This window comes from Sphingobium sp. TB-6 (genome assembly GCF_012927365.1).
Lineage (GTDB): Bacteria > Pseudomonadota > Alphaproteobacteria > Sphingomonadales > Sphingomonadaceae > Sphingobium.
Map to the genome: position 1 here is coordinate 1 of NZ_JABBGL010000014.1, position 57,671 is coordinate 57,671.

Below are 57,671 nucleotides of genomic sequence, written 5' to 3' on the forward strand. Positions count from 1 at the left end.
TAGGCATGCCGCCAGCGTTCGTTCTGAGCCAGGATCAAACTCTCAAGTTTGATGTCCGATCCATATCCAGGCGGAATAAGCCCAAACATGAACCGCTCATTTTCAGGAGCCATTCCTGCACAAATTTACTTACATGGTTACGTAAGGACATTGTGAGGTCTGGCTAAATTTAACCGAGCACCCGGCGCCTGAAAGCCGCCAAGACCCGGAGCCGCCGCCCACATGTCCCTTCATCATACTAACAATGTCAAAGAACACACCAAAATCAGAAGCGGACAACCAATCTTCCTCGAACTTTCATTCGAGGATTTGGCCATCCTTGATACTGGCGACCGATCGCAGCGAAAACCGGAGGGCATCACCGCGTCGGTGGAGTGGCATCTAGGCGCGTCGAATGAGTCGGTCAACAGGAAAAATAGGATTTTCGGAAATTTCCTTCAAACCAAAGGGAAAAGACCGGCCCAACGCTCTTCGCGCCGCTCAGGCCAGCGGCTCACCGGCCCAGGTTTCCGTGTCGATCTGTGCCTGGGCATCCTTGGGATACCGTGCGCCGGAAACCGCCTCGAACGTGAAGATCGCGTCCACCCCCGCGAACAGATCGTCAGGCAGGTCGAGTGAGAGCGTCGCCAGATCTTCATCCAGATGCGCGACGCTCGTCGTCCCCGGAATCGGCACGACAAAATCCCGCCGCGACAGCAGCCAAGCCAGGCAGAGTTGCGCCGCCGTGCAGCCCGCTTCATCCGCCAGCGCCTTAAGCCTGGCCGCCAGCGCCAGATTCGCCTCCAGATGTGGGGATTGGAACCGGGGCATCGCGCCGCGAATATCGCCCTCGGGCACGCCTTCAGGCCCGACATTGCCGGCCAGCAGGCCGCGAGCGAGGGGCGAGAAGGCCACGAAAGCCGTGCCCAGTTCCGCACAGGCATCCAGCACCGCCAGTTCGGCATTCCGGCTCCAGGGCGAATATTCCGTTTGCATCGCCGCGATCGGGTGAACGGCATGGGCACGACGCAGGGTTGCAGCCGACATTTCCGACAGGCCGATGGCGCCGATCTTCCCCGCCTCCACCGCGCGGACCAGAGCGCCCACCGACTCCTCGATCGGCACCTTCGCATCCAGCCGATGGAGATAGTAGAGATCGATATGATCGGTCTTCAACCGCCGGAGCGAATCTTCCAGCACCCGGCCAATCGCGGCGGGCGAGCCGTCGAGGCCACGCTTGCCGTCGATCTCCCCCAGCACGCATTTGCTCGCCAGAGTGAATTCGGTCCGGCGGTGCATCAGGGTACGGCCAACCAGTTCCTCATTGGCGCCGAAGCCGTAGAGCGCCGCCGTATCGAAAAAGGTCACCCCCCTATCCAGCGCATGAAGCAGCAGCCGCTCCGCCTGTTCCGGCTCGGGCCGGGGCAGATAGGCATGGCTCAAATTCATGCAGCCAAGGCCAATGGCAGAAACTGTATGAGGTCCAATCTTCCGGGCAGGCAGAGCGTCGGTCATATCAGAGCGGCAATCCTATGCTATTTTCCGCGATCACGGCCTGCGCCGCAACCAGGGAAAGGATATAGTCAAGATCGGCAACCTGCATCCAGCGGTCGAACGCATCATTCTTACGGGAAGCAATGCATCAGCTTGGCAAGCTGCCGGGGAAAACATTCGGAACCCGCGCTCCTACGGAAGCGGGTGCACAGGTCAATAGAAGGAGAAACTCGCAAGACAATTCAGAAAGACGGACCATCAACTCACATTCAGCACGACCACCTGATCCTGCGCGTCGCGCAGGCGGATGTAGAGTTTGCCGTTCCGGGGCGCCGGGACTGCCAGCTTTGACCCGGTAAAGCCCTGAGCGACCACCGTTGGCTTTTCAAAGTCCGGCGTGCCGTCCACGGCATCGATCAGGAACAGATCGCGCCCCTTGATCGTGCAATCTTGCGCCTCGCAACGGACATTCTCGATATGCGGCAACCGCGCCAGCGTCACCAGAGGCTGCCAATCGCTTGGCCCCTCTTCCCGCAGCAGCCGGAAGCGCAGCGGCCCCGACACAGGCGCCAATATCCCCGGGTCGAGCGTCGCCACCATCACATCCGGGCCAGAGAGACGGAGCCCATTGGCGCTGGCCAGTCTGACCGACTTCGCGCCGTCCGCCGAAACGACCTCCAGCGCATCATCGGGCCGAAACGCTACGCCCTGATCCGCCCGCACAGAAAAGACCAACCGCCCATCATCCGGCAACAGAGCGTCTCCCGGCAGTTGCAAGGGATGCGCTTCGTTCGCCGCACCGGGCGAAACGCTCTTGCCGAGCAGCGTCACGCGGGGCCGCGTCTCCTCGACCGTCGCGGCAAGATTGACTGAACGCCCGTCCTTCAGCCTAATCCGTGCCGTCACCCGATCTCCTGCCTTGAGTGCCGCGCCATCGCCCTTCGCCACCAGCCGCAGCCGGTCCACCGACCCGTCACGCGTCAGTCCATCGGGTTGCAGGGTCATGCCGGACAGCTCGACGCCCGCGACCTGATCCAGCCGCTGGCCCGAGAGGATCGCGCTATTGTCCCCCGCATGCAGGCCGAGGCCGTCCAGCCGGCTCGCCTGGGCATAGGCCTTGAGCGATAGCATGGAGGACTCCGCCCTACCCTGATATTTGACCTCGACCCTGATGTCGCCGGGCTTGCTATCGGCCAGCGGCAGGGAGAGCGTCAGCGCGTCGGTGCCCTGCACTTTCCACGGCAAAGATTGCGGCGCCCCGTCGCCCTGTCGCAGTACCACACCCTCGACGCAGGCGGGCGCTTCCCCGGTCAGGGTCAGCGCATTGTCGCGCCCGACGACCAGCGTCGGCGCTTCACCAGCGACTTTCCAAGACGCATCGCCGGGCAATTGCAGCGCGAAATCGGGGCCATCGAACCGCTCGAAGCCCCAATAGCCGGAGAGATGCCCCTTCACCGTGCCCTGGAAGGCAGCGGGTAGTGGGTCACTGCTCCTGACGACATAGCCGCCGCGATCCGCCCGCGCCTCGACGGGCAAGTCGACCGTCTCGCCGTTTGCCGCCGTCAGCTTCACCGTCATATTGCGCGCATAGGCGGTCGAATAGATAAGCGGCGCGCCCTCGACCGGCAGCACCACGCCCGGCCGCGCGGCGCAGATCGGGCCATTGGCGGCGCTGCGCAGGCGCGGCGGGCTGTCCGCCTCGATCGCGGGCATGCCGACGACCAGCACGGATTTGGGCTTCTGGAAGGAGGGCGCCTTGTTGAGCAGCAGGGAGGCGCTTGCGTCACGCCGGATGCTGAGCGTCGGCAGATAGTCGAATTCCGGATTGCTGAACGCGCCGAATATCTTCGCCACGTCGCGCACCACGCCGATATAGGGGCTGTAGAAACCATAGCCCGCCTCCCGCGTGGAACTGAGTTGCAGCGCCAGGTCGGTCGGCGTGCCGGTCAGCGTCTCCGCGATCGAGCTGCTGTGGACGTCCGCCAGCACCAGATGCTCGCGGTTTTCGAGCAGACAGCTCGCCTGAAGCTCGACCACCTTGGACAGGCATTCGTCATTGAGCTTCATCGACAGGCTGCGCGCCAAGGCCGGGGCGACCGAGCGCAGATATTCGGGATGGCTGTTTTCCTGCGCCCGGATCGCCGCCATGAAGGCGTCCAGCCGCGAGCGGTCGAGCGAGGCCTGGTTCAATTCCTGCGTCGCCCGGATGAACTCGCCCGGCTTGCCGCGCACGGCGTCGACGATCGCGCCTTCCGCCCCGCCCGTGTCAGGCACCATGAACAGCGTCATCTGCCGTGCGCCCTTGGGCACGGTCAGCGTCAGGCTATTCTCCTTGTCTTTCTTCTTCCAGGTTTCGGCGGCCCTGATCCAGTCCTTGGGCGGTGGATTGGTCGCCCCGCGCAGGAAAGTGGAGAGCAGCAGGAAGCGCACACCCTGATCCTCCGGCAAGTCGGCCTTGATCGACAGCTTGTCGCCTTCGGCCAGGCTGGGCACCTGCGCAATCGGCAGCACGTCCTTGTCCCGCGTGACCGTGATGCGCAGCCCCGGCCCGCCAAGCTCGAACGGAGCGGGATCGGCGGCCAGCGCCGATGCGCCCGACAAGGCGATGCTTGCCACGCCGCAAGCCCAAGGCAAGATCCTCAATCGGCTCGGCAGCGGCATAACGTCCCGGTATCTTCCTGTCAGCGATCCAGATCCCGCTGTCCCACATCGGCTCCCCAATTCCAAGAGCAGGGCAGACGCAACAGGCTTTGCGACGAAGGGCGGATGCGGCGGGACGAATGGCCCGGATCAGGGCAGGATCAGGGCGGCAAAGTCATGCAGGCTGGGCAGCACCGCCGCGACCAATGCCCGTTCCGCCTCGGTCGGCGGCAGCAGGTCGGGCACCATCACCGTCGCCATGCCCGCTCCTGCGGCGGAGCGGACGCCGGCATAGCTGTCTTCCACCGCGACCGCTTCGGTCACGGCGACGCCCAAGCGCTTTGCCGCGAGCAGATAGGGTTCGGGATGCGGCTTGGGCCACTGGACATCGTTGCGGGTCACGACCGCTTCGAAATAATCGAGCAGTCCCGCCTTTTCGAGCCGTCGACAGGCATAGGGCGCCTCGGTCGAGGTCGCCACCGCCATCGGGATGCCCGCAGAAGTAAGCCGCGCCAGCAGCGCTTCGACGCCGGGCAAGGCGCGGGAAGACGCGCCGCGCATTGCCCTCGAAAATGGCGTGGCGTTCGGCATCGCTGATATCGAGCGCGTCGACATAACGCTTGGTATCGTCGAAATAATGGCCCGTCGTCGGATCGATGCCGCGCACCGCGCCGACCATTTCCGATCCGAACAGGATATTCTTGTTGTCGATCACGTCCGCCAGCAGGTCGATGCCCGGCTGATGATAGACGCAGGTGTCGAAGAAGATGTTGTTCATGAGATGCGTGTCGAGGCCGGGCTTCTTCAACATATCGGCAAGACCCCGATAACGTCCCCCGGACGGCGCCGATATGCGGGCATTTCGCCGACTGCTCGACAGCCGCGATGATATATGGACCAAGGTGACCTGCCCCGACCGGCTCGACCCCCTGGGCGCGCCTTGGGACGATTTTGCTCATGCGGTCGCGCCGCTGGTGGCGGATTATCAGGATCGGGTGCTGTGGGGCACGGACTGGCCGCATCCGAACATGGAAAAGGCGATTCCCGACGATGGCGCGCTGGTCGACATGATCCCCCGCATCGCGCCAACCGCCGAATTGCAACGCAAGCTGCTCGTCGCCAATCCCATGCGGCTTTACTGGCCCGGCGAATAGCGGCGGTCGCGTGCCTCAGCCAATGAGGAAGCGGCCCTATAGCGCACGTAATGCGCGCGCAGACCGCACCGACATCAACGGGATCGAGCCGAGCAGCCCGATCCCCAGCGTCAGCACAGCGCCCGCGCCCAAAGTCGACAGCACCAGCAGCCAATCGGGCGCCCAGCCGAACTGGAATATCTGCACAATCACGAACCACGCCGCCGCCAGCCCCAGCGCCAGCGCCACCAGCGCCAACACCCCGGCGAGCAGCGCATATTCGATCGCCTGCGCGCCCAATATCTGCCCGCGCGTTGCGCCGAGCGTCTTCAGGATCACGCTGTCATAGGCGCGCGCCTGCCGCGACGCCGCGATCGCGCCAATCAGCACGGCGATGCCCGCCAGGATCGCGACCGATCCGGCCAGCACGATCGCGGTCGACATCTGTCCCAGCAAAATAGTGACCTGCGCCACCACCTCGCCGACCGCGATGATCGACACCGAGGGGAAGGCCGCCAGCAGCGCACGGGTCATCGCGCCCTCCGACGCGCCTTTCGTCGCAATCGTCGCTGACAGGCTATGCGGCGCGCTGCGCAGCGTGTTGGGCGAAAAGACCATGATATAGTTGAAGCCCATCGTCTCCCAGTTGACCTGCCGCAGGGAGGCGATCCGCGCCTCGATCTCGCGTCCCAGCACCGACACGGTGAGCCGGTCCCCGACGCCAACGCCCATCACCTTCGCCGCTTCGCGGTCGAGCGAGATCAGCGGCGGCCCGGCATAGTTTCGGGTCCACCATTGCCCCTTCACCAGTTCCGATCCCTCGGGCAGCGTCTCGCTATAGGTGACGCCCCGCTCGCCGCGCAGGAACCAGGCGCCTTCGGGCAGTTCCTTGAGGTCCGCCACGCGCTGCCCGCCATAGGCGACGATCGTTCCGCGCAGGGTCGGCACCATGTTGACCTTGGCTCCCGGCGCCTCTTGCGCGACGAGCGAGAGGAACCGGTCCTTCCCGGCAATGGGGATGTCCAGCACGAACTGGTCGGGCGCGGTGCGGGGCACGGTATTGCGGATTTCGGCGCTGAGGCTCGACTGGATCGCGGCAAGCGTCACGAACAGCGTCAGGCCCAGCCCGAGCGCCACCACCAGCGCCGAGGTCTGCGCGCCCGGCCGGTGGAGATTGGCCACCGCCAACCGGGCAAGGGGACGGCGCGGCGCGGGTGCCCGGCGTGCCAAGCGCCGGACCAGCAGCCCGATCCCGGTCAGCAGCGCCAGCACGGCGGCGACGGCGCCCAGCATCGACGCCGCGAACCATGGCTCCCGCGCCGTGCCCAGCGCCAGCGCGACGGCCGCCGCCCCGGCCGCGCCCACCGCGATCATGCTCGCGCGGTCGAAACCGCGCCGCTTGTCCACCGTCTCGCGAAACAGCGCGGCGGCGGGCAGGGTGCGCGCATGCGCCAGCGGCGGCATGGTGAAGATGAAGGCGATCAGCAGGCCGTAAAGCGCGCTGGTGACGAGCGGCCAGGGCGCGATGGCAAAGCCCGGCTGCACCGGCAATATGTCCCGCATCGCCGCCACCAAGCCCAGCGGCAGCACGACCCCCGCCGCCAGCCCGCAGCCGATCGCAAGCATGGCGACCGCGCCGATCTGCATCAGATAGATGCGCGCAATGTCGGCGGACGACGCGCCCAATATCTTCAGCGTCGCGATGCCGTTGCGCTTGATCGCCAGATAGGAGGCGACGCCGTTGCTGACCCCGATCCCGGCGATGGCAAGCGCGGCGAGGCCGATCAGCGACAGGAACTGCCCCATCCGCTCCAGAAAACGGCTGGTCCCCGGCGCTGCCCCGTCGCGGTCCTTGATCTCGAAGCCGGAGGACGCAAAGGCGCGTTTCAGCCGGTCCCCGGCCGCCCCGGCATCCCGGCCCGCCGCCATGCGGATGCGATATTTGCTTTCGTAGAGGCTGCCTGGCTGAATGAGGCCCGTACGCCGGATGCCCTCCATCGACGTGAGGGCGACCGGCCCCAGGGTGAAGCCCTCGCCCACGCGATCGGGCTCGTCCGCGATGATGTCGCGGATGCGGAAGGTCGCCGTGCCATAGCGCAAGCCATCGCCCGGCTTCACGTCCAGCCTGTCCGCCAGTGCTTGTCCGATCACCAGCTCATTCGGGCGCATCGACCCGGCGCGCCCGCTTTTCAGCGTCAGCGTGCCGTAGAGCGGATAGGCCGCGTCCACGCCCTTGAGTTCGGTCAGCACGGCGGATGGACCTTTGCCCTCCCCGACCCGCTGCGCCATTGCGCGCAGCCTGATCGTCTCGCTCAGCACACCTTCGCGCCGGAACGCGGCTTTCTCGGCCGCGCTTGCCTCACGCTGCGACATCGCCACTTCGACATCGCCACCCAGCAGCAACTGCCCCTTGCTCGCAATCTCTCCCGTGATCGCGGCGGTCAGGCCGCCGATCGTCGCCAGCGTCGCAACGCCCAGGAACAGGCAGATGAACAGCAGCCGCAGCCCCCGAAAGCCGCGATGCAGGTCGCGCCGGGCGATCCGCCAGCAGCCCCGCCAGCCCAGCCCCCCTCGCCCGCCAAGCCCCGTCACGGCCTCCGGTCCGCGATGATCAGGCCGTCGCGCATCTCGACGATGCGGTCGCACCGCTCGGCCACCCCAGGATCATGGGTGATGATCACCAGCGTCGCGCCGTTCGCTTCCCGCCGAGCGAACAGCAGTTCGACGATCGACCCGCTGGTCGCGCCATCCAGATTGCCGGTCGGCTCGTCGGCAAAGATGATGTCCGGTCCTGGCGCGACGGCGCGGGCAATGGCCACGCGCTGCTGCTCGCCGCCCGAAAGCTGGGCGGGATAATGATGCAGCCGATGCCCCAGCCCCACCGCCTCCAGCTCGCTCGCCGCGCGGGCGAAGGCATTCGCGAACCCCGCCAGTTCCAGCGGCACGGCGACATTTTCCACCGCCGTCATGGTCGGCAGCAGGTGGAAGCTCTGCAACACGATGCCCACGCGCCCGCGCCTCGCCCGCGCCTCGCCCGCGCCAGCGCGTCTTCGTCCAGCGGTCCGTAATCAATCCCCGCGACCCGCACCTCGCCTCCGCTCGCGCGCTCCAGCCCCGACAGGATCGCCATCAGCGACGACTTGCCCGACCCCGACGGTCCCAGGATCGCCAGGCTCTCCCCCCTGGGGATGGAAAGGTCGATACCCTTCAATATTTGGGTGGGCGCTTCGCGGGTGCCGAGCGAGAGGGTGACATTGCGCGCTTCAATCGCGATATGGGCGAGGGAGGACGAACCGTGCATCAGCGAAAGGAACCCCATGAAGGCGGGAAGATGGTCGATATATGTGGGCGCGGTGGCGATTGTGCAATTGCTCACCGCCTGTTCGGGCGAACCAGCCGCCAGCAACAGCGCCGCGCCGTCCGCGCAGGCGCAGAATAGCGCCGCCCCGGTCGAAGACGGCAAACTCGTCCTCGTCTTCGGTGACAGCCTCTATGCGGGCTATGGCGTGGCCCAGAATGAAAGCTTCCCCTTCCGCCTCGAACAGGCGCTGAAGGCCAAGGGGCTGGCGGTTCAGGTCCGCAATGCCGGGGTTTCAGGCGAAACCTCTTTGGGGGGCATGCAGCGCCTCGCCTTCACGCTGGACGGCCTGCCGCGCAAGCCCGACCTGCTGCTGCTCGACCTTGGCGGCAACGACATGTTGCGCGGTCTGGCGCCGGAGGACAGCGAAAAGAATCTGCGCGCCATATTGGACCAGCTCAAGCAGCGGCAGATCCCAGTGCTGCTCACCGGCATGCTGGCCGCGCCCAATATGGGCAAGGATTATGGCGCAAAGTTCGACGCCATCTATCCCCGGCTGGCTAAGGATTACGGCCTGCCGCTCTACCCCTTCTTCCTTGAAGGCGTGATCGGGAATCCCAAGCTGATGCAGGCCGATTCCATCCATCCCAATCCGGCCGGGGTGAATGTGATCGTCGGCAAGGTCGCGCCGGTCGTGACGGGGTTGCTGAAGGACGCCTAAGCGCAACGTGCTCCTGCCTTCGCAGGAGCACGCTGTGCCTACCCTCTCACCCAATCATCATCAGGCTCGCATTACCCCCGGCAGCCGTCGTGTTGATGGAGGTCGACACCTCCTCCAGCAACCAGTCGAGCGGATACCCCCCATCCACCCCCGCCGCATGGACGCTGATGACCGGCCCCGGCAAGTCGGCCACTTCCTGAACCACCGCACCAATCCGCCCGGCATCCCCCTCAACCAGCACCGCTCCAAGCGGCCCGTCCGCCTGTGACGCGAAATGCGCCGCAATATGCGCAGGCAACCCCTGCGGCAGCGCCATGTCCCGCAACACCCCGCGATTGCCAGTCGCCAGCATCGCCGCCATCTGCTGCAACAGCCCCTGCCGCGTCGCGGGCCGCATCCCGATCTGCCCACGCGGATGCAGCGCATAGAGGTTGCGCTCCCCCACCGGCCCCGGCAGCACCACCTCCACCCCTAGCGCCGACGCATCGCCATAACGCCGCGCCATGGCCGAAGCCTCCGCTTCACCCTCCGCTGCCAGCCAATCGGCAAAATCGCTGAGCGGCGACCGGAGCGAACCCGCCCGTTCGGCAAAAACCGGGGGCGTGGTCACCAGCCGTCCCAGATAGAGCGGCCCACCCGCCTTGGGCCCAGTACCCGACAGGCCGCGCCCGCCAAAGGGCTGCACCCCAACGATCGCGCCGATGACGTTGCGGTTCACATAGAGATTGCCCGCCTTCACTCGCCCGGTCACCTGCGCGATGGTGTCGTCCAGCCGCGTGTGCAGGCCGAAGGTCAGGCCATAGCCGGTCGCATTGATCGCATCGATCAACGCGTTCAACCCGGCTCGTGGAAAGCGGATGACATGCAGTACCGGCCCGAAAACCTCGCGCTTGAGTTGCGCTATGTCGTCGATCTCGATGATGGTGGGCGGCACGAAGCTGCCGTGCGCCGCTTGGTCCGGGAGCGTTTGCTGCTCCACCGCGCAGCCCAGAGCGCGCATCGAGGCGATATGCCCCTCGATCCCCGCCTTCGCATCCTCGGTGATGACGGGGCCAATGTCGACCGCCAGCCGGTCGGTCCGCCCGATGCGCAATTCCCGAAGCGCGCCCTTCAGCATCGTCAGCGTCCGGTCCGCCACATCCTCCTGCAAACAAAGGATGCGCAGCGCCGAACAGCGCTGCCCCGCGCTGTCGAAGGCCGAGGCGATCACGTCCGCCACCACCTGTTCGGCCAGCGCGGAGCTGTCGACGATCATCGCATTCTGCCCGCCCGTCTCCGCGATCAGGGGGATGGGCCTACCCGAAGCGGAGAGACGGGATGCCAATTGCCGCTGGATCAGCCGCGCCACTTCGGTCGATCCGGTGAACAGCACTCCGGCGGTCTGTGGCGCCGCCACCAGCGCCGCGCCGATCTCGCCCGCGCCGGGGATCAGTTGCAGTGCGTCGCCCGGCACGCCCGCCTCGTGCAGCAACCGCACCGCCTCCGCCGCGATCAGCGGGGTTTCCTCGGCGGGCTTGGCCAGCACCGAATTGCCCGCGACCAGCGCCGCCGCGATCTGCCCGGTGAAGATCGCCAGCGGGAAATTCCAGGGCGAAATGCAGACGACCGGCCCCAAAGCCGCCTGCGCCGGGCCGAAAGCCGCCCGCGCCTGGGCCGCATAATAGCGCAGGAAATCGATCGCCTCCCGCACCTCGGCTATGGCGTTGGGCAGCGACTTGCCCGCCTCCCGCACGATCAGGCCCAGCAGGATCGGCATGCGCGCCTGCATCGCGTCGGCGGCCCGCTCCAATATCACGGCCCGTTCCTCCACCGGCACTTGCGGCCATTCGCTACCGACAGCGCGAATGACCGCCGACCGCGCATGATCCGCCGACGCTTCGAACACTGTCCCGACGAGATCGCGCCGGTCGGCGGGGTTGAGCACCAGCCGCGCCGTGCCTTCCCCATTCTCCGGCGCGGCCGTCCAGTCGATCGCCGCGCTTTCCGCCAGCGCCTGCGTCAGCGCCGCCAGCACGCTCTCGTCGCTCAGGTCGATCCCGCCGGAATTGCGCCGGTCGGGATAGAGCCCGGACGGCAGCGCGATCTCCGGATGCCGCGCGCCCGGATGCGGCATCGCCCGCACCTGCTCTACCGGGTCTGCGATCATCTCCTCCACCGGCACCGCCGGGTCGGCAATGCGGTGCACGAAGGAACTGTTCGCGCCATTTTCCAGCAGGCGCCGCACCAGATAGGCCAGCAGCGTCTCATGCGTGCCGACAGGCGCATAGATGCGGCAGGGGCGGTCGAGATTCCCCTTCCCTACCACCTGCTCATAGAGCGGCTCGCCCATGCCGTGCAGGCACTGAAACTCATAGTCGCCAAGCCTGAAATCCGGCCCGGCCAGATGATGGATAGTCGCCAAAGTCTGCGCATTATGCGTCGCGAACTGGGGGAAGACTTTATCCGTCGCCGCCAGCAGCTTCTTCGCGCAGGCGATATAGGCGACGTCGGTATGCACTTTGCGCGTATAGACCGGGAAGTCCGCCAGCCCGTCGACCTGCGCCCGTTTGATCTCCGCGTCCCAATAGGCGCCCTTGACCAGACGCACCATGATCCGCCGCCCGGCCCGCTGCGCCAGATCGACGATCCAGTCGATGACGAAGGGGCAGCGCTTGCCATAGGCCTGCACCACGAAACCAAGGCCGTTCCAGCCCGCAAGGTCGGGGTCCAGCGCCAGGCTCTCCAGCAGGTCGAGCGACAATTCCAGCCGGTCCGCTTCCTCCGCATCGATGTTGAGGCCGATGTCATAGCCCTTGGCCAGCAGCGCCAGTTCCTTCACGCGGGGCAGCAATTCCCCCATGACCCGCTCCGCCTGTGCGCGGGAATAGCGCGGATGCAGCGCCGACAGCTTGATCGAAATGCCCGGCCCGGCATAGACGCCGCGCCCGTCCGACGCCCGGCCGATGGCGTGGATCGCTTGGGCGTAATCGGCCAGATAGCGCGCCGCATCGGCCGCCGTCGCCGCCGCCTCGCCCAGCATGTCATAACTGTATTGGAAGCCCTTCGCCTCCTGTACCCGTGCGCGCTTCAGCGCCTCGGCAATCGTCTCGCCGGTCACGAACTGCTCGCCCATCATCCGCATGGCGAGGTCCACGCCGCGCCGGATAACCGGCTCGCCCACACGCGCCACCAGCCGGGTCAGCGCCGCGCCGAGGCTCCGGTCATCGACGCTGCCGACCAGCTTGCCCGTGACCACCAATCCCCAGGTCGCCGCATTGACGAACAGCGACTTGCCGCCGCCCAGATGCCCGCCCCAGTCGCCGTCAGCGATCTTGTCGCGGATCAGCGCGTCGCGGGTCGCATCGTCGGGAATGCGCAGCAGCGCTTCAGCGAGGCACATCAGCGCCACGCCCTCCTGACTGGAGAGCGAATATTCCTGCACCAGCGCCTCGACTCCGCTGCCATTGCGGTTGGCGCGCAGCGTCGTCACCAGCTTGAGCGCCGTTTCCCGGGCCGCCTGCCGCATGGCGTCGGGCAGCGCGGCGTCTTCGAGCAAGGGCGCCATGCACCGCACCTCATCGCGACGATAGGCGGCGGTGATGGCTTGGCGGAGCGGCGACTGTACGCGGATGGCTGGCGCGAAATCAGCGAAGGGGGGCGGGTTCGTCATGCGTGCCATGATAGAGAAATCATGGCATGCAGACCGACTTATGAATAGCGGATGGTTAGGAAATATGCCTTATTGTTGGCGATTTTCTGGTGGAATATCCCGTATATTGTGGATGAATTGGACAAAAGGACCACCAACATCAATCCTCGTCGATCAGGATGCGCACCGCCGCCCCGTCAGTGTCGTCGAACTGGCCATTGCCAAGCGCCCAGAAAAAGGCCGCCAGACCCAGCAATCCCAGGCCAAGCGCGATCGGGATGAGCAGGCTGAGACCGATCATTTCACGGCTCCTTTCAAGCGCAGGGCATTGGCGATGACGATCAGCGAGGATGTCGACATGGCGACCGCCGCAACCAGCGGCGTCACCTTGCCCGCTATGGCCAGCGGCACCGCCAGCACATTATAGCCGATCGCCAGCGCGAAATTCTGCTTCACCACGGCTACGGTCCGCCGCGCCACATGCACAGTGAGCGCCACGGGCGCCAGCCTGTCGCCCAGGAACACGGCATCGGCGGTGAGCTGGCTTGCGTCGCTGGCGGAGGCGGGCGCCATACTGGCATGGCCCGCAGCCAGCGCCGGGCCGTCGTTCAGCCCGTCCCCGATCATCAGCACTTTCTCGCCCTTGGCCTTCAACCGGCCGATCAGCGCCAACTTGTCGGCTGGGCGCAGATGGCCGATGGCGGTGGTGCGGGTTTCGCGGGCGATCTCCTCCAGCGCATCGGGACGGTCGCCGCTGGCGATCAGCACATTCATCCCCATGCCGCGCAGGGCGTCCAGCGTGTCCGCCGCATCCGGTCGCAGCGCGTCGGTGAAGCTCAGCAGCATGGCCTGATCGCCGCGCCGATATTCCGCCGCCAGCCCGAACAGGTTGATAAGGCTACGTGGACGCGCGAGGGAAACGGATACCCCTTCATAGTCCGCGAAAACCCCCTCTCCGGCGACTTCGCGGATTTGGTCGAGCGCGGCGGGCGTCACGCCCTTCGCCTCCAGCGCCTGCCGCAGAGCGATACTCAATGGATGGCGCGAGGCCCGCGACAGCGACAGCAGAATCGAGCGGTCGTCGCTCCACAAGCGGCGCAGCCCCTGCGGCACGGGACGGCCCAGGGTCAGCGTGCCGGTCTTGTCGAACACCGCCTCGCTGACCTCCGCCAGCCGTTCCAGCGCCGACCCGTCCTTGACCAGCACGCCCCGCCGCATCAGCGCGCCACAGGCGACGATCTGCGCCGCCGGCACCGCCAGCCCCAGCGCGCAAGGGCAAGTGATCAGCAGCACGGCGACCGCGATCAGCAGCGACTGATGCACGCCCGCTCCGGCGATCATCCACCCCGCAAAGGACAGTGCCGCCAGCAGATGGACGCACGGCGCATACAGCCGCGCCGCCCGGTCCGCGAGGCGGACATAGCGCGACTTGCCCTGCCCCGCCTCCTCCATCAGCCGGGCGATGTCGGCAATGACGGTATCGGGGCCCGCCGCCGTCACCTCCACCTGGATCGGCCCGTCGATGTTGAGTGCGCCCGCCTGCACGCTGTCACCGGGACGCACGCGCACCGGGGCGCTTTCTCCGGTCAGAAAGGCGATGTCGAGGCCGCTTTCGCCCTCTACCACGCGCCCGTCGGCGGCCAGCCTTTCACCCGCCGCCGCCAATATCGTCATGCCCGCCCGCAGAGCGTCGGCCCGGGTCCAACGGCTGCTCCCATCCGCCGCCAGCACCAGCGCGCCGGGCGCGGTCTGCTTGAGCAGCGCCGCCACCCCCGCTCGCGCCCGCCCACGCATCATGCTGTCGAGCGAACGTCCTGCCAGCAGGAAGAACAGCAGCATCACCGCCCCATCGAACCAGGCATGGGCGCCGCCGGTCACGGTTTCATACAGGCTCATGCCAGTCGTCAGCAGCACGCCGATGCTGATCGGCACGTCCATGTTCGTCCGCCCCTGCCGCAGCGCCGCCCAGGCCGAACGGAAGAAGGGCTGGCCCGCATAGGCGACGGTCGGCAGGGCGATCAGTGCGGAGAGCCAGTGAAACATCTCCCGCGTCGCGCCCGCCGCCCCCGACCAGACCGACACTGACAGCAGCATGATGTTCATCGCCGCGAAGCCCGCGACCACCAGCGCGCGCGTCAGCCGCCTGCTTTCGGCCGCCGCGACATCCAGGCCCGCATCCGCCAGCGGCTCCGCCTCGAACCCCAAAGCGGCGATGGCAGCGCGCAGGTCGGGCGGGGTCAGGGCCGGATCATGCCGGATCGCGACCCGCTTCGCCCCCATATTGACCCGCGCCGACACTATGCCGGGCTGGCGGGGAAGCCCCTCCTCGATCTTGGCGATGCAGCCGACGCAATGGATGCCGGGAACGGCGAACAGGCTTTCTGCTGTCTCCTCCGTTACGGGATCGGGGATCAGCGCTTTCGTGGCCATCAGTCGACCTCCCTCAACAGATGTTCCTCGCGCCCGGTCAGGCGCAGATCGAAGCGGATTTGCCAGCGGCCCAAGGGCAAGGCGCGGTCGCTGGCGTAGACGCCCGGCGCCATTTCGTGGAACGCCAGCGACAGGTCAGGCGCCCGCCCCAGCGGATGCTGCGCGACCGCCATCACGCCGCCACCCGCCACCGGCGCGCCCTTTGCGTCGGTCAGGGTCAGGCGGACATGCCGCGCTGCATCCATCGTCACCTTATCCTGCCATCCCAGCCGCCGCTGTGCGCGGGCTTGTGCCAGCCAGCCGTTGAATTTCTGGCTGGCGACATAGCTGTTTTCGACCACGGTGCCGCCGAAGGACCGCACCGCGATGGTCGCCATCAGCATGTTGACCGCGATCACCACGGCGAAGAACGCCACCAGGATCGCGGTCATGTGCCAGCCGGTGAAGCGGCGGATGGGGGATGGAGGGGTCATGCTTCATGGCCTTTCAAATCGGGCGGGTTCGCTGGCGCGGCCGCCTTCACGATCCATGGCGCGCGCGGTGAAGCGGAAATCCTGCCGCGCCGGGCCGCCGGACGGCAGCGTCAGGAAGAGGCGCAGTTTCGCCACGCTGTCGGCGGGCACGGTCGTGCGTACCGTTGTCGCAGCGGTCTCCCGCGATCCCGCATCGGTCCAAATCCTGCCGCCGGACAGGCCGCTGAGGCCGACCTCCATCTGGCGGGGCCGCGCCTCCATATTGCGCAGTTTGACCGTATAGGCGTTGCGGATCGCGCCGTCGGACAGGCGCACAAAGATCGGGTTGCGGTCCTGCTGCGCGCTGATTTCCAGCCGCTCGCGTGCACCGAGCGCGAACAGCATCGCCGCGCCGATCCCCGCCCACACCGCGAAATAGGCGATGGTGCGCGGCCGCAGCAAGGTCTTCAGCACCGGGCGGGGCGGCGCCCCCTTCTGCTCCGCCTCTGCATCGTCCTGCGTGCAATAGTCGATCAGGCCGCGTGGCCGTCCGACCTGCGCCATCACCTTGTCGCAGGCGTCGATGCACAGCGCGCAGGTGATGCAGCCGATCTGCGGCCCTTCACGAATATCGATGCCGGTCGGGCAGACCGCGACGCACTGGTTGCAGTCGATGCAGTCCCCATAATCCCGCGGATGCGCTTGCGCCTTCTTCAGGCTGCCGCGCTTCTCGCCGCGCCAGTTCTTGTAGGTCACGACCAGCGATTTCTCATCCAGCATCGCGGTCTGGATGCGCGGCCAGGGACACATATAGATGCACACCTGTTCACGCATGAACCCGCCCAGCACGAAGGTCGTCGCGGTCAGCACGAAGGTCGTGGCATAGGCGACCGGCGCTGCGGTCCCGCTCCAGAATTGCTGCTGCAAGGTGGGCGCATCCGCGAAATAGAATATCCATGCGCCACCGGTTATGAAAGCGATCCCCAGCCAGATCGTCCATTTGAACATTCGCCGGGCGATCTTGGCCGGACCCCAGCGAGCCTTGGCGAGCTTCAACTGCGTATTGCGGTCGCCGTCGATGAAGCGTTCGACATGCTGGTAGAGATCGGTCCACACGGTTTGCGGGCAGGCATAGCCGCACCAGGCCCGCCCCACCGCCGAGGTGACGAGGAACAGCCCGATCCCCGCCATAATCAGCAGGCCCGCGACATAATAGAATTCCTGCGGCCAGATCTCGATCGCGAACATGTAGAAGCGGCGATGGGCGAGATCGACCAGCACCGCCTGATCGGGCGCATAAGGCCCCCGGTCCCAGCGCAGCCAGGGCGTGCCCCAATAGATGGCCAGCGTCACCGCCATGATCGCCCATTTCAGGCGCCGGTAGAAGCCGTCCACCGCCTTGGGATAGACGCCCTTGCGCTTTTCATAGAGCGAGGCGGAACCGGACATCAGCATGGCTTAGCGGCCCGCCCCCGCTGCTGTCGGGGCAGTGGCCTCACCCCCGCCCAGGCTGTGCACATAGGCCGCCAGCATGCGGATGGTCGCCTTGTCCAGCTTGTCGTCCCAGCGCGGCATCACGCCATGGCGGCTGTTCCAGACGGTTTCACGGATCGTCCCCGCATCGCCGCCATAGAGCCAGATGGCATCGGTCAGATTGGGCGCGCCCAGGCTCCGGCTGCCCTTGCCCGCCGGGCCATGGCAGACCGCGCAATTGTCGGCAAAGACCTTGTCCCCCCGCCGCGATGCCGCACTTGGCCGGTCCTGCCCGCTGATCGTGCGGACATGCGCCACCACATCGTCGACCTGCGCCGCCGTCAGCAACTGATCCTTGCCGAAGGCGGGCATCAGCGACTGGCGCGTGGCATCATGGTTCGGGTTGCGGATGCCGTCGGTGACGGTCTTCTCGATCGTCGCCAGATCGCCGCCCCACAGCCAGTCGTCGTCATTGAGGTTGGGATAGCCCTTCGACCCTGCCGCGCCCGATCCATGGCACTGGACGCAATGGACGCGGAAGGCCGCCCGGCCACCCTCGACCGCCGCCTGCATCAGTTGCGGCTTGCCCGGCAGGGCGGTGATCGGCGTCTGAGCGATCGCCAGCCGGATCGGTGCGATCTGCCTTTCCCGCGCCGCCAGTTCCTTGTCCAGCGCGCCCCGGCTCGACCAGCCGAGCATGCCGCCGGTCGCCCGGTCGATCATCGGCCAGGCCGGATAGGCGATGGTGTAGCCGAGCGCGAACAGGATCGTCGCGTAGAAGGTCCAGAGCCACCAGCGCGGCAGCGGCGTGTCCAGTTCCTGGATGCCGTCCCATTCATGATGCTTGATCTCCGTCCCGGTGGCGGGGTCGATGCGCTTTTCGTCAGCCATGGTCGGCCTCCGTTTGGTCCTCGAAGATGGCGAGCGCGGCTTCCGCGCTGCGCTGTCGCCCATCGGGCAAGAAGTGCCAGCCGATGAGTGTCACATAGACCAGCCCCATGAACACCAGCCCCCAGCTATCGGCAAAATGCCGCAAGGCGTCGTAGCTCATCTCTCGACCTCTTGCGGTTTCGCGCTGTCCACATCGACCAGCGTGCCCAGCATCTGGAGATAGGCGACCAGCGCATCCATCTCGGTCAGCTTGGCCGGATCGCCGTCGAAATCGCGGGCCTGCGCCTTGGGATAGCGCTTGACGAGGTCGCTGCTGTCCGCATCGGGATCGGCCTGGGCTTTCAGGTCGTCATTGGCCCTGGCGATGTCGTCCTTGCTGTACGGAACGCCGACATCGTTGAGCGCGGTCAGATCCTTGCGCATGTCGGGCAGCTTCAGCTCGCGCTCGGCCAGGAAGGCATAGCCCGGCATGATCGATTCCGGCACCACGGCGCGCGGGTCTTTCAGATGCTGGACATGCCATTCATCCGAATATCTGCCGCCCACGCGGGCCAGATCCGGCCCGGTGCGCTTCGATCCCCATTGGAAGGGATGATCGTACATGCTCTCGGCCGCGAGGCTGTAATGGCCGTAGCGTTCCGTCTCGTCCCGGAAAGGACGGATCATCTGGCTATGACAATTATAGCAGCCCTCGCGGATGTAGATATTTCGTCCCGCCAGTTCCAGCGGCGTATAGGGGCGCACGCCTTCCACCTTCTCGATCGTATTGTCGATCCAGAAAAGCGGCGCGATCTCCACTATGCCACCGATGGCGACGACGATGAGAGACGCGATACCCAGCAGGGAGACATTCCGCTCCAGCCTGCCATGGTCGAAGAATTTGCCCTTGGTCTTGCTTGCCATGTCCGAATACTCCTTCAGGCAGGCTGGGTGACGAGCGGCCGGTCGGCGTCGGCGTCATAGGCGGCGTCGTTCATCGGCTTTTCCTCGCGCAGCGGGCTGCCCGCGATGGTCTTGCCGATGTTCCAGGCCATGATGATCGCGCCGCTCAGGTACATGAGGCCACCCGCCGCCCGGATCAGGTACATGGGGAACATGGCGCTCACGACTTCGGAGAAGGCGTAGACGAGATAGCCGTCGCTACCATATTCCCGCCACATCAGCCCCTGCATGATGCCCGCGACCCACATCGACGCGGCGTAGAGCACGATCCCCAGCGTCGCCAGCCAGAAGTGCCAGTTCACCAGGCGAAGACTGTACAGCCGCTCGCGCTTCCACAGTCGTGGCGTCAGATAATAGAGGCAGGCGAAGGTGATCAGCCCGTTCCACCCCAGCGCACCACTATGCACATGGCCGATGGTCCAGTCGGTATAATGGCTGAGACTGTTGACCGCCTTCACCGACATCATCGGACCTTCGAAGGTGCTCATGCCGTAAAAGGCCAGCGCCATCACCATCATACGGATGATCGGATCGGTGCGGATGCGGTCCCAGGCGCCGTTCAGCGTCATCAACCCGTTGATCATCCCGCCCCAGCTCGGCATCCACAACATGACCGAGAAGACCATACCCAAAGTCTGCGCCCAGTCGGGCAACGCGGTATAGTGGAGATGGTGCGGCCCCGCCCAGATATAGAGGAAGATCAGCGACCAGAAATGGATGATCGACAGGCGATAGCTATAGACCGGCCGCTCCGCCTGCTTGGGCACGAAATAATACATCATGGCCAGGAAGCCCGCGGTCAGGAAGAAACCGACCGCATTATGCCCGTACCACCACTGCGTCAGCGCATCCTGCACGCCCGCGAAGGCGCTGTAGCTCTTGGAACCGAGCAGGCTGACCGGCATGGAAAGATTGTTGACGATATGCAGCATCGCGATCGTCAGGATGAAGCTCAGGTAAAACCAGTTCGCCACATAGATATGCGGCTCGCTGCGGCGCAGGATGGTGCCGCCGAAGACGACCAGATAAGCGACCCAGACGATGGTCAGCCACAGGTCGACATACCATTCCGGCTCGGCATATTCCTTGCCCTCGGTAATGCCCAGCAGATAGCCGGTCGCCGCGAGCACGATGAAAAGCTGATAGCCCCAGAAGACGAACCGCGCGAGGGCCGGAAAGGCCAGCCGCGCCCGGCAGGTCCGCTGCACGACATAAAAGCTGGTGGCGATCAGCGCATTGCCGCCAAAGGCGAAGATCACGGCGGAGGTATGCAACGGCCGCAGCCGCCCGAAGCTGGTATATTCAAGCCCCAGGTTCAGCGCCGGAAAGGCGAGTTGAAGCGCGATGTAAAGCCCCGCGAGAAAGCCCGCCAGACCCCAGAAGACGGTCGCGATCACGCCCCAGCGGATCGGATCGTCGTCATATTTCCCCTGGCTTTCGGGCATCTTCAGCAGCCCGCGCGTGATCGCCTCATAATCGGCATGCCGCATCGTCAGCACCGCCACGGCCAGCGCGGCGGCGCACACGATCCCCATATGCACGGCAAAGCCGAAGTCCGCCGCCGCCAGCGCCGCCAGAAAGGCCAGCGTCGCGAGCGCGAACCAGCCACCCGTCTTCCAAACCAGTTGCTCCATAGGATTTCCCCGTCAAAGGCTTTGCGGCGTCCTTCGCTGCGGAACCGCCCTTCTGCATTGACCTCTGTCAAAGCCGGCGTCGTAGGTATGTAGGGGAATGTCCGTATCGGGTGGTTTGCGGACATCATCTCCGTCATCCCAGCGAATATCTGGTATTGGCCACAAACCGTCCCTTCACTCCCCCTCGGCCATGCCTTCCAGCCGATCGGCATCGACGATGCGCACCCCGCGCCGTCCGGCAAGCGCAATCACACCCAACCGCTTCAAATCGCTGATCTGGCGGGAAACCGTCTCGATGGTCAGCCCCAGCACATCGGCTATCTGCTGCCGCGACAGGGGCAGTTCGATCACCCCCTCCCGGTCCGCCCTCAACCGCCGGTGCATATCGAGCAGCAAGGTCGCCACCTTCTCCCGCGCATTCTTCCGCCCCAGCAGCAGCATCCACGCCCGGGTCCGGTCGAGATCGTCCAGCGTCCGCTGCAACAACCGATGCTCCAGCGCCGGATGTTCGCGCGCGAAGCCGTCGAAAGCGCCCCTCGGATAGAGGCACAGCCGCGCATCGGTCAGCGCCGTGACGCTATGCGGCGTCCGCGCACCGAAGGGGCGGCCAATGAAATCCGAGGCATAGACGACGCCGACGATCTGCTCCCGCCCGTCGCCGGTGGAAGTGGACAGCTTCAGCGTCCCCTCGATCACATTGGCGACCAGCGTGGAGCTGTCGCCTTCCCACATCACGGTCTGTCCGGCCTGCAACGATACCCGCCGCCCGATCCGGTTCAGCGCGACGCGCTGCTGTTCGTCAAGATCGGCGCAGATCGCCTGATCGCGCACCTCGCAGCGGTCGCAATATTGCCCGCTACAGCCCTTGGACGCCGGCGCCGCCGCCATGACGAACGTCGCATCGCTCTGCGCCTTTTGCGCCAGATCAAATCGCATATCCATGCGCCGATCCATGCCGCGACAGCATGATGCGACCTATCCGTAATTGTCCCTATGGGCAGCGCACCCAAGCGGAATCATGGCAGATTTGGTGGAGAGCGTACGTTCTGTTTCGCGCTGATTTCCTTGCAGTACACCGTGCTCCTGCGAAGGCAGGAGCCCAGTTCCTACGGTGCGATGATCCACAAGCGGCGGAACTGGGTTCCTGCCTTCGCAGGAACACGGATCAATCAATGGCAGCTATTGGCCAATTCCGGCCGTCAGCCGACACCTCGTCAGAACTTCATCCCCACACCCACGCCGAAGACGAAGGGATCAAGCTCCAGCTTCACCCTCTGCACTCCCGCAGCGGCGGTAGACAGCCGCGCGGTGGTATCGACGTCGATATATTTGACGTCGAGATTGAGGAACATCCGCTCGTTCAGGTCGATATCGACGCCGACCTGCCCTGCCCAACCGAAGCTGTCGGACATATGCACCTTGGTCGCGCCCACCGCGCCTTCCAGCGCGTTCGACGCCTTTTCATTATAGAATAGCGTATAATTCACTCCCGCCCCGACATAGGGCCGGATCTTCCCTTCGGGCAGGAAATGATATTGCGCCGTCAGCGTCGGCGGCAGCACCCAGGTGGAGGCGAGCCTGCCGATGCTTTCGGTCGTGCCGGTCCGCCCGCTCGCGCTATGCTTGGTGGTCGCGGCGATCAGCTCGAAGCCGATATGGTCGGTCGCCATATAGGTGACGTCCACTTCCGGCATCACGCTGTTGTCGACCTTCACCTTCTCGCCCGGAAAGGCGGGCAGCACGCTCCCGCTCTTCTCATTGGGCGCGACCATGATGCCGCGCAACCGCACCAGCACATCGCCCTGCGCCGCCTGGGCAGGCGCAGCCAGAATAGCGCAACCGGCAGCCGCGCCCAGCAGGATCGTCTTGATGGTCATGTCCTTGAAACTCCATCCCTGTTGTCAGTGCCGCCGTCCTGCCGCACCGCAGCGAGCCCGGCATTGATCCTGCGCAACCGGCAATTTGACCTGTCTCAATGCCGCGGGTCCGCTCCCCATACGATCAGGCACATCATGTGGATCTATCAGTGGTAGGGGTATTTCCAGAATAGGGGCAACTCGCTGAATTCTTGCTCTATGCTCTCGTTTATTGGGCGACGACAGATAGAGGCCGACGATATCGCGGACCTTATCGACGAACAGCGGGTCGCTCGACATCCAGCGCCATGACGCCCCGGTTTTGCCGATATAACGCAGTGCATAGAATAACTCGCGAAGGCTGTGTCTCCGCTGGCCGACGTCCGCCCGTTGCAGCAGCAGGCAGGGCGAGCAAGACTTGCGTCAAGTGTTCATGACAAGTCTTTGAATCTCATCGATTCTCAAGTCCATGACAATCTCTAGCCGAATAGTTCAATCCATCGCCTTTTCTTTATATCTTTTGGCCATAGCTAAAGTGATAAACAAAATGCGCCAATGGCAATTTGCGGAGACTAATGCATACTATGAAGAGTTAGAGGAGATTATCATGTATCGCTTCGCAACGGAGACAGTCCAACTAACTGATCGCGAGACAGAAGTTCTGGGCTTCATCGCCTTGGGTCTCTCGGCCAAGGAAGTGGCCCTGAAATTGTCAATTTCGCCCTGCACGGTTGAACGGCACATCGAGAATGCGCGACTTAAGACTCGGACGCGCAACCGCACGCACATGATAGCCTACACGCTACGTCGCGGGATGCTGCCGTAGGTCCGCACGTTCGTGCCTGTCTGAAGAAGGTGCGCCGGGGGCGCAACAGCGCGCTCCAGAGTGCCGGTGAAGGGACTTGTGCTTGACGGTCACGCATTCGGTTACCGTCGGCTGCCGGCCGATTATCCCGCAATCGCGGTGACAATATTTGTCCGAGTGGGACCATGTCCCCTCTGACAATAACGACTTGCACGACGCCCATTGCTCGCAACATCCCGAACCCGGGTGGAGAAGCGACGTCCATGTGCTGCGCAAGATCGACCTTTGACCGAAGGTCCGATGGCAGTGACGAGTCGCCTATATCTCTTCGCTTATACCTTTCTAGATAGAATGGGTTAGATTGGGGAGTAGATTAACCAGACTACGCCCCTAGTTAAAACTTGCTACTCTAGCCGTCATCTTCTTGTCACAATTGTTAATGGACCAGGGGGCTGCCGGACGGCACACCATGACCGAAACTCGCTCGATCGCTGTCGTTGCTGAACGACATATTTTTTATAATGCCGGTCTGGCAGCGATGCTCCGGCGAGAAGTCGGATTCGCCAAGGTCATTCGCGTTCACGACTATGGCAGCCTTGCTAAAATATTGTCTACCGAATTTTCAGTTGATTTCCTTGCTCTCGACTTCGACTTGCCTGGATCTTCGGGACTGGCGACGATACGCGAACTTCACGAGAAGCAGCCCGCAATGCGCATGGCGGTCTTTTCCGACCGCACGGATCTGCGCGAGGTGCTGTCCATTATTTCCGCCGGCGCACACGGCTTTATCCCCAAGCAGATCGGGAACGGCGCGGAACTGCTCAAAGCGCTGCAAACCGTGGAAGAGGATGGCATCTTTGTTCCAGCCGAACTGCTTGAGCGCCAGCGCCCGCAGGGCGACGAGAACGAGGACGAGGAGACCATCAACCTCGAGGCGCTTTCCGGGCTGACCGATCGGGAGCAGCAGGTGATCAGGCTTCTCTTGGCAGGTCATACCAACAAGGTCATCGCGCGCGAACTCGGGATTTCACCTAGCACCGTCAAGGTGCACGTTCATGCCGCATTCCGCACACTTGGGGTTCACAGCCGGCTCGCCGCCCTGGCAGCGCTGCGCGTGATTCGGCGCACGGGAACCGAAGCCTGATCGACAGGACTCTCCGCCATGCTGTTTCTTCGAACGCACGAAGCGGCCAATTGGAGCAGCATCCAACCCGCTCTCCCGCCCTGCCCAGCAGAGCCATCGCCGGTTCGTCCACTCAATATCGTCCACGTCATTACCCGTCTTGTGCTTGGTGGTGCGGAGGAGAATACGGTCGCAACCTGCCTCCATCAGGCGGAATGCGGCCACCGGGTGACGTTGATCCACGGCCCCGGCGCCAACCCGATCTGGTCCAAGCGCATCGGTGACCGTATCCGGCTTATCAATATGGACAGCCTCATCCACCCCATAAACCCTCTTGCAGACTTCGTGGCAGTACGCGACTTGCGCCAGCTCTACCGACAACTTCAGCCGGACATTGTTCACACGCACGAGAGCAAGGCGGGGATCGTCGGCAGGGTGGCCGCCGCCGCTGCCCGAGTGCCGCTGATTGTGCACACCATCCACATCGCCCCATTTGTCGCGGTGAGCGGTGGGCAGCGCCTGCTCTATGTCGATGCGGAGCGGGCCTGCGCGCGGTTCACCCACCTGCTGATCGCCGTCAGTCGCGGGATGCAGCAGGCTTATCTCGATGCGGGCATCGGCGGGAGTGTGCCAATTCAGGTAATCCACAGCGGAATGCCGCTCGATCGCTTTATTTCCGCAGTCCCTCCTTCCGACTGGCGAAGCCGCATCGGCGGCTGGAATGGAAAGGAACGGCCCCGCTTCATTCTCAAGATAGCCGCGTTTGAGGAACGGAAGCGCCAACTGCCATTGCTTCGCGCAATGGCGGAAGGGCTCCGCGAGCGTAGTGATGCATGTCTGCTTTTTGCCGGCGATGGGCCGGAACGCCTTCGGTGCGAGGAGGAGGCTCATATTCTCGGCATTGCGGACAAGGTCCGTTTCCTCGGCCACGATCCGGCGCCGTGGGAACTGATCGCGCTCACCGACCTGTGCGTGCATTCGGCCGAGCGGGAGGGGCTGCCGCGCACGGCAGTCCAGGCGATCGCCGGGGGCAAGCCGCTGGTGGTAGCGCGGCTGCCGGGGATCGAGGAAATCGTCGCAGACAATATCAACGGGATCATCACCGACGCCGATGACCTCACCATGACTGCGGCACAGATATTCGCCCTGTTGGACTCGCCTGACCGCCTTGCCCGACTGCAGGACGGCGCCCGATCAACGGATGTTTCGTCCTGGCGCGAGGAAAGGATGGGAGAACGGATCGACCGCGCCTATGCCAGTGCGCTGACGGGCAATGTTGCACAGCAGCTGCCGATCACGACGATCGAGTTCCTCGGACTTCCGGGGTCTGGCAAGACGACGGTCGCGCGTAAACTCCTCGGTCTCTTGCGCGAGCAGCGGGCGCCGGTGCGCTTTAGCCGCGATGCGATGGGCGATGAATTGTCCTTCCTGCGCAGGTCGCTGAGACGCCTCGCCCTGCTCGCCCCGGTCTTTTTTAGCAGCCCCCGCGCAATCTTCTTCGCGTCGCGCGGACTTACCCCGCATAAGCGGGGCGGCAAGGATGCCGCCAAGACCCGTTGGAACTTCCTGTCGGTGCTGGCAATGCAGTTGCGAAAAGGCCATAACGGCCTGCTGATTGCCGATCAGGGTTTGGCGCAGGCGATCTGGACCGCGCGCATCCACCACGGGGACGATGCCGCCCCCGCCAAACCGGTGTTCGATCGACTGGACGGCTGGATCGGCGAAACCCTCTTCATCCACGTCGAGGCTCCTACCGCCGTCGCACGGCAACGGCTTGCGCAGCGACGGCGGCACACATCGCGGTTCCAGAGCGCGGAATCCATCGCGGACATCTCTCTCTGGGCGCGGGGCGAAGAGGCCATAGAGCATATTGCCGATGAGATCGAAGGAGAACTCAAGCGCCGACACCTTACGGGCCGGCTGCTTCGCATTCCGAGCGACGGCGGCGATACTCCGCTGGACCGCGCCAAACATATCAGTGACCATCTCTCCCAGCTCGAGCGCGACGGTCGCAATGGGGTGAGATCAGGAAGCATGATTCGACTGGATTGAGTCGCATCACGCTCCCTCAGTCTTTTGTTTTCCGTATTTTGCGAGCCGTCAGCTCTTCCCCCAGACTTCAAAAATGCTCGAGCTCATCCCGACCCAGGCTCCTGGAGCGTTTCTCAGACCGGCTGGGCAGCATCCTGCAGGTTCGAACCGGGGCGTCTTGCGCGGGGCGCCCATCCCGAGGTCGACGGCTGACCAACCGGGCGCTTGACCAAATTCAAGGGCGGTCGCGCGACCGAGTTCAGGGGCGGCGCGGTAAAATAAGCGCCAAGATACATGATCCAGAACAGGAACGCCGTCGTCGGCGAGAAGGAATCGCTGAGCTGGTTCCCAATCAGGTAAAATATTGCGCCCAGATACATGCCAGCCACGATTGTGTCCGACTCCCGATCGACCTGCCCCTTGGGCAAGGTGGCAAGGAGGAAATTGGCGCCGCGGCTGACGGCGCTCAGAACCAGTGCGACCGCTGCCGCCAGGCCAAAAACGCCCATCCCACGGAAATAATCGAGAAACATATTATGTGAATGAGCATAGCGGTATACCCGCGTCCCCGCGCCCTCCCCGAGCAGGGGATGGTCGAGGCCGATCTGGATCGACTCCTTCCATACCATGTCGCGCGTCTGCATGCTGGGAAATTCCCACAGGCCATAGGTCAAAATGCTGTTCACCCGCCTGAAGAAATCCGGACTGGCCCAGCTCAGCACCCACAGGGTCGCGGGCACAGCGAACGCGATCCCGCACAGAATGACAGACAGCTTGAATAGCGTCTTGTCCAGGCTGCCGCTGCGACTCCCATGGTAGAGCCAGGTCAGCGCCGCGGAGACGAACCCGAGTGCCAGTGCGGTCTTGGTGCCGCTCATGAAGATCGCGGTCGCCAGGACCAGGAGCATGATCGTGCACAACAGGCGAGGCATGGCTGTTCGGGCATTCAGCAGCAACGCGATGGACAGCGGCCAGACTGCCATGACCGCGACACCCAACTGGTTTGGCTTCTCGAAAAAGGCGAGGAAGCGATAATCGCGCATGACGATCGAACGGCCCCAGCCGGTCTGCGACAGCCCGATGGCGATGCCGAAGACCAGCACTCCCGAAAACAGCAGCGCGAAAACCATTCGTCGCTGCAAGTGGGACGGCATACGGGAAAACAGGATCAGCGCGCAGATCGCATAGGTCATCGGCAGAATAACCCGAAAGGCGCGTAGCGGCACTGGCGAAACCAACATGGACATGAAGGCCATCATCATGACCACGCAGACGCAAAGCGCTTCCAGCCACAGGCCGCGGCCATACCGGCCGTGCAATGCCCGCCGGAAACTTCCCGGCCAGGCAGGCTGCGTCAAAGCCCAGAACGCGAGAATGAACGGCATTGCAAAGGCAAAAGACAATTCGCCGGTCATCAGCGGCCGGGGAATCCAGAACGGCAGGAGTACCGCCACCGCGACCAGGACGCTAAAGCCGCTCCCTGCCTGTGCTGGCGGGTTTGCAAGAATGGGCGCCGAAATCTGCGGCGATCGCAACGACACGCGCCTTGCACCTGGCGACATTGCCGTCACACCTCCTTCAGCAGCTGGCGAGGCGAATTTTCGCCGGCGATTTGTTCTTCATCCAAGGGATAATCGTAACGATATGCATAGCCATAGGCGCCGGTATCCTTGGCCGGGTCATATTTGCTGATGACCAGTCCGATCTGGTCGGCGCCGGCATCGCCAAGCCGCTTCAGCGCGATCCTCACATCCGCCTTGGACGTCCGGTTGGCCTCGACGACGAATACCGTCGCATCCGCCATCCCGCCAATGCGCGGGGCATCGGCAAGCCCCAGGACCGGCGGGCCATCGAGGACTATCGCGTCATACAGACCGGCCGCTTCATCCAGCAGCGCCGCAAAACGGCTGCTCGCCAGAAGCTCGGCCGGATTGACCGACGACCGGCCGCCGCGCGACAGCACCGAAAACCCGTGATGCTCGCAATATTGCACCGCGTCCATGAGACCTTCACCGCTCCCTTTCGCCAGCAGGTCGGTAAGGCCGAATTGGTTCGCAAGGCCAAGGAGCTTGTGAAGCGACCCGCGACGCATGTCGCCGTCGATGACCAGCACTTTCTTGCCGGTGGCGGCAAGACTCGAAGCAATCTTGACGGCAATGGTCGATTTGCCCTCGTTCGAGCTGCTGCTGGTCAACAACAACACGCTATGCTCGGGAGTTTGGACGATAGGATTGAGCGCGAGGCAGATGGCATGGTGCGCCTCCGTCACGGCGGATAGCGGATCGTCCATCGCTTCAGCGATGCTCTCGTCACCCTTGAGCAACGGTACGACGCCCAGCAGAGGGGTACGGAAGTCGCTCTCCACGTCCGTCGGTCCGTGCACCTTGTCGTCCATCCGGGTACGGACGAAGCCTGCCACGAGCGCCAGCGCGACGCCCGCCAGGCTCGCAAGCGCCATGTTCAGCGCCGGCCGCGGATAGGATGGCGACGAGGGCATCTGCGCCCGGTCGATGATCGAGATGGGATTGGTCGTGTTCGCCACCTGCGTACTCACTTCGCTATAACGCTGTAGCAGGGTGTTGTAGAGATTGCGGTTGGTATCCACCTCGCGCTTCAGGATATTGTAGCGCACGTCCTTGCCCTGCTCGGCGAAGGTCGCGGCCTTGAGCGCACCGACGCTGCCCCTGAGCGCCGCCTCTTGTCCGGCCGCCACGCGAAATTGATTGCCGATGGACGCGCGGACGCCCCCGGCGATGGCCCCGATCTGGCGGTCCATCTCGGCAATCTGGGCCTTGGCCTGCATGATTGCCGGATGATCGTCCTGGCGACGTTGCCGCTCCTGCTGCAACGTCGCTTCCAGCTCGGCCCGTTGACGGGTAAGGTTCTGGATCGCGGGGTTGCTGAGCACTTCTGGAAGGCTCATGGCTGGCGTAGCCATTGCCTGCTCCCAACGCTCCTGCGCCTGCATCCGGTTCGTCTGCGCCTGTGAATAAGCGCTATTGAGGTCCACCAGACTCGCGGTGGTGATGGACCGTCGTTCGCCATCGCTCCCGGCTATTCCCGCGGCATTGCCGGCGTCCACGAGACCCGCGGAGAGGGCGTAACGGACCAGACTGCTCTCCGACTTCTCGAGCCGTCCCTTGGTCTCGCCCAACTGCCGGTGAAGGAAGTTGCGCGAATAGGTGAAGGTGTCGAGCCGCCGTTGCAGGCTGTCGTTGATGAACGTCTCGGCGAAGCTGTTGGCGATACGCGCGGCAAGCGCCGGATCGTGACTGTCATATTGAACGGCGATCAGCCGGGTGTCCCGCGGTGAGGAAAGGTTCAGCTTTTCCTGCAGCGCGCTCGTCACCATTGCGGCGCGGAAATCGCCGGCCGGTTCATTCTCCAGTCCCGCCTCCCGAAGAAATTGCGGGTCGTTGACCAGGTTGAGTTGATGCGCGACGTGCTGCGCGGTGGAGCGGCTTCCCAACAGGTCGACCTGGGTCTGGAGCATCCTGTTGTTCTCCGAGCTCCCAGGGTCGGGCGTGATATTCTCGGTGCCGAGAATGCGCGCGGTCTGCGGTTCGATCTGAATGGTTGCCTGCGCGGTATAGACCGGCTTGGGCAACCAGATGCTTGCCAGGCCAATGACAAAAGCAACCAGCACGATGGCGAGCATCATCACGCGATTGCGGACAAGCATCCACCAAAGGGCCAGAAGGTCGATCCCCCGGGTGGGAACACCGGGATCATATTCGGCATAGGACTGGATAAGCCGGTCATCGTCGACCCTGACCAACTGGTCGTTCTGGGGCGTCAGCGCAAGAGTCTTGCCGTGCATGGTTATCCCCTGTCGCTAGAAAGGCCGGAACCGGAAGATGTTCAGGATCGGAAATCCGGTCGTGATGTCACGCCACGTTCTGCGGCCTTCCGAATAGCCGACGACGATCACGTCATCGGACCTGATTTGGGGATCGGGCGCCTTGCCGCTGCGGATCTGGCGGATGTCGAAAACCGCTCCCTCCCGCTGTCCGTTGACCAGTCGGAACACGACCACGTCGTTGAGCGCCGCATACTCCGTTTCGCCCTTCGCCAGCGAAAGTGCGCCGAGCAAAGTCGTCGGACCTTCGATCGGATAGACGCCGGGCTGGGTGACCTCGCCCTGCACGGCGACCTTCTGCGCCACCGGCTTGGCGACGACGACGGAAACCTGAGGATTTTTGAGGTATTTCTGGCCATAGCGGCCGGCGACTTCCTTCGCCAGTTCGCTGGCGGTCTTGCCGCTCGCCCGAACGTCACCGATCAGCGTCAGGTTGACATTGCCGAACGCGTCGACTGGCGCCGCCTTGGTCGAAAGATCCGGCTCCTGAAGCACGGTGATGTCAAGGGCGTCCAGCGGACCGATTCGGTATTCTGCGGGCGCGACATTGCTGATCGCCGCAGGAACGAGGTTATATGCCGTTCCGCCGCTGGGCAGGCCGGCGCCGACATTATTGCTCGCGCAAGCAGCGACGCCGCTCAGCGCCGAAAGGATCAGCAAGAAACGATGGTTCATGCCGCCACACCTCACAACTTGGACTACGCGCAGCCGCCGCTTGGGCGCACGAACACGCAGGCGATCGGGCTTGAACCGCCCGCCGCAACCAAAGTTGTGCTCGCGCGAGCATATTTAAACAATCTTCGCGAAGGTCTAGACCCCAAGGGCTAGCCCGAAATCAGAATTCAAAAGTCCAGACCAGACGTCCATCCTCATGTTCCGCTGAGCCATTCGGGATTCCTTCGTTCCGTTTGATTTCTGCCGTTCTCGTGCGGCTGATCAAATGTGTCGGATGGCGCCCGACGGTTGTTGGCAGATTTCGACGCCGCGTCAGATCGTGACCGGCGATCGACGTTGCGCGGCCTATCGTCGGTCCGAAATCGACGATGCGCCTTTCTGTCGGAGAGTTAAGCATGGCTACTCGCATCGATGAAATGACGACGAGACCGCTGCAACGGACTCCGGCCAACGCAAATCTCGCTGGCGCATCTGCGCCCCGGCTCACTGGTCTTGTTAGCGATGAGCCGCCTGTCGCGGCTACGCGCATAATCGAACCCATGCCGCGACACGCCTCCGGGTTGGTGCTACAACGCTGCATGGATCTCACGCTTGCGATCTTGTGTCTGCTGGTGCTGTGGCCGGTGATGCTCGCCGCCGCCATCCTGGTGCTACTCAGCGGTCCCGGCCCTATCCTCTACAGTCAGCGCCGTTTCGGCCGCCACGGCGAGATTTTCCGCTGTTTCAAGTTCCGGACGATGCAGACCGATGCTGATCGGCGGCTTCGTGAACTGCTGGAGTCGTCGCCCGCCATCAGCGCGATCTGGAAGAGAGATCGAAAGCTTCGCGATGATCCTCGCATCACTTATTTCGGTCACTTTCTTCGGCGCTATAGTATCGACGAGTTACCGCAACTTTTCAACGTGGTAAGGGGCGAGATGAGCATTGTCGGCCCGCGGCCACTCGCCACGGATGAAGCCCATTTCTACGCAGACGCGTTTAGCACTTATTGCTCTTTGAAGCCCGGCATCACCGGCCCATGGCAGGTCAGTGGCCGCAACCAGATTTCCTTCGAAGGCCGGGCGCAACTCGATTGCGAATATGCGCGCACCAAATCCGTTGGCCAGGATTTTCGGATTATCCTGCGGACCATTCCGGTCGTTCTTCACGGCACCGGGTACTGAACGCCTTGGCCCTCGCTCACGCACCTGCTCCGGAACGGCGATTGCAGTCGGAGAAGCGGCAGATCCGCAAAGGCGTTGCCTGGAACGCGGTCGGGATGATGGTAGGCAAGGGCTCAAGCATTCTTGCCAAGGTGGGTCTCGCCCGGCTCCTGCTGCCGGAACATTTCGGCTTCTTCAACATGGTGCTGGTGTTCTCGGCTATCATTGCGATCATTGCCGATCTTGGCTTTCGCCTCGGCCTGATCCAGCGTCAGCGAGATCACCGCACCAAATTGCTGTACGACAGCGCCTTCTGGCTGCTGTTCCTGTCGTCGTTCGTGATGATCGCGGTCATGTGGCTGATCGGCGTGCCATTTTTGGTCTGGTTCTATGGTGAGCCGCGCCTGGCCCCCATCGCGCTGGCGATGAGCACCGCGATCGTGTTCCAAAACCTGCAGGTGGTGCCAGAAGCGCGGCTGGCGCGCAGCATGCGATTCAAGCAAATCGCCCTGGCCGATATCGCCGGTACGCTGGCCGGATGCGTCGCCGCCATCGCGCTTGCGCTTGCCGGCGCGAATGTGTGGAGTCTGGTGGCGCAGACGCTGGTTGCCGCCGCCTGCACATGCGCCGTCACCTTCGCGCTTTCTGGTTGGTTTCCGCGCATCAGGATGAACCTGGCCATTCTTCGCGACCTCAGTTCCTATAGCAGATTTATCGTCGGTTCCCGCGTGCTGATCTCCTTTCAGCAGAACCTCGATTATCTGCTTATCGGCAAGCTTGTCGGCGCTCATGCGCTCGGCATCTATTCGATCGCATTTCTGCTGACGGAAACCCTCCGGGGCAAGGCCTACTGGCTCGTGAGCAAAGCTGTTTTCCCGTTCTACAGCAGGGCGATCGGACGGGACGCGGATATCCGCGCGGTCTATCTGGGAACGGTTCGCTATATGTCCGTAACGATATTTCCGGCGGCCACGGTGCTGATCCTGTTCGCGAACTACATCGTCCCGACCTTGTTCACCCCCAAATGGAACGCCGCCATCGTCCCCATCCAGATCCTTGCAGCGGCGAGCATGGTCGTCGCCTCCGCAGGCACTCCGGGGGAGGTGTTAAGGGGGATCGGCCGGCCCGACCTCGATTTCCGCATCAACCTTGCCGTTTCCACTCTGGTCGCCTTGCCGGCGCTCTGGATCGGGATCAGTTGGCTGGGTCTGCCCGGTGCGGCGCTGGCTGTCCTCGGCCATTATTGCGTGTCACGCATTGCCTATGGCGTAGCCCTTTGGCGGTTGATCCGCCTTCCCATGCTTGATCTGTTCCGCGCCCTGCAGCGCCCCCTGTTGGGCAGCGGCTTGATGGCCGCCATCGCGTTGCTGGTCGGTTCCTGGCACTCGCTCCTCGTCCTCGTCCTGGCTCTCGCAGCCTATGCAACCGTGGTGTGTCCGTTGGTTCTTCCCCGGCTTAGACCGCATTATTCATAGCGAGGGGCTGTGCGGCAATCGCTTGCTGTCACTGCCATATCCTGAAAACCGGCAAGGACAGATTCCTGTCCAAAAACAGCGTGGCCGAGCAGGCCAGAATTCTCGGCGAATGCCCGGACCGCTCTCAGCGGCAAGCGCGCAGCCTCGATTCGTCCAAGAATCCCTTTATCTTTCAAAGAATAAGCTGGATTCAGGTAAAGACTAATATTGTTACAATCCAAGTACAGTGGGATGAATCCCTCTTAAAGAAGGGTAATTTTCAGACGAACTGTTCCGTACGAGCGCTCGATTACCTTGTCACGCTACCCCGTAACAAATAGTAACAGCCCGTCTTCCACAATGCTCCGGCGGCTCCGTACCGGCGGTGATCCTAGTGCGAACGACACGCGGACGGCGGCTCGGGGACCGCTTGTTTCGCCTCGGGCAGCTTCCCCATATGATGTCGGTCCACATGCGCTTAAGTCGATGTTTCGCACATCAACTTGAGAGCAAGTCACTGATATTACATAGATTGTTATATATTATTTGAAATATTTACGATTAATTCAGGTTAAATAGATAAAATAAACACTCCTAAAGATATCTATAAGAAACATAACGAATAAATCGCAGGAAGTGTTTTGGTCGCACAAAGGAAATATAATATATGACGTACATCACTCTTTCACAGGATTACGGCTATACTCCTTATAGTGTGTCGAATCTTGCCGCAGGTTCGGTAATCGATGCAACCAACGCTTCCTGGATCGTTGACAATAGTCGCAATGATAATCCCGACGCCACCCACCTCTCGACATCGGGTACGGGCGCGCTGAATACCTACCCGTTCAAGGTCACGAATGCTGGCACAGGCTTGGTGATCAAGGGCGGCGAAATATGGGGTCAGGTGCCGCAGCAGTCCGACTGGGAATATACCTATACCAATTCGGCCGCGATCCGCGTCGAGAACGCGCCGAACGTCGTCATCGATGACTGGCGCCTCGACAAGACATGGGACGCGATCCGGATTGCCAACGGTTCCAGCAACTTCCTGATCGATGATACCCACGTCAGCAACGCGCGGGACGATGCCGTCGAGAATGATTATGTGATGGGCGGAACCATTCGCGACACTCTGTTCGACGGCGTCTTTTCGGGCATCAGCCTTGGCGACAGCGACCATTATGATGGTTCGATGAACACGCTTAAGCTCGATGGCGTGTTCATGCGCATGGAGTCCTACCTTTTCCATGGCGAAATGACGCATGTTTCCCCGTTCAAGACGGATACGGGCGCGCCGCAGACGACACCCGACATCCGGATCGTCAATACCGTGATCGCGATCGAGGATCCCAACCACGCGAGTCAGGGCCGGCTCAAGATTGCCTGGGACCATGTCGTCGAATCGCACGGCAATGTCTTCCTGAACCTGTCGGACACGCCATTGCCGTCCACCTATCCCAAGCCGCCGGCCGGCTTCACCATATTGCAGGGTCAGGAGGCTCGTGATTATTGGGCGGCGAGCAAGGCGGCATGGCTCGATAATCATGACGGCACGCCCTATGCTGAAGTGACGCCGCTTCCGCCGCTTCCGGGGGGTGGCACGACCTCATCGGTGCCGGCCCCAACCCCTTCGAGCCCGGCACCGACGACGCCGACCACAACGCCCCCGACCACAACTACCAGTTCGGGCTCCATCCACACGATCACCGGCACCAGCAGCGGCGAAAAGCTGATCGGCACCGCGGGCGTCGACCACATTGACGGGCTTGCCGGAACCGACACGATCTTCGGAAAGGGTGGCGCCGACATGCTAACCGGCGGTCGCGGGCATGACAAGTTCGTCTTCGACACGCACCTCGGCGGCGACGTCGCCACGATAACCGACTTCAATACATCCGAGGACTCCGTCTATCTCGACAATGCCGTCTTCACGAAGCTCGGCTCCGGAACGATGGGCAACCCGGTACGTCTGGCCGACACCTATTTCGAGCATGGTGACGGCGTGGTGGCCAATGACTCGAACGATTACGTCCTGTACGACAGCCACACCGGCATTCTGTCTTATGATGCCGACGGCAATGGTTCGGGCGCTCCCATTCCAGTCGCGCATCTGTCGGCTCATCTGGACCTCACCAAATACGACATTTTCGTTGTCTGACATTGCGACGGCTTGTCTCCGCTGGACTTAGTCCAGCGGTGGCGGTTGACTTCAATTAGGCGTAAGGTGCAGGGCGCTCCCAGTTTCCGGTGCGCCCTGCTTTCCAAGGCGTGTGAGCCTGCGAACTGCTGTGCTCCAGAGTCCTCCCTATAGGAGGGAAACTACTGTGCTGATCCTGCCCCCGGCCCTTCGAAACAGCCTGACCGTCAAGGCGGCCCTGTCCTCCTGCCGCCGTCATTTCACCTATGCGGCCTTGTTCAGCGCTGGAACCAACCTGCTGTTCATCGCACCCATGCTGTACATGCTGCAGGTCTACGACCGGGTCGTGCCCACGAAGGGACGGGTCACCCTACTGTTCCTGACCGTGGTTCTGATTTTTGCTTTGGTGACCCTCTCGGCCCTCGATGCCCTCCGGTCACGGCTGCTGGTCCGGGCCGGTGCATGCCTCAATGAGCATATGGCCAGCCGGATCATGCGGGCCACTTTCCTGCAGGGGGAAACTCGCCCGCGGCTTGCCCGCCAGGCACTGCGCGAGTTCGATCAGTTGCGTAACCTGCTTACCGGTCCAGCCATGCTTGGTGCGCTCGATGCGCCCTGGATTCCGATCTACGTCCTGCTCGCTTTCCTGATCCACTTCTGGATCGGAGTGCTGACCGTCGTTGGCGCGGCGCTGATCACCTTTCTTGCCTGGCGCAACGAAAATGCCACGCGGGAACCCCTGCAACAGGCGAACATTGCCTCTGCCCGGGCATATGCCAATTATGATACGGCCGTGTCCTCATCCGACATTGTCCGCGCGCTCGGATTGCGTGAAGCCTTGATTCATGGCCAGAGCACCGACCGGGAACGTGCGCTGTCGCTGCAGACCGAGGCGGGCATCGCTTCAGCGCGGCTTGGCGCGGAATCCAAGTTCGTCCGCCTGCTGTTACAGTCGCTGGCTCTGGGCGTGGCCGCGCTGCTGGCGATCACCGCCTCTATCAGCCCCGGCTCGATCTTTGCGTCCATGTTCATCGTCGGCCGCGCCCTTTCGCCGATCGACCAATTGGTCAACGGTTGGCGTTCAATCATCCAGGCGCGGGGTGCGATCACCCTGCTCGACGAACTCCTCGCCGGCACTCCGCCAGAGATGGTCCGCACCCAGCTGCCCGAACCGCAGGGCCGCCTTGAGGCTCACAATCTGGGTGTCGCTGCGCCCGACAAAAAAATAATCCTCGCCAACATCAATTTCCGCATCGACCCCGGTGAAGTGATCGCCATTGTCGGTCCCAGTGGCGCGGGCAAGTCGACCCTCGTCCGCACGCTTGCCGGAGCGGTACGCCCGACGGTCGGCGAGGTCCGGTTCGACGGTGCCGAGCAATGGAGCTGGGACCCGGAGCAGCTGGCGGCGCACATTGGCTTCATGCCCCAGGAAACCGTGCTCCTGGCCGGAACGATCAAGGACAACATCTCCCGCTTCCGGGCCTGGAATGGAGAGAGTGCCGATCGCATCGACAAAGACGCGATCGCCGCGGCCAAACTGGCCGGTGCGCACGAGATGATCCTGTCGCTGGCCGACGGATACGACCACCCGCTCCAGCTTGGCGGCCGTGGCCTGTCGGCCGGCCAGGCGCAGCGCATCGCCCTTGCCCGAGCCCTGTTCCGTTCACCGCGCTACATCATTCTGGACGAGCCGAACGCCAGCCTGGATGCCGAAGGCGACACGCAACTCATACGCACTCTGGAGCAGCTCAAGGCTGCGGGAAAGACGATCCTGGTGGCCGCGCATCGCCTGAGCGTGCTGCCTGTGGTCGACCGGATCATGGTGATCCGCGAGGGCCAGCTTGCCTGGTTCGGTCCGCGCGACCAGGTATTGCACAAGGTCGCACCGCAAGCGGCGCGGGCCGCGTCCAATGGGTGATTCCATGACTATATTGCAGCGAATCACGCCCTCATGGCTGCCTGCCGGAAGGGCGGCCTTGGCATTGCCTGGATCGGAACCGAGACGTGCCGCGGACCCGGACTTTGACATCCGGATGGGGATGGGCCTCCTCATCCTGTTCTTCGTGCTGTTTCTGGGCTGGACGGCTGTCGCGCCGCTCGACGCCGCAGCCATAGCGACAGGTCGGCTGGTCGTCTCTGGAGAGCGTCAGTCGGTGCAACACCCGACGGGCGGGGTCGTCGCCAGCATCCATGTCCGAGAAGGCGCCAAGGTGCGCCGTGGCGATATTTTGATCAGTCTTTCCGCGGCAGAAGCGCGCGGTCAGGAGCGCGCGCTCGCCGGCCAGGCCATCTCCCTGCTCGCGCAACGGGCCAGGCTGCAGGCCGAAGAGGCGGGCTCTCCGACCATCATTCCGCCGCCCGAGTTCGCCCGACTTAAGGGTCAGGACCGGATCGACGCGGATCGCGCCCTGAGCATCCAGGAGACGCAGATCCGTACCCGCTCGGCGGTGCTTTCCACCCAGCAGCGCGTGCTTGGCGAACAGGCAAGCCAGGCGACCAGCCAGGGCCGTGGCTACAGCCAGCGCGCCGGAACCATTCAGGAACAGATCGGCCTCTTGAGCGAAGAGCTTGCGGGCCTTCGCGGACTCGCGGAAAAGGGCTTCGTGCCGAAGACCCGGATTCGGGCTCTCGAACGGGCCAGAGCCGACCTCCAGGGGCAGCTTGCCCAGGATCGGGCGACGGCGGACGCAAGCCGTAGCCAGGTCGGGCAAAGCAGGCTCGAGATCCTGCAAGCGAAGATTTCCTATCAGGAACGGGTCGCCTCGGAAATTCGCGACGTCAATAACTCCCTGGCTGACGTTCTACCGAAATGGGAGGCGGCACGAGACCAGCTCAACCGCGCAGACATCCGGGCGCCAGCGACAGGAACGGTGGTGGGATTGACCGTGTTCACCCCCGGCGGCGTGATTGGGGCCGGCGAGAAGCTCATGGACATCATTCCCGATCGCATGCCACTGACCATCGAAGCGCGGGTGTCACCCAACGACGCCGACGACCTGGAGGCCGGACAACGAGCCTTCGTTCGCTTCTACACGCTTCATGAGCGGTCGCTTCCAGCGCTGGAGGGCAGCGTCACACGCGTGTCCGCAGATGCATTCACGGAGCAGCGGACAGGCGAATCCTACTACACAGCTTCGGTGCAGGTACCCCTCTCCGAACTCCATAAGATCGAGGAACTTCGCGGACCCGGCGCTCTCAAGGCCGGAATACCGGTCAGCATCGAGATCCCGCTGCGCAAGCGCACCGCGCTGCAATATGCATTCGAACCTCTCATGGGTGCGATCGAACGCTCGTTCAAGGAGCATTGATGGGAAGACAGCTTGGGTGGATGCGCCTGCTGTGCCGGTTCGGAAATTGCCTAACCAGCTTTTGGCCGAGCATCGAGAGTCCGGCGATAGCGGCGTCCGGTGGATGCGAGGATGTTATTGGCGGATTTGGTCCAACGCAACGGCTTGGGATTGGCGTTATGATTATCGATAAAGATTTCGATGACCTCGATCAAGGCTTTCACCGAGCCATCGGCGCCGCGTTTGATCCGCTTTTCCGACAATAAGGTGAAGAAGCGCTCGACTTGGTCGAGCCATGACGATGATGTCGGCGTGAAGTGCATATGCCAATGCGGCCGTTTGACAAACCAGTCTCCAAACATCTTGGTCTTGTGACTTTCGGCAATATTCATAACGACATGGACGTCGAGCTCGGCGGGAACATTATGTTCTAGCTCTTCGAGGAAGGCCCGAAATTCGCTCGATCGGTGGCAAGGGTCGCAGCGATCGATCGCTTCGCCGGGACGGACCATTGCCTGGGCGCTTACCGATGCTTGGAAGCCGGCGAACAGCGTCGTCATACCATGACGTTCATAGTCATGGGCGCGCCGTTCGATTTGTCCCGGTCGCATCGGCACCAGCGCTTGGGTACGGCCGAGGGCTTGGTGTTGGCTCCTTTCATCGACACAGATCGCCAACGCCTTGTCAGGCGGGTCGAGAAAGAGGCCAACGATGTCGCGCACCTTCTCGATGAATTGGGGGTCGCTGGACAATCTGGACGTTTCGGCGCAATTTTGCTGCAGCGAAAAGGCCCGCCCAATGCGATATACAGAGGAAGTGGAAACGCCCGCGGCCTTGGCTATGTCGCGAATGTTCCAGTGCGTGGCGTTGACCGGCTTTTCTTCGAGCGTCTTCGCGATGATGGCCTTGATCCGATCATCGTCAATGCGGCGCGGCGCGCCACAACGCGGCTCGTCCGAAAGGCCATCCATGCGTTGTTCGGCAAAGCGCGCGCGCCATGCCCGAACCGTCTTGCGCGTGACGCCAACGGCGGCGGCAATCTTGCAATTGTTCGCGCCATCGGCAGCCCTCAACACGATCTCCGCGCGTTGCGCATCGCGGCGAGACGTGCTTCGACGCCGCACTCGCTGTTCGAGCGCTTTTCTTTCGTCGATCGATAATTCGATCAAGACCAGTTTCGTCGTCGACATCACCAAACTCCCAATAGCCTCCCAGCCCATAGGAATCGCATATGGCGACAGGTGAATAGAAATTTATGAGACAGGAACTAGCTCGGCATTCTCTCAAACCGATTGCCACACGCATGTAACTGCTTTCCGCATGGTTTCTTCGAGGTCACCGTCGGTGTCGATCGAGCAAAGGATAGACTTTGCAAACTCGGCTTCGCTTTCGAGTGTCCACCGGCGAAGGACGGCGTTCGGATCTGGTCCTCCGGGCTTGCGTCGCGCCAGATCGCGCTTGAGCGCCGTCGCGATCGGCGCACTCAGCTTAAGAACGAGTCTGGGTTTCGGGAGGCGTCGATAGATTGAGCGTTCCCGCTCCATCAGCCAGCGCTGAAACGGAGAACCCGCCTGTGTGATGGCAAGATCGTCGAAGGCGCTGCCATCGAGGCCCGTCGCATTGGTTGCCGGGCACCGATCCGAGATCACGATCGTTCCCGATGACATCGCCCGCATGCTGCGGGTCAGAAGTCGGCGGCGATCATAGGCGACAAGCAACTTGCCGACGACGAAGAAGGTGGAATATCGTCGTTCAGCACGTCGCTCCGGCTTTTCATACTCGCTGAGGCGTTCATTCGGCAGCGCCTTGCGAACAGCCGGCACAAACAGTCTGGGCAGGAATGACAGCCAGGTCGCCGGTGGCTTGCCGAGGTGAATCGTCTTCACGTCGAGATTCTTTCCCAGCGTCTCAGCCACGAGTTTGGCTAGCGTGGATTTCCCGGTTCCTTTTGGCCCGACCAGCGCGATCCACGCACCTCCCGTCAGCAACGACAGATTGCGTCTGGAACGAAAGCGCATGGCGAAATGCTTGCCGACCCGCATGATCCGCGAAAATCCGGCAGCGGCATGGCCGAGCCGTCTGTGATATCTCAGCGCCCAGGCCACCCGCATTCCCATTGCCACCCGCAAGGGGATCGACCCCTTCGCTATGCAATCAATCATTTGCCGAATGGGAATCTGGACCGATGGGAACCAATCCTCGCAAAGAGCCGCCGCCTCGTTGATGTCGCTCCTTTGCAGGAGCCATGACAACTCGTCCCTGCATTCGTCATAATGGGCATTCACCTTGACGATCTCGACGATGCTGTTGTGCTTGAGCAGCATCCTGAGCAGGAACAGCACCAGTTCCGACGCGGGGTCGGGGATATGTACCCCCATCAACGGGGCGGTCCGTGCCAGGAGATCCTCCTCGACGGGAAATCTGAATGACTTCACGAAGCTGTCGCCGCTCACCAACTGATGATAGGCATGCAGATCCAGCAGTCGGCCGACGTCCGGATCCCAGGCCAAGGCATGAAAAACGCCGGCATGGCCAGCGCCCATGCGGGAAACGGCAAGCTTGAACCCGCACTCATTGATGATGCGCTGAAAGGCGTCCGCATCGGAAGGATGGACCAGAAGGTCGATATCCTCACGCCCGCACAGTGTCTTATCCAGTCGTATATTGCTCTTCCAATGGCAGTAACGGATGCCCTGGCGCTCCAATTCAGCGAACAGCATCAGCTCGATCGAACTGGGTCGCAGGTCGCTTCCGTCCTTGCTGGTTATCGGCGCTAATGGAACGGTTGTGCCAGGAGCGACCAGACTTTCGGCTGGCATAGGATCGCTGGAGGAATAACCGTCATGCCCCACCGCATAAACCTCCCATGCCGCTCCGCGCGAAGACCCCGCGCTGATCGACCTGCATCTTACTCCATGAACGACACTACGCCAGTCCTCATCAAGCGGCTTGGTGGTCTAAAACGGTCTACACCCATGGGCTATTTGACTTGACTGGCCGCAGATTGGATTCTGGCCTTTACAGCGGTTCGAAAACCCCAGGATTGCCCACGCCAGGCCGAATACCGGAAAGGGACGGAGCGACACCATGGCGACTTTCAAATTACACAGCGACACCGCTACCGTCCTTGAGAATGGCAGCAAGACCGGCAATGTTCTTCTGAACGATAGCCTTGCCAATCAGGTCACGCAGATCAAGGCTGGCAGCGGCAGCTTCATGCCAGTTCCTATCGAAGGCGTGACAATTCAGGGAATCTACGGGTTCCTCACCATCATGTCTGACGGCAGCTATTCCTATACCGCATCGACCGACGCGGCAGAACGACTCAAAGCGGGCTCGACCGCCAGCGATACCTTCACCTACGCTGCCGTGGGCGGCGGTTCCGGCACCTCCACTCTGAAATTCACCGTGACGGGCGTCAACGATGCGCCTGTATTGACTTCGACCTCCGCGTCCCTGAACACGATCACGGAGGATCAGACCACCAATAGCGGTCATTCGGTATCGTCTTTTCTGAGTTCGACCGATATCGATTCCAGCGCTCTGCGCGGGATTGCGATCACGGACCTCGCATCCGGCAATGGCCAGTGGCAGTATTCGACCGATAGCCGCGCGACCTGGTCCAACATAGGCGCGGTCAACGATGGCTCCGCACTGCTGCTGCGGTCATCGGACTATATCCGCTTTGTCCCGAATGGCGCCAACGGCACGACGGCGAACTTCACCTATCATGCCTGGGACCAGACGAGCGGATCGGCGGGCGCCAAGGTCGACGCGTCAACCACTGGCGGCCAAGCCGCCTTCTCCACCGGCTCCGCAATAGCCTCCATTACCGTCACCAACGTCAACGACGCGCCGGTCGCCCAGCCCTCCAGCGCGTCGGGCATAGAAGATGGCCCGCCGATCACCGGGCAGGTGACCGCCACCGACGTCGACAGCACCACGCTGACTTACGCGCTTGTCGCGAATTCCGCGGTCGGCGGATCGGTGACGGTCGATGCGGCGACCGGCGACTACAGCTTCACCCCCGCCGCCAACTTCAACGGCGCGGCTTCCTTCAAATTCACCGCCAGCGATGGGAGCCTGACCTCCACCGCGGCCACGGTCACAATCGCCATCGCTTCGGTCAATGACGGACCGCCCGTCGCCAACACCGACAATGCGGGCACTTATGCAGACACGCCGGTCCTGATCGACGTCCTTGCGAACGATACGGACATCGATGGCGATGCCCTGTCCATTTCGGCCCTGGGCACCGCCGGTCATGGAAGCGTTCAGATCCAGAGCGGGAAGGTTCTTTATACACCCGCAACGAGCTATACCGGCAGCGACGCATTCACCTACACCGTTACGGATGGTGCTGGCGGCTTCACTCAGGGGAATGTGAACGTTACCGTTGCTCCAATTCAGTCGGATGCTCCCATCGCCGTCAGCGTCACCTTCAGCCAGGGCGCCAACGGATACAGTGATGCCATCGATACGATGCTGAGACAGAACAGGGCATCGATCCCCTTCGCCGACGCGTCTTTTTTCCGATCGATCCTGGAATCGGGAAAGGAATCGCAGCCGCTGCTGAAGTTCGGCAATGTGTTCGGCTCCGGGTCGGGTCAGATTCCGATTGGGGCGACGATCCTGTCTGCGTCTCTCACCCTGGAGGTCACTGACGGGTCCGCCTCCGGCGGTTCGATCAATCGCATGCTGGTCGGATGGAGTTCCACATCGACCTGGAACAGCCTGGGCAGCGGCGTGCAGATCAATGGAATCGAGGCGACGTCCACCGGTATCAACGTCGGGTCGATTTCGAAGGGCAGCCACGCGTTCGACGTAACGGAAAGCCTCGCCGCCTGGAATGCCGCGGCTTCGACTTCCGCCGGGCAAAATGCGGCGAACTTCGGCTGGGTATTCAAACCAACGAACATCGACAGTTGGGACTTCAATTCGGCGCAAGGCGCCGTGAAGCCGGTGCTGTCCGTCACCTACACGCAGGCCGGGGTTTCCCTCGCCTCCCTGCCGAACGTTTCGATCGGGGCAGTCGCTACCGCGCATGAGAATGACGGCAAAATCACCTTCAGCCTGTCCCTCAGCCAGGCCTCGACACATGATGTCACGGTCAACCTCGGCACCAGCGATTTCACGGCGAAATCGGGGGCTGACTATGGTGCCACGTCCAGTTCCATAACCTTCAGCCCGGGGGAGCTGACAAAGACGTTCGATGTCAATCTCCTGAACGATGGCAGCGCCGAAAGGCTGGAATTCTTCAACGTCCAGATCAACTCGGCGACCAACGCCCAGATCGACAAGGCCATCGCCGTTGGCAAGATCACCGATGACGATGTCATTGTTCCGCCCATGCCGGCCATCAATGCCAGCGTAGTCGCCGTGCACAATATTTCAGATGCCACCAAATATGATGGCGGTCCCGGTTACGGGATCAGCGATCCATCGGGCATTGCCTATATTCCAAGCATGGGCAAGCTCCTGATCGCGGACTCAGAGCATGACGAGAGCCCCTTTTACAGCAACATCAACCTGTTCTCCCTACAACTCGACGGGTCCTATGCAGGCAACTACAGCCTCACTTCCTTCTCGAGCGAGCCTACCGGCCTCGCTTACAACCCGAACAACGGCTATCTGTATATCCCGGACGACGACCAACAGGAGGTGTTCTGGGTCTCGCCTTCAAATCCGTCGGTCAAGCTCGGCTCCTTCGATACAGGCTATCTCGGCCTTCTCGACACGGAAGACATTAAGGTCGATCCGGTGACCGGGCATATCCACATGCTCGACGGCGTATTGAAGCAGATGATCGAACTTACCGACAGGGGGGTGTTCGTGAATTCGGTTTCGCTCCCATCAGTGATGAAGGATGCGGAGGCGCTCGCCTATGATCCCACGCATGATGTATATTTCGTCGCATCGGGAGCCTCATCCAAGATCTGGGCCATCGATCCGCAGGCCAACATACTGGGGACCATAGACGTGCTGTCTTCCTATAGCCCCACCACCAAGATCAAGGGCATGGAACTGGCGCCCAGCAGCGACCCGAACGATGGCAACGCCTTGAGCCTGTATGTGGCCGACTATGGTGCCGACCAGCAGAATGACGGCCGATTGTTCGAGATCCACCTGGGCAATGACTGGTTGTTCAATTGGTAAATCAGGCGAGGATCAGCCAGTATCGGCAGCGATCAGTTTGTAAAGCCTCCCCAACTGCTCGGAACGCATGCATCGGGGTTCGAGCGCGGATCGGTTGGCAGCCGGGTGAGCTTCGGGTGGCAATTGATCCAGTTGCTCTTCGCGCGGGTCCAAGCGTCTCTCGCGGCCTGTCCTCTGAGCAGGCGGAAGCTGGACGGCGGGAGTGGGACGAAATCGGGGATCGGCGCATCCGACAGCCACAGAAACAGGTTGTTGGATGAGCCGCTCAGCTTCGACCAACTGGTCGCCCAGAATTGCGGGTAGGAACTGCCACCGGCATAATCCACCGCGACAACGGAATTTGTCACCCAAAAGCGCGGCGCGCGCTGATCGCTCTTGGCCAACGCGCCGAACCGCCGCCCTTCCTTGTAGGAATATTCCTGCAGGCGAAGCAGAACTCCCGACAGCGTCACCATCTGGTTGCTCGCATCGCCCATGTCGCTGTCTTTTCGCGGCTTGACGCTGATGCCCTGGAACGCGCCGTCGATCAGGGTGTCGCGGATGGTCATGGTCTGTAGAAAGTCGTTCTCGACCGCATCGTCGCGTGCATTGCTGATCCAGCTGTTTTCGATCAGCAGCCCAGGGGAGCCACGGCTGGCGCGGACCGCATCCCACGCGCCGGTGATCCGTACTCCGTCGACGACGCCGTTGGGGGCTCCCTCAAACGTGATCACCGAGCTGTTGCAGTAGGTGACCCGCCATTCCGACGATTGCGGCACACGGCTCAGAAACAGGCCTCCGATGATTGCGGTTCGATCTTGCTGCTCTATCAGCAGGGGATAGCGGTTGACCGGCAAAATCCCCTGGTCGCAATCCTGATCGGCGGTCGGCTTCGGGTTGCGGCTATTGGCGACCGTGAAGGTGGCTCGCCGGGCATCGAGAGCGCTGCCGCTCACCCCAGCCGGTGGCGTGAATTTCAACCGCTCAAGTGGTTGCTGGCCACGGAGATTGACGATCCGCCTTGCCGTCTGGAGAGCCCCGTATGTGTCGTCGCGGTAGCCGGGCATCTTGCTCATCGAGGCAGGAACCAGCGCGGCCATTCCCCCCGCAACCGTCAACGTTGCCACAGCGCAAAAGAGGCGACCTTTTCCGAGCCGAAAAATGGGCTTTGACCGCACAAGCGCCCCTTTCCCCAAAGTGGTCGATCAAGGCGCATCATGCGCCCGCTGAAACTCTTTGACCAGCAGCAATCTGGAACAGGGCGCGCGCAAAAATCGCATGTCGGGCAACCGTTAATAGACGCTGTGAGACCTGATGCACCGCGCGTTACGGAAAGGCAGCGAGTTGGGGTAACGATGGACGTCGGTCGCACGGCCCTCGTGCGGGGTTAGTAACCTCCCGGTAGATGGTTGAACGGCATCACCGGCTTGGTTCAACTTAGTCTCATGGCCCGTTTCTTTCTTTATCTGATCAAGGGTAAATTCATTCCGCGCTGAACATTTGCAACTTGCATCAGGAAGTTTGCGTTACGCGCGACCCTGCTTCCTTTCACCTACACGGCTCCGAATTGTTTGAAATGCAGGCGGGGGAAGACCTCGGTCCGCGCAGGCCAGCTTTATTCGGCGTGTGAGCTGAGAAAATTTCGGCTTTGGACGTGTTGAAAAGAACCGCTCAATTTCTGACGTGACTACGGCTTCCACATCGGGGTTTAGCCGATGGCGGCCTTTAGGAAATCCGGTGGGTCTGCCCAGCAGCGAACTGGTGATTGGATTTGCCCGATAGCGGGTTACCAGCTTGAACACCCAAGCCCGGCTAATGCCTAATCGATTGGAGGCCTCCGTGACTGCTGCTCGATTGAGCTTCGGCAGCTCGGAAAGTGCGCGGATCACCGGCTCGCGCTCGCAAGCAATCCGCCAGGACTGGTCATCTGCTCGTAGACAAGGCGTATCCGCACTTACCATTTTTCCATCCCCGCATTGGCAGAGACTCGTGTCGCCGGGTCCACTTATATTCTACCAGATTGGGTCGTCAGAGGCTACGATCCAGTGATATTCAGATCATCCAAAGTCAGGACGATCAATGGCTTTCCAGTTCATGAGTTTATTGGAAATGACAATTTGGGGTTCAGAGCGGGAAATAGCTTATCGTAACTCTGGATTCGACCTCGTCGACCTGATCAGGCTCTTGCCCAGGACCGCGTAGGTCATCATACTGGTGTTGCACAACGGGCCACCAACTTCCTCAAATATAACGCATCCTCGGTCTCAAGTGGCGCTCTGCCCTGTCCCACTCGCCATTCGAGAAGCGGGCGTCCTGGTTCGCGCTCGATTGGGCTGAGGGGCGCGCGCCCGAACCCTCCAACCGCTTCAGCTTCTGCAACTGCCCCACCACCGCCAAATAGGGTAGACCAGCAACGACAGCTTCCGGTTCAAAAACAGCTCGGTCCAACTAAAGGAGAAAACTATCTTGACCCACCAATGACATTCGAAACATAACCATCAGGCAGGAAACTTCTCGTTGAAAGGCCCGAGTCAGTTTTCGAGGCAATCAACACGGATGCCTTTTAGCAGCCAGTGAACCGGCGAGATCTTCAGTGAACCAGATATACGGATCTTTGCTTCCTCTGCTATTGACTGCCATCGCGCTCCTTTGGATCGCAGGCATAGCGTGGTTCTGGCACCTTCAGTCAAAATCGAGAGGCATGGTCACGGTCACAATTTTCGACAGGCTGCTGACGATCGTCTGGCTGCCAGCATATCTGAGCACGCTTCTATTTCTTTCAGTCGCATATATTTGGGACCGCTATATCAAGGCGAGATGATTTTATGGCAGATGGCCTCATAGAGAGACCGCCATATTTCCTTCTCCATCAGGATCGTCATCTGTCGCCCATAATATGCGACTGACGATCTCGCCCTTGCGTTCCGATCGATATCGCGCGAACATCCCCCCTTCCCAACGACCGCCTTCGCCAAGAAAGACGGGTGGATTGGAGGAGAGCCAGGATGAGCGTCTGTTGTACACGGGCCATCGCGCTCGTCGGCCCCGCCGGAGGGGGCAAGACCAGCCTTGCGGAAGCGATGCTGTTCATAACCGGGGCAATCCCGCGCCAGGGATCGGTACAGGCGGGAAACAGCGTGGGCGACGCCAGCCCGGAAGCCCGAGAGCGCGGCAGTTCGACCGAGCTCAACCTGATGCATTTCGAATGGATAGGCGACCGTTTCGCGTTGATCGACGTGCCGGGCGCGCCGGGTTTCGCGGCGGACGGGGCGATCGCGCTCGACATGGCCGACCTTGCCATCGTGGTGATCGATCCCGATCCGGAGCGGGCCGCCCTCGCCCAGCCGGTGCTGCGCAGGCTGGAGCGGTCGGGCATCCCGCACGCGCTGTTCGTCAACAAGATCGATCAGGCGCGGGGCAGCATCGAGGACCTGCTCACCGCGCTCGCGCCGATGAGCGCCGCCGCTTTGGTGGCGCGCCAGATCCCGATCCGCGCCGGGGAGCGAGTCGCGGGCTTCGTCGACCTCGCGCTGGAGCGGGCCTATCATTATGAGGTGGGCAAGAAATCCCAGCAGGTCGCGCTCGCCCCGCATGTGAAGGATGATGAAAGCGCGGCGCGCTTCCACATGCTGGAGCAACTGGCCGACCATGACGACCTGTTGTTGGAACAGTTGCTGTCCGACGAGCAGCCCAGCCTGGATACTGTCTTTGCCGATCTGGCGCGGGAGACCGCGAGCGGGCTGATCGTGCCGGTGCTGTTCGGTTCGGCGTCGAACGGCTTTGGCATCCGGCGGCTGCTGAAGATGCTGCGCCATGACACGCCGATGGCGGCGCAGACGGCGGAGCGGCTCGCGATCCGGGGGGAAGCGGCGCAACTTTTCAAGATTTCTCATGCCGCGACGGTGGGACGGCTTGCGCTGGCCCGTATCTTCGGCGGTCCGCTGGCCGACGGGGCGGAGATGGTCGACGGCGACGGGCGGCCGTTGCGGCCCGGCGGGCTGTTCGCGATCCAGGGCGCGGCCACGACGAAAATCCCCTCCGCGGAGACGGGCGCGATCGTCGGCATCGCGAAGATCGAGGGCGTCCAGGCGGGCGATGCGATCGGCATGGCGGGGACTGTCCCGTCGACAGGCCTTGAGGTGGAAAAAGCGGCGGCCAATTGCGCGCTGGCGATCGCGGCCAAGGACCATAAGGACGAGGTCCGGCTTTCCACCGCGCTCAACCGGCTGGCCGAAGAGGATGCCGGTCTGCATTGGGATCAGAACGAAGGGTCGCGCGAAACCCTGCTCCACGGCATGAGCGAGGACCACCTCGCCGTCGCGCTGGACCGGCTGAAGCGGCGCTATGGCGTTGCCGTGTCAGTCCACGCGCCGACCATCGCCTACCGGGAATCGATCCGCAAGGCGGTCACGCAGCGTGGGCGGCACAAGAAACAGTCGGGTGGCCACGGCCAGTTCGGGGATGTGGTGCTGGAAGTCCGTCCGCTCGAACGCGGAGAGGGCATAAGGTTCGAGGAACGGATCACCGGCGGCGCGGTGCCCAAGCAATATATTCCGGCGGTCGAAAAAGGCGTGATGGATGCCGTGGCGAAGGGTCCGCTCGGCTTCGCAGTGGTCGATGTCACCGCCGCGCTGGTGGACGGCTCATTCCACAGCGTCGACAGTTCGGAACTGGCCTTTCGCACCGCCGGGCGCATGGCCATGTCGGACGCGCTGGCAGCGGCATCACCCTATCTGCTGGAGCCCATCGCCCATGTGACGATCATGAGCCCAAGCGCCGCGACATCACGCATTACCTCCGCCGTGGCGAGCCACCGGGGCCAGATGCTGCGCATGACGGCGCTGGACGGCTGGTTCCACTGGGATGTGCTGGAAGTCCTTTTGCCCGAGGCGGGCTTGCAGGGGCTGGAAGCGGAAATCCGGTCGATGAGCCAGGGCATGGCGCATTATGAAGCGCATTTCGATCATCTGGCGGAGGTCAACGCGAAGCTGGCGGACAGCATCGTGCACCGGGCGAGGGAACCGGCTTAGGGCAAGACGCCCGGCTGCAAATGTCTTAGGGATTCTTCTTGGACTGGCCGAAATTGCTGCCGCTTTGTCCCGGATTCGTGCCGGACTGGCCAGGCGGGGCGCTACCGCTGGCGGAATTGGAACCCGACTGGCCGGGCGTCGTCCCGTTCTGGCCGGGCGCACTGCCTGAATTGCCGGGTGGAGTGGAGGAGGAGGAGCTTCCCGCGCCCGACGTGGCGGAGGATGCGCCTGTCGAGGAAGAGCTTCCATCGGCGCCCGATGCTCCGGCATAGCGCGCGATAAGCGCCGCGCTGTCATCCAGGGCGCCGGTGATCGATTGCCCCAGAGTCCAAGACGCCATCGCCACCGAACCGGCCAGCAAGCCAAGCAGCAACGCATATTCCGCCGCAGACGCGCCGGAACAATCAGCCGCCATTCTTGCAATCAGCCCCTTGATCTGCGGCATTATTCCCCCCTGCCCCATTTCAGTTGCAGGATGCGCCTTTTTGCGAATGATGTAAAATCGATTAACCCTGATGAAGCCATTCCGCCGCGGTGAAGGCGGATGCGATCAGGCCGGGTTCAGCCCCTTCACGACGAAGGGCAGGCATTCCCCATCCGGATCGGTCAGCGTCAGATAGGCGCCCGGCTGGATGGTGTGCGCGTCCAGCCGGTAGATTTTCTCGTCATCCGCCTCCCCCGGCTCATAGGACAGCGCCCAGCCGTGCCGGGTGTGCAGCAATGTGCCGTGCCGGTCCGGCTCGTTAGGCCAGAAACGGCGGGCGGTCGCCAGTTCGGGATGGATGCGATATTCCTTTTCATCGATCAGGCCGCCGCTGCCCAGCGGCAGGCGCAGCACATAGCTTCGCGCCGCCGATCCGTTGGGAAAGGCCGGCGTCCGGGCAAGTTCGAGGCGTATGGTCGTCCAGCTCATGACCATTGCAATCGGATTCCGCCGCGAAAAGAGATATAAGGATTATTCCTGATGGCGACCGCGCCGAGGCAGTCCTAGCCAGATAGGGAAGAGACGCTTGCCGGGAGACAGACAATGAAATCGGTCCTGCTGCACATTCATGAAGATCATGGCGCGGAAAGCCGCTTGCAGGCGGCCTGCGATCTGGCCCGTGCATCGGGCGCGCATATCCATTGCGTGCAGGTGACGGCCGTGCCTGATTTCGTCGCGGCGGACATGTATGGCGGCGCATCCATGGCCCCGGCGATGATGGCCGAACTCTACGACATCGACGAAAAGGCCCGGACACGCATAGAGGACCGGCTGCGCCGGGAGGATGTGAGTTGGGACTGGCGCCATGTGGAGGGCGATGTCGTCCATGGCCTGCTGTCCGCCGCGACGCTGACCGACGGCATGATCGTCACCCTGCCGGCTGGCCCGCGCAAGGAATTTGCCGATCCGCTGCACCTGGCCGCCGATCTGGCGCTGGCCGGGCGGGTTCCGGTGATCGCCGTGCCGCAGGAGGCGAAGTCCTTTCCGGTCACGGGCCGCGCAGTCGTGGCATGGGAGGGTTCGCAGGAAGCCTCCGCCGCGCTGCGCCTGTCCGTGCCGCTGCTGAAACTGGCGGAGGAAGTGCATGTCGTGACGGTCGAGGAAGCGGGCAAATATCCCTTCCCGGCGACCGACGCGCCGGAATATCTGGCCCGCCACGGCATCAAATGCCAGTTCCACACATGGCCGCAGGACGGCCGCACCGTCGAAGCGGCGCTGAAGGCTGCCATCGGCGTGCTGAAGCCGGACTGGATGGTGATGGGCGCCTTCGGCCATAGCCGCCTGAGGGAAATGGTGTTCGGCGGCGTGACCCGCGCCCTGCTGCGCGAAGTGCATGTTCCGCTCTTGCTGGCGCACTGAAGCCACGGCATGGTAGGGGCATGGCGGTAGCGGACGACGAAACCGATGGATTGACGCAGCGCGAGCATAGTCTGGAACAGGCTCTGCTCGGCTCCATCCTGGCGACCGTGCCGGACGCGCTGATCGTCATCGACATGCGCGGGCAGATCGTGTCGTTCAGCGCGGCGGCGCAGCGCATGTTCCAATATGCCGAAAGCGACGTGCTGGGCGAGAATATCTCGATGCTGATGCCCTCCCCCGACCGGGAAAGGCATGACGGCTATATCCATCATTATCTGTCGACCGGGGAAAAGCGGATCATCGGCGTCGGCCGCCTGACCAGCGCGCGGCGGCGGGACGGGTCGACCTTTCCCATCGAACTGTCGGTGGGCGAGGTGCAGGATCAGGGGCGGCGGCTGTTCACCGGCTTCATCCGCGACCTCACCGAAAGCCAGCAGGCCGAGCGGCGGGTGGCCGATTTGCAGGCGGAGCTGGCCCATGTCGGCCGGGTGACGGCGATGGGAACGCTGGCCTCCGCGCTGGCGCATGAACTCAACCAGCCCCTGACGGCCATCGCCAATTATCTGGAGGCGGGGCGCGACATGCTCGACGCCGAGGGGCCGGTTGACCGGGAATTGCTGCGCGAGGCGATGGCGGAAAGCGCGAACCAGGCGCTGCGCGCGGGCGAGATCATCCGGTCCCTGCGCGAGTTCATCAAGCGCGGCGAAACCATGCGTCAGCCCGAACCCCTGCGCGTGCTGCTGGCGGAAGGGGCGGCGCTGGCCTTCATCGGCGTCGACAGCCGGGGGCTGGACATGGACATCAGTGTCGATCCGCGTGTCGACAAGGTGCTGGTCAACCGGGTGCAGTTGCAGCAGGTCATCATCAACCTCACCAAGAACGCCGTGGAGGCGATGGCCGACAGCCCGGCGCGCATCCTGCGCCTGTCCGCCATCCCGGCCCCCTCCCCAACCGACGCCGGCCGGGTGGAGGTGATCATCGCGGACAGCGGGCCGGGGTTGGCGCCGGAAATGTCGCGCACGCTCTTCACCCCCTTCACCACCACCAAGGCGTCCGGCATGGGCGTCGGCCTCTCGATCAGCCAGACCATCATCGAAGGGCATGGCGGGCGCATCTGGGCTGCGCCGTCGCAATGGGGCGGCACGGCCTTTCACTTCACCCTGGACGCGGTGGACGGCTCGCAAAATGCGGCCAGCAAGGAAGAATAGGGCATGAGCGAAGCATTCCCCATCTATGTCGTGGACGATGACGAGGCGATCCGGCGGTCGCTGTCCTTCATGCTGAAGACGAGCGGTTTCGCCGTGAAGCTGTTCGAGGGCGGCTTACCCTTTCTGAAGGAAGCCGCCGATCTGGAGCCGGGCTGCGTGCTGCTGGACGTGCGGATGCCCGACATAGACGGGCTGGCGGTGCAGCGCGAGCTGCGGGCGCGGGGCATCATGCTGCCGGTGGTCATCATGACTGGGCATGGCGACATCGACATGGCGGTGACGGCGATGAAGGCCGGGGCGAGCGACTTCATCGAAAAGCCGTTCGAAAAGGCGGCGCTGATGGGTTGCGTCGACGCGGCGCGGCAGGTGGCCGTGGCGGATCGCGGGGCGGGCGCGCGGGCCGACGATGCGCGGGCGCGGCTCAACATCCTGACCGAGCGGGAACGGGAAGTGCTGGACGGGCTGGTGGAAGGATTGCCCAACAAGACGATCGCCTATGATCTGGGCATCAGCCCGCGCACGGTGGAAATCCACCGCGCCAACCTGATGCAGAAGCTGGAGGTGAAGAGTCTGGCCGAAGCGTTGAGGATCGCCTTCCATGCGGGGATGGAAAAGGGCGAGGCGTGATGGGCAGACGGCTGGTTTTGGCCATTCCAAGACATTTTCGAAGTTCGTCATCCCCGCGAAGGCGGGGATCCATCTCCTGACCTAACCGCTTGATGCAACGCTGGGAGATGGATTCCCGCCTTCGCGGGAATGACAAAACAGGAAGCGTCCACTCTCCACCCCTTCCCGCAAATAAACCCTCACCCCACCAATATCGCCCACCCCCAGAGGATGCAGCCAAGCCCGGCCGCCACAGAAACCGCGCGACCCCAGGGCAGCAGCTTTTCCAGCGCGACGAGCAACGTCAGGAGCGCGATCCAGGCGAGGTTCATGACCCCGCCCGCGAACAGCAACGCCATCAGCATCCAGCAGCAACCCACGCACCAGGCGCCGTGGAGCATCCCCATGCGCAGCGCGCCGGTCCATCCCGGCCGGAAATGGCGGCTGAGGAATTGCGCGGGGCTACGACACTGGCGCAGGCAGGCGTCCTTCCACGGGCTGATCTGATAGACCCCCGCCGCGATCAGCAGCGCGGCGGCGAGCGGTCGGCTGGAGGTCGCCATCGCCATGGGGGAAAGCATCGCCGCTTTGGCCAGGCGCCATTGCGCCAGCGTGGCGATGAGGGAAAAGAAACCCCAGATAAGGAGATAGCCCAAGGTGAAGCTCTCCGTCGCGGGGCGCGCGGTGGCATGCACGGCGCGGGCGTAAAGCAGGATCGTCGGCGCGGCGGAGGGGAGCATCATCGCGACCATCATCACCCACCACATGGCGAGCGTCACGACGAACTGCGTCGCTGTCCACGGTCCATCGCCGGGTATCATCATCGCCAGCATCGGGTCTTCGGCAAGGCCCGAGGGCAGCAGCGAAACCGTCGGAGCCATGCCCATGCCCGCGCCTGAAAATAGCCAGCTCCATGCCAGCGCGATCAGCACCGCCAACGCGACAAGGGAAATCAAGCGGTGCCGGGCGAGCACCGCGCTCCATAACGGCACCATCAGCCCCTGACGACGCCGTGGCTGTCGAGATGGAGATAGGCGAACTGGCCGTAGCTGGATGCATGGTCGAGCTGCATCGGCGCGATCGATCGGCTCGCGCCGGAGCCGACCTCCGCCACCTCATATTCGAAACCTTCGGGCAGGCGAATCTGGGCGCGGATTTCCGATCCGTCCACCGGGCTGCGGATCGGTTCGCCGTCCATTTCCAGATGGCCGGTGATGCGCAGGCGGCCCTTGCGCCCTTCCACGTCGACCTCGAAGTCCACGGGGACGAAGCTTGGCTCGTGCATGGTCGTGATGGTGGAGGCGAAGACCGCGAAGACGGTCGCCATCGGCGCGGTGTCGCCGCCGGTCATGATCGTCAGCAGGGCGTTGCGCTGGGCTTCCGTCGCCCGTTCGTCGACGAAGGCGGCGCATTCGCCCTGCCCTTCATGAATGGGGCCGGGCCAGCGGAAGACGGCGGCGATGTTGAGGCCGGACAGGTCGGTATTGCCATGGCGGCCTTCATCGATGGCGAAACCGAAGGCGGCCTGGCAATGGCCCTTGTCGGGCAGGCCGCCGAACTGGCAGTTGCAGCCATATTCGCAGTTGCAATTGGCGAATTCCCGGCCCTTGAGCATCCAGTAGACCATGATGCGACTCCCCAGACAGCGGGGCGGACTATAGCAGATTCAGAAGGCTGCGTCGCGTTCCCCTATTGCCTCCATATGTTACATCTTTGCCCCGGCGGCCCTCAATGATTCCTTGACGCGGGCCGTCGCCATTTCGAGCGGGTCGGTCTCCCCCAAAAGGGCGAAGCTGCCGTTGAGCGCGAAGGTGCAGTGGCCGTGGACGGTCGCCACCAGCGAGCGGGCGAGGCGTGACGCGACGTCCCTTGTGTGCGGCGGCAGGACGGCGGCAACTTCGCGCACGACGACTTCGGTAAGGCCTGCGCGCTGGCGGGCATAATCCTCCGGCAGGGGGACGCCGGGCGGCAAGCGATGATCGTAGATCGCCATCCAGATATTCATATTGTCCTGGGCAAAGCTGAAATAGCCCTCCACCAGCGCGGCGATGCGGTCCGCCGGGTCGCTGGCGAGGCGTTGCTCCAGAAAGGCGGCCCAGAGGTCGAAGGTGCGCGTGTTGATGGCGGCGATCAGCCGGTCGTAGCTGCCGAAAACATTGTAGAGCGTGCCGACCGAATAGCCGATGCGCTTGGCCACTTCGCGCGAGGAGAATTTGGCGAAGCCGGTTTCGGCCATGTGGCGGTGTCCTTCCGCAAGGATCAGCGCCTCCAGTTCTTCGCGGCTATGGTCGGACCGTCTTCCCATGCCAGAGCGATAGTGAAAGAATTGAACGCTGTCTAATTATTTTATTGAACAGTGTCTAATTTTACGCTAGTGCGATGATCGTTCCGCAGGGTTTCAGGGGTGCGACTCATGTTCATGGCGCTTGTTCTGCTGGTTTTCGGGGTGATTCTGTTCGACATGCGCGGGCGGCTGAAGGCCGCCGAACGGCGGTTGGCGGCATTGGAAGGGACCAGCGTTGACATTGGCGTTTCCCTTACCCACGACCGTCACCCAGGCACCGGCGGGGGTCCATCTCCTGAGCGTTCGCCTTGGGGTGAGATGCGGGAAATGGATTCCCGCCTTCGCGGGGATGACGAAGAGAGGGATGAGCGCGCGCTACGTCCCGCGGCGATTGTGGAGCGGCGAGCGGACAGTGTGACAGCCCCTCCTCCGCCGCCGATCGAGGCAATCGCGGCCGAACCGGAGAAGCCCATCGCAGCCCCTGTCCGCCCCTCCTTCGGTTTCGAGGAGTTGTTCGGCCGCCGCCTGCCGATCTGGGCGGGCGGGGTGACGCTGGCGGTCGCGGGGGTTTTGCTGGTCAAATATTCGATCGACGCGGGCTTGCTGTCGCCATTGGTGCGGATCGTGCTGGGGCTGTTGTTCGGCGGGGCGCTGATCGGGTGCGCCGAGGCTGCCTTGCGGCTGGAGGAGCGGGTGCGCGATGCGCGGGTGCGGCAGGCGCTTTCCGGGGCCGGTCTGGCGACGCTCTATGTCAGCATCCTGGCGGCGCATACGCTGTATGGTCTGGTGGGACCGGGGGTCGCCTTTGCCGGGCTGGCGGGGGTGACCGGGCTGGCCATGGCGCTGTCGCTGCGTTTCGGAGCGCCAAGCGCGTTGCTGGGGCTGGTGGGCGGCCTGGCGGCGCCTGCGCTGGTCCAGGCGGGGCAGCCCAATGTGCCGTTGCTGAGTTGCTATCTGGCCTTGGCGGTGGGCGGACTCACCGTGCTGTCGCGGGCACAGCGGTGGATGTGGCTGGGCGTCAGTGCGCTGATCGGCGGGGCGGCTTGGGGCGCGGTGATGCTGGCCGTGGGGGCGTTGGATTGGGCGTCCTCGCTTTCAGTCGGGTTACTGGTGCTGATGCTGGGCGTGGTGCTGCCGCTTTTCGCCTTTTCGGGCGCGCGGGCGGTGCTGTTGCGGGTCGGCGCAGCGGTCGTCGCGGCGGCGCAAATGGCGGCTTTGGTGGCGATGGGCGGTTTTTCGCTGTTGCATTGGGGACTGTTCGGGCTGCTTTCGGCCGCGCTGCTGTGGCTGGGGCGGGATGCGGCGCTGCGGCCTCTGGCGGCGGTCGGGCTGGGCGTTGCGCTGCTGTTGGCGGCGGTCTGGCCCGATCCGGAGATGGGACGCTTTGCGCTCGTCATGCTGGGGATGGTGGCGATTTATGGTGGGGCGGCCCTGTGGCGGGTCTGGCGCGGGGGCACGCTGGTCGAGGCGGGGCAAGT

General features: G+C 63.1%; 41 protein-coding genes and 3 pseudogenes (1 of these 44 running past the window's edge). 16 read left to right on the forward strand and 28 right to left on the reverse strand.

The window, feature by feature from the left end; translation table 11 throughout:
- Window positions 1–480: 480 nt before the first annotated feature.
- The 4 genes and pseudogenes from HHL26_RS17305 to HHL26_RS17320 all read right to left on the reverse strand — a co-directional run.
- Window positions 481–1,494: an aldo/keto reductase gene (locus HHL26_RS17305; RefSeq protein ID WP_169576247.1), complete on the reverse strand. Its 1,014-nt coding sequence runs from the start codon at window positions 1,492–1,494 to the stop codon at window positions 481–483.
- A 237-nt stretch (window positions 1,495–1,731) separates the two neighbouring features.
- Window positions 1,732–4,134 carry a hypothetical protein gene (locus HHL26_RS17310; protein WP_169576248.1) on the reverse strand — a complete coding sequence of 801 codons (2,403 nt, stop codon included), beginning with the start codon at window positions 4,132–4,134 and terminating at the stop codon, window positions 1,732–1,734.
- A 129-nt stretch (window positions 4,135–4,263) separates the two neighbouring features.
- Window positions 4,264–4,728, reverse strand: a complete 465-nt coding sequence (locus HHL26_RS17315) for an HAD family phosphatase (RefSeq protein ID WP_169576249.1) — start codon at window positions 4,726–4,728, stop codon at window positions 4,264–4,266.
- Window positions 4,649–4,948 (reverse strand): annotated as a pseudogene (locus tag HHL26_RS17320) (amidohydrolase family protein); the annotation flags it as partial. The gene HHL26_RS17315 and the pseudogene HHL26_RS17320, both read right to left, overlap by 80 nt.
- Between HHL26_RS17320 and HHL26_RS17325 the strand changes: the two are divergent.
- Window positions 4,874–5,267 (forward strand): annotated as a pseudogene (locus HHL26_RS17325) (amidohydrolase family protein); the annotation flags it as partial. The pseudogenes HHL26_RS17320 and HHL26_RS17325 sit on opposite strands and share 75 nt — an antisense overlap.
- 36 nt (window positions 5,268–5,303) lie before the next feature.
- On the opposite strand, the gene HHL26_RS17330 reads toward HHL26_RS17325, so the two are convergent.
- Window positions 5,304–7,838: an FtsX-like permease family protein gene (locus tag HHL26_RS17330; protein ID WP_346765595.1), complete on the reverse strand. Its 2,535-nt coding sequence runs from the start codon at window positions 7,836–7,838 to the stop codon at window positions 5,304–5,306.
- Window positions 7,835–8,547 (reverse strand): annotated as a pseudogene (locus HHL26_RS17335) (ATP-binding cassette domain-containing protein). The gene HHL26_RS17330 and the pseudogene HHL26_RS17335 overlap by 4 nt, the downstream one beginning before the upstream one ends.
- A 16-nt stretch (window positions 8,548–8,563) precedes the next feature.
- Here HHL26_RS17335 and HHL26_RS17340 point away from each other — a divergent pair.
- Window positions 8,564–9,265 (forward strand): arylesterase, encoded by a 702-nt coding sequence (locus HHL26_RS17340; protein WP_169576250.1) that lies wholly within the window; start codon window positions 8,564–8,566, stop codon window positions 9,263–9,265.
- A 46-nt stretch (window positions 9,266–9,311) separates the two neighbouring features.
- Here the strand turns inward: HHL26_RS17340 and putA are convergent, their stop codons facing one another.
- From putA to HHL26_RS17395, 11 genes are all read right to left on the reverse strand, one after another.
- Window positions 9,312–12,914 (reverse strand): trifunctional transcriptional regulator/proline dehydrogenase/L-glutamate gamma-semialdehyde dehydrogenase, encoded by a 3,603-nt coding sequence (putA, locus tag HHL26_RS17345; RefSeq protein WP_169576340.1) that lies wholly within the window; start codon window positions 12,912–12,914, stop codon window positions 9,312–9,314.
- A gap of 139 nt (window positions 12,915–13,053) precedes the next feature.
- Window positions 13,054–13,194, reverse strand: a complete 141-nt coding sequence (gene ccoS, locus HHL26_RS17350) for a cbb3-type cytochrome oxidase assembly protein CcoS (RefSeq protein WP_066562254.1) — start codon at window positions 13,192–13,194, stop codon at window positions 13,054–13,056.
- On the reverse strand, window positions 13,191–15,323 hold the full coding sequence (locus HHL26_RS17355; protein WP_169576251.1) for a cation-translocating P-type ATPase: 2,133 nt from the start codon (window positions 15,321–15,323) through the stop codon (window positions 13,191–13,193). Before HHL26_RS17355 ends, ccoS begins: the two co-directional genes overlap by 4 nt.
- On the reverse strand, window positions 15,323–15,796 hold the full coding sequence (locus HHL26_RS17360) for a FixH family protein (protein WP_169576253.1): 474 nt from the start codon (window positions 15,794–15,796) through the stop codon (window positions 15,323–15,325). The genes HHL26_RS17355 and HHL26_RS17360 overlap by 1 nt, the downstream gene beginning before the upstream one ends.
- A gap of 3 nt (window positions 15,797–15,799) precedes the next feature.
- Window positions 15,800–17,230, reverse strand: a complete 1,431-nt coding sequence (ccoG, locus tag HHL26_RS17365) for a cytochrome c oxidase accessory protein CcoG (protein WP_169576255.1) — start codon at window positions 17,228–17,230, stop codon at window positions 15,800–15,802.
- A 3-nt stretch (window positions 17,231–17,233) separates the two neighbouring features.
- Entirely contained in the window at window positions 17,234–18,139 is a 906-nt protein-coding gene (ccoP, locus tag HHL26_RS17370) for a cytochrome-c oxidase, cbb3-type subunit III (RefSeq protein WP_169576256.1), read from the reverse strand.
- A complete protein-coding gene (locus HHL26_RS17375) occupies window positions 18,132–18,299 on the reverse strand; it encodes a cbb3-type cytochrome c oxidase subunit 3 (protein WP_169576258.1) in 168 nt (55 codons plus the stop codon). Before HHL26_RS17375 ends, ccoP begins: the two co-directional genes overlap by 8 nt.
- Window positions 18,296–19,042 carry a cytochrome-c oxidase, cbb3-type subunit II gene (ccoO, locus tag HHL26_RS17380; protein ID WP_169576260.1) on the reverse strand — a complete coding sequence of 249 codons (747 nt, stop codon included), beginning with the start codon at window positions 19,040–19,042 and terminating at the stop codon, window positions 18,296–18,298. The genes HHL26_RS17375 and ccoO overlap by 4 nt, the downstream gene beginning before the upstream one ends.
- A gap of 14 nt (window positions 19,043–19,056) precedes the next feature.
- Entirely contained in the window at window positions 19,057–20,715 is a 1,659-nt protein-coding gene (ccoN, locus tag HHL26_RS17385; protein ID WP_066562240.1) for a cytochrome-c oxidase, cbb3-type subunit I, read from the reverse strand.
- 174 nt (window positions 20,716–20,889) lie between these two features.
- A complete protein-coding gene (locus HHL26_RS17390) occupies window positions 20,890–21,657 on the reverse strand; it encodes a Crp/Fnr family transcriptional regulator (protein ID WP_169576262.1) in 768 nt (255 codons plus the stop codon).
- Between the two features lie 272 nt (window positions 21,658–21,929).
- The gene (locus tag HHL26_RS17395) at window positions 21,930–22,592 is read right to left on the reverse strand and encodes an OmpW family outer membrane protein (RefSeq protein WP_169576265.1); all 663 of its coding nucleotides are present in this window, start codon (window positions 22,590–22,592) and stop codon (window positions 21,930–21,932) included.
- 526 nt (window positions 22,593–23,118) lie between these two features.
- Between HHL26_RS17395 and HHL26_RS17400 the strand changes: the two genes are divergently transcribed.
- From HHL26_RS17400 to HHL26_RS17410, 3 genes are all read left to right on the forward strand, one after another.
- Entirely contained in the window at window positions 23,119–23,397 is a 279-nt protein-coding gene (locus HHL26_RS17400; protein WP_140404567.1) for a helix-turn-helix transcriptional regulator, read from the forward strand.
- A 448-nt stretch (window positions 23,398–23,845) separates the two neighbouring features.
- Window positions 23,846–24,520 carry a response regulator transcription factor gene (locus HHL26_RS17405; RefSeq protein WP_169576266.1) on the forward strand — a complete coding sequence of 225 codons (675 nt, stop codon included), beginning with the start codon at window positions 23,846–23,848 and terminating at the stop codon, window positions 24,518–24,520.
- Between the two features lie 18 nt (window positions 24,521–24,538).
- Complete coding sequence (locus tag HHL26_RS17410; RefSeq protein WP_240962490.1) at window positions 24,539–26,551, forward strand: glycosyltransferase; 2,013 nt, start codon at window positions 24,539–24,541, stop codon at window positions 26,549–26,551.
- 113 nt (window positions 26,552–26,664) lie between these two features.
- Here HHL26_RS17410 and HHL26_RS17415 read toward each other — a convergent pair whose 3' ends face one another.
- From HHL26_RS17415 to HHL26_RS17425, 3 genes are read right to left on the reverse strand one after another with little or no spacing between them, the layout of a single operon-like run.
- Window positions 26,665–28,092, reverse strand: a complete 1,428-nt coding sequence (locus HHL26_RS17415; protein WP_087574474.1) for an O-antigen ligase family protein — start codon at window positions 28,090–28,092, stop codon at window positions 26,665–26,667.
- Between the two features lie 5 nt (window positions 28,093–28,097).
- The gene (locus HHL26_RS17420) at window positions 28,098–30,350 is read right to left on the reverse strand and encodes a polysaccharide biosynthesis tyrosine autokinase (RefSeq protein ID WP_169576270.1); all 2,253 of its coding nucleotides are present in this window, start codon (window positions 30,348–30,350) and stop codon (window positions 28,098–28,100) included.
- 15 nt (window positions 30,351–30,365) lie between these two features.
- The gene (locus tag HHL26_RS17425) at window positions 30,366–31,064 is read right to left on the reverse strand and encodes a polysaccharide biosynthesis/export family protein (RefSeq protein WP_066562223.1); all 699 of its coding nucleotides are present in this window, start codon (window positions 31,062–31,064) and stop codon (window positions 30,366–30,368) included.
- A gap of 395 nt (window positions 31,065–31,459) precedes the next feature.
- Here HHL26_RS17425 and HHL26_RS17430 point away from each other — a divergent pair, with 395 nt between their 5' ends.
- The 5 genes from HHL26_RS17430 (at window position 31,460) to HHL26_RS17450 (ending at window position 39,108) form a co-directional block, all read left to right on the forward strand.
- Window positions 31,460–32,227 carry a sugar transferase gene (locus HHL26_RS17430; RefSeq protein WP_169576271.1) on the forward strand — a complete coding sequence of 256 codons (768 nt, stop codon included), beginning with the start codon at window positions 31,460–31,462 and terminating at the stop codon, window positions 32,225–32,227.
- A gap of 41 nt (window positions 32,228–32,268) precedes the next feature.
- Complete coding sequence (locus HHL26_RS17435) at window positions 32,269–33,681, forward strand: lipopolysaccharide biosynthesis protein (RefSeq protein WP_169576273.1); 1,413 nt, start codon at window positions 32,269–32,271, stop codon at window positions 33,679–33,681.
- A 646-nt stretch (window positions 33,682–34,327) separates the two neighbouring features.
- Complete coding sequence (locus HHL26_RS17440) at window positions 34,328–35,821, forward strand: calcium-binding protein (RefSeq protein WP_145907563.1); 1,494 nt, start codon at window positions 34,328–34,330, stop codon at window positions 35,819–35,821.
- Window positions 35,822–35,987: 166 nt separating this feature from the next.
- Entirely contained in the window at window positions 35,988–37,718 is a 1,731-nt protein-coding gene (locus HHL26_RS17445; RefSeq protein ID WP_346765597.1) for a type I secretion system permease/ATPase, read from the forward strand.
- 4 nt (window positions 37,719–37,722) lie between these two features.
- Window positions 37,723–39,108, forward strand: a complete 1,386-nt coding sequence (locus HHL26_RS17450; RefSeq protein ID WP_169576274.1) for an HlyD family type I secretion periplasmic adaptor subunit — start codon at window positions 37,723–37,725, stop codon at window positions 39,106–39,108.
- A gap of 50 nt (window positions 39,109–39,158) precedes the next feature.
- On the opposite strand, the gene HHL26_RS17455 is transcribed toward HHL26_RS17450, so the two are convergent.
- Window positions 39,159–40,277: an IS630 family transposase gene (locus tag HHL26_RS17455; RefSeq protein WP_240962491.1), complete on the reverse strand. Its 1,119-nt coding sequence runs from the start codon at window positions 40,275–40,277 to the stop codon at window positions 39,159–39,161.
- A gap of 93 nt (window positions 40,278–40,370) precedes the next feature.
- Window positions 40,371–41,906, reverse strand: a complete 1,536-nt coding sequence (locus tag HHL26_RS17460; protein WP_087574469.1) for a hypothetical protein — start codon at window positions 41,904–41,906, stop codon at window positions 40,371–40,373.
- A 268-nt stretch (window positions 41,907–42,174) separates the two neighbouring features.
- Here HHL26_RS17460 and HHL26_RS17465 point away from each other — a divergent pair, with 268 nt between their 5' ends.
- Window positions 42,175–45,243, forward strand: coding sequence for an Ig-like domain-containing protein (locus HHL26_RS17465; protein ID WP_169576276.1), 3,069 nt, complete (start codon window positions 42,175–42,177; stop codon window positions 45,241–45,243).
- A 32-nt stretch (window positions 45,244–45,275) separates the two neighbouring features.
- Here the strand turns inward: HHL26_RS17465 and HHL26_RS17470 are convergent, their stop codons facing one another.
- On the reverse strand, window positions 45,276–46,322 hold the full coding sequence (locus HHL26_RS17470) for a hypothetical protein (RefSeq protein WP_169576278.1): 1,047 nt from the start codon (window positions 46,320–46,322) through the stop codon (window positions 45,276–45,278).
- Window positions 46,323–48,227: 1,905 nt separating this feature from the next.
- Between HHL26_RS17470 and HHL26_RS17475 the strand changes: the two genes are divergently transcribed.
- On the forward strand, window positions 48,228–50,252 hold the full coding sequence (locus tag HHL26_RS17475) for an elongation factor G (protein ID WP_169576279.1): 2,025 nt from the start codon (window positions 48,228–48,230) through the stop codon (window positions 50,250–50,252).
- A gap of 25 nt (window positions 50,253–50,277) precedes the next feature.
- Here the strand turns inward: HHL26_RS17475 and HHL26_RS17480 are convergent, their stop codons facing one another.
- Together HHL26_RS17480 and HHL26_RS17485 are read right to left on the reverse strand one after the other, a co-directional pair.
- Entirely contained in the window at window positions 50,278–50,697 is a 420-nt protein-coding gene (locus HHL26_RS17480) for a hypothetical protein (RefSeq protein ID WP_169576280.1), read from the reverse strand.
- 105 nt (window positions 50,698–50,802) lie between these two features.
- Window positions 50,803–51,165, reverse strand: a complete 363-nt coding sequence (locus HHL26_RS17485; RefSeq protein WP_066563708.1) for a hypothetical protein — start codon at window positions 51,163–51,165, stop codon at window positions 50,803–50,805.
- 114 nt (window positions 51,166–51,279) lie between these two features.
- Between HHL26_RS17485 and HHL26_RS17490 the strand changes: the two genes are divergently transcribed.
- The 3 genes from HHL26_RS17490 to fixJ are packed head-to-tail and all read left to right on the forward strand — an operon-like array spanning window position 51,280 to window position 53,930.
- The gene (locus HHL26_RS17490) at window positions 51,280–52,095 is read left to right on the forward strand and encodes a universal stress protein (RefSeq protein ID WP_169576281.1); all 816 of its coding nucleotides are present in this window, start codon (window positions 51,280–51,282) and stop codon (window positions 52,093–52,095) included.
- A 20-nt stretch (window positions 52,096–52,115) separates the two neighbouring features.
- Entirely contained in the window at window positions 52,116–53,303 is a 1,188-nt protein-coding gene (locus HHL26_RS17495) for a PAS domain-containing sensor histidine kinase (RefSeq protein WP_169576282.1), read from the forward strand.
- 3 nt (window positions 53,304–53,306) lie between these two features.
- The gene (gene fixJ, locus HHL26_RS17500; RefSeq protein WP_087574462.1) at window positions 53,307–53,930 is read left to right on the forward strand and encodes a response regulator FixJ; all 624 of its coding nucleotides are present in this window, start codon (window positions 53,307–53,309) and stop codon (window positions 53,928–53,930) included.
- A 179-nt stretch (window positions 53,931–54,109) separates the two neighbouring features.
- On the opposite strand, the gene HHL26_RS17505 is transcribed toward fixJ, so the two are convergent.
- The 3 genes from HHL26_RS17505 to HHL26_RS17515 form a co-directional block, all read right to left on the reverse strand.
- Window positions 54,110–54,904 (reverse strand): DUF2182 domain-containing protein, encoded by a 795-nt coding sequence (locus HHL26_RS17505; protein WP_206377509.1) that lies wholly within the window; start codon window positions 54,902–54,904, stop codon window positions 54,110–54,112.
- The gene (locus HHL26_RS17510; RefSeq protein WP_169576283.1) at window positions 54,904–55,536 is read right to left on the reverse strand and encodes a DUF1326 domain-containing protein; all 633 of its coding nucleotides are present in this window, start codon (window positions 55,534–55,536) and stop codon (window positions 54,904–54,906) included. Before HHL26_RS17510 ends, HHL26_RS17505 begins: the two co-directional genes overlap by 1 nt.
- Before the next feature lie 78 nt (window positions 55,537–55,614).
- On the reverse strand, window positions 55,615–56,214 hold the full coding sequence (locus HHL26_RS17515) for a TetR/AcrR family transcriptional regulator (RefSeq protein ID WP_087574353.1): 600 nt from the start codon (window positions 56,212–56,214) through the stop codon (window positions 55,615–55,617).
- A gap of 108 nt (window positions 56,215–56,322) precedes the next feature.
- On the opposite strand from HHL26_RS17515, the gene HHL26_RS17520 reads away from it, so the two are divergent.
- Window positions 56,323–57,671 carry the 5' end (the start) of a DUF2339 domain-containing protein gene (locus HHL26_RS17520; protein WP_169576284.1) on the forward strand. It continues 1,615 nt past the right edge of the window, so only the first 1,349 of its 2,964 coding nucleotides appear in the window; the start codon lies at window positions 56,323–56,325; its stop codon lies off the right edge, out of view.

Coding starts and splice junctions, on each gene's coding strand:
- HHL26_RS17395 (WP_169576265.1), bottom strand. CDS start 22,592: ATGACCATCAAGACGATCCTGCTGGGCGCGGCTGCCGGTTGCGCTATT.
- HHL26_RS17410 (WP_240962490.1), top strand. CDS start 24,539: ATGCTGTTTCTTCGAACGCACGAAGCGGCCAATTGGAGCAGCATCCAA.
- HHL26_RS17425 (WP_066562223.1), bottom strand. CDS start 31,064: ATGAACCATCGTTTCTTGCTGATCCTTTCGGCGCTGAGCGGCGTCGCT.
- HHL26_RS17515 (WP_087574353.1), bottom strand. CDS start 56,214: ATGGGAAGACGGTCCGACCATAGCCGCGAAGAACTGGAGGCGCTGATC.
- HHL26_RS17455 (WP_240962491.1), bottom strand. CDS start 40,277: ATGTCGACGACGAAACTGGTCTTGATCGAATTATCGATCGACGAAAGA.
- HHL26_RS17480 (WP_169576280.1), bottom strand. CDS start 50,697: ATGCCGCAGATCAAGGGGCTGATTGCAAGAATGGCGGCTGATTGTTCC.
- HHL26_RS17470 (WP_169576278.1), bottom strand. CDS start 46,322: ATGGCCGCGCTGGTTCCTGCCTCGATGAGCAAGATGCCCGGCTACCGC.
- HHL26_RS17475 (WP_169576279.1), top strand. CDS start 48,228: ATGAGCGTCTGTTGTACACGGGCCATCGCGCTCGTCGGCCCCGCCGGA.
- HHL26_RS17420 (WP_169576270.1), bottom strand. CDS start 30,350: ATGCACGGCAAGACTCTTGCGCTGACGCCCCAGAACGACCAGTTGGTC.
- HHL26_RS17510 (WP_169576283.1), bottom strand. CDS start 55,536: ATGGTCTACTGGATGCTCAAGGGCCGGGAATTCGCCAATTGCAACTGC.
- HHL26_RS17400 (WP_140404567.1), top strand. CDS start 23,119: ATGCGCCAATGGCAATTTGCGGAGACTAATGCATACTATGAAGAGTTA.
- HHL26_RS17460 (WP_087574469.1), bottom strand. CDS start 41,906: ATGCCAGCCGAAAGTCTGGTCGCTCCTGGCACAACCGTTCCATTAGCG.
- HHL26_RS17495 (WP_169576282.1), top strand. CDS start 52,116: ATGGCGGTAGCGGACGACGAAACCGATGGATTGACGCAGCGCGAGCAT.
- HHL26_RS17305 (WP_169576247.1), bottom strand. CDS start 1,494: ATGACCGACGCTCTGCCTGCCCGGAAGATTGGACCTCATACAGTTTCT.
- HHL26_RS17465 (WP_169576276.1), top strand. CDS start 42,175: ATGGCGACTTTCAAATTACACAGCGACACCGCTACCGTCCTTGAGAAT.
- ccoN (WP_066562240.1), bottom strand. CDS start 20,715: ATGGAGCAACTGGTTTGGAAGACGGGTGGCTGGTTCGCGCTCGCGACG.
- HHL26_RS17310 (WP_169576248.1), bottom strand. CDS start 4,134: ATGCCGCTGCCGAGCCGATTGAGGATCTTGCCTTGGGCTTGCGGCGTG.
- HHL26_RS17485 (WP_066563708.1), bottom strand. CDS start 51,165: ATGAGCTGGACGACCATACGCCTCGAACTTGCCCGGACGCCGGCCTTT.
- HHL26_RS17375 (WP_169576258.1), bottom strand. CDS start 18,299: ATGAGCTACGACGCCTTGCGGCATTTTGCCGATAGCTGGGGGCTGGTG.
- HHL26_RS17405 (WP_169576266.1), top strand. CDS start 23,846: ATGACCGAAACTCGCTCGATCGCTGTCGTTGCTGAACGACATATTTTT.
- ccoG (WP_169576255.1), bottom strand. CDS start 17,230: ATGCTGATGTCCGGTTCCGCCTCGCTCTATGAAAAGCGCAAGGGCGTC.
- HHL26_RS17355 (WP_169576251.1), bottom strand. CDS start 15,323: ATGGCCACGAAAGCGCTGATCCCCGATCCCGTAACGGAGGAGACAGCA.
- HHL26_RS17505 (WP_206377509.1), bottom strand. CDS start 54,904: ATGGTGCCGTTATGGAGCGCGGTGCTCGCCCGGCACCGCTTGATTTCC.
- HHL26_RS17415 (WP_087574474.1), bottom strand. CDS start 28,092: ATGTCGCCAGGTGCAAGGCGCGTGTCGTTGCGATCGCCGCAGATTTCG.
- HHL26_RS17340 (WP_169576250.1), top strand. CDS start 8,564: ATGAAGGCGGGAAGATGGTCGATATATGTGGGCGCGGTGGCGATTGTG.
- ccoS (WP_066562254.1), bottom strand. CDS start 13,194: ATGATCGGTCTCAGCCTGCTCATCCCGATCGCGCTTGGCCTGGGATTG.
- HHL26_RS17490 (WP_169576281.1), top strand. CDS start 51,280: ATGAAATCGGTCCTGCTGCACATTCATGAAGATCATGGCGCGGAAAGC.
- HHL26_RS17315 (WP_169576249.1), bottom strand. CDS start 4,728: ATGTCGACGCGCTCGATATCAGCGATGCCGAACGCCACGCCATTTTCG.
- ccoP (WP_169576256.1), bottom strand. CDS start 18,139: ATGGCTGACGAAAAGCGCATCGACCCCGCCACCGGGACGGAGATCAAG.
- HHL26_RS17390 (WP_169576262.1), bottom strand. CDS start 21,657: ATGGATATGCGATTTGATCTGGCGCAAAAGGCGCAGAGCGATGCGACG.
- putA (WP_169576340.1), bottom strand. CDS start 12,914: ATGACGAACCCGCCCCCCTTCGCTGATTTCGCGCCAGCCATCCGCGTA.
- HHL26_RS17430 (WP_169576271.1), top strand. CDS start 31,460: ATGGCTACTCGCATCGATGAAATGACGACGAGACCGCTGCAACGGACT.
- HHL26_RS17450 (WP_169576274.1), top strand. CDS start 37,723: ATGACTATATTGCAGCGAATCACGCCCTCATGGCTGCCTGCCGGAAGG.
- HHL26_RS17360 (WP_169576253.1), bottom strand. CDS start 15,796: ATGACCCCTCCATCCCCCATCCGCCGCTTCACCGGCTGGCACATGACC.
- HHL26_RS17440 (WP_145907563.1), top strand. CDS start 34,328: ATGACGTACATCACTCTTTCACAGGATTACGGCTATACTCCTTATAGT.
- fixJ (WP_087574462.1), top strand. CDS start 53,307: ATGAGCGAAGCATTCCCCATCTATGTCGTGGACGATGACGAGGCGATC.
- ccoO (WP_169576260.1), bottom strand. CDS start 19,042: ATGGCAAGCAAGACCAAGGGCAAATTCTTCGACCATGGCAGGCTGGAG.